The sequence below is a fragment of the Comamonas sp. B21-038 genome, assembly GCF_022387135.1.
Classification (GTDB): domain Bacteria; phylum Pseudomonadota; class Gammaproteobacteria; order Burkholderiales; family Burkholderiaceae_C; genus Comamonas; species Comamonas sediminis.
The window spans coordinates 3,936,045-3,993,715 of record NZ_CP092462.1 but is presented as its reverse complement, the minus strand read 5'-3'; the positions used below and the strand labels follow the sequence as shown (position 1 = coordinate 3,993,715).

48 protein-coding genes (2 of these 48 cut by a window edge) are annotated in these 57,671 nt (G+C 63.8%); 31 read left to right on the top strand and 17 right to left on the bottom strand.

All coding sequences use genetic code 11. The annotated features are described in order from the left end of the window. The 18 genes from MJ205_RS18255 to MJ205_RS18170 form a co-directional block, all read left to right on the top strand. On the top strand, positions 1 to 3,919 hold the 3' portion of the coding sequence (locus MJ205_RS18255; RefSeq protein ID WP_342395186.1) for an RHS repeat-associated core domain-containing protein. The gene continues 458 nt to the left of window position 1, outside the view; 3,919 of the gene's 4,377 nt are visible here — the last part of the coding sequence; its start codon lies off the left edge, out of view; it ends in the stop codon at positions 3,917 to 3,919. 38 nt (positions 3,920 to 3,957) lie between these two features. After that, positions 3,958 to 4,176, top strand: a complete 219-nt coding sequence (locus tag MJ205_RS18250; RefSeq protein WP_239809756.1) for a hypothetical protein — start codon at positions 3,958 to 3,960, stop codon at positions 4,174 to 4,176. Between the two features lie 741 nt (positions 4,177 to 4,917). Continuing rightward, a complete protein-coding gene (locus MJ205_RS18245; protein WP_021026289.1) occupies positions 4,918 to 5,730 on the top strand; it encodes a MetQ/NlpA family ABC transporter substrate-binding protein in 813 nt (270 codons plus the stop codon). Positions 5,731 to 5,770: 40 nt separating this feature from the next. Beyond that, complete coding sequence (locus tag MJ205_RS18240) at positions 5,771 to 6,589, top strand: MetQ/NlpA family ABC transporter substrate-binding protein (RefSeq protein WP_239809755.1); 819 nt, start codon at positions 5,771 to 5,773, stop codon at positions 6,587 to 6,589. Positions 6,590 to 6,613: 24 nt separating this feature from the next. Then, on the top strand, positions 6,614 to 7,804 hold the full coding sequence (locus MJ205_RS18235) for a methionine ABC transporter ATP-binding protein (RefSeq protein ID WP_239809754.1): 1,191 nt from the start codon (positions 6,614 to 6,616) through the stop codon (positions 7,802 to 7,804). Then, on the top strand, positions 7,794 to 8,456 hold the full coding sequence (locus tag MJ205_RS18230) for a methionine ABC transporter permease (RefSeq protein WP_239809753.1): 663 nt from the start codon (positions 7,794 to 7,796) through the stop codon (positions 8,454 to 8,456). The genes MJ205_RS18235 and MJ205_RS18230 overlap by 11 nt, the downstream gene beginning before the upstream one ends. A 103-nt stretch (positions 8,457 to 8,559) precedes the next feature. Further along, a complete protein-coding gene (locus MJ205_RS18225) occupies positions 8,560 to 9,822 on the top strand; it encodes an SfnB family sulfur acquisition oxidoreductase (RefSeq protein WP_239809752.1) in 1,263 nt (420 codons plus the stop codon). A 72-nt stretch (positions 9,823 to 9,894) separates the two neighbouring features. Next, on the top strand, positions 9,895 to 11,151 hold the full coding sequence (locus tag MJ205_RS18220; protein WP_239809751.1) for an SfnB family sulfur acquisition oxidoreductase: 1,257 nt from the start codon (positions 9,895 to 9,897) through the stop codon (positions 11,149 to 11,151). Beyond that, positions 11,151 to 12,599 (top strand): LLM class flavin-dependent oxidoreductase, encoded by a 1,449-nt coding sequence (locus MJ205_RS18215; protein ID WP_239809750.1) that lies wholly within the window; start codon positions 11,151 to 11,153, stop codon positions 12,597 to 12,599. The genes MJ205_RS18220 and MJ205_RS18215 overlap by 1 nt, the downstream gene beginning before the upstream one ends. A gap of 21 nt (positions 12,600 to 12,620) precedes the next feature. Beyond that, positions 12,621 to 13,484 (top strand): MetQ/NlpA family ABC transporter substrate-binding protein, encoded by an 864-nt coding sequence (locus MJ205_RS18210; protein WP_239809749.1) that lies wholly within the window; start codon positions 12,621 to 12,623, stop codon positions 13,482 to 13,484. Between the two features lie 50 nt (positions 13,485 to 13,534). Then, a complete protein-coding gene (locus MJ205_RS18205; protein WP_239809748.1) occupies positions 13,535 to 14,893 on the top strand; it encodes an LLM class flavin-dependent oxidoreductase in 1,359 nt (452 codons plus the stop codon). Between the two features lie 150 nt (positions 14,894 to 15,043). Further along, positions 15,044 to 15,850 (top strand): MetQ/NlpA family ABC transporter substrate-binding protein, encoded by an 807-nt coding sequence (locus MJ205_RS18200; RefSeq protein ID WP_239809747.1) that lies wholly within the window; start codon positions 15,044 to 15,046, stop codon positions 15,848 to 15,850. Between the two features lie 29 nt (positions 15,851 to 15,879). Continuing rightward, the gene (locus MJ205_RS18195) at positions 15,880 to 16,710 is read left to right on the top strand and encodes a MetQ/NlpA family ABC transporter substrate-binding protein (protein ID WP_446715091.1); all 831 of its coding nucleotides are present in this window, start codon (positions 15,880 to 15,882) and stop codon (positions 16,708 to 16,710) included. Further along, entirely contained in the window at positions 16,707 to 17,981 is a 1,275-nt protein-coding gene (locus MJ205_RS18190) for an acyl-CoA dehydrogenase family protein (RefSeq protein ID WP_239809745.1), read from the top strand. The genes MJ205_RS18195 and MJ205_RS18190 overlap by 4 nt, the downstream gene beginning before the upstream one ends. Positions 17,982 to 18,165: 184 nt before the next feature. Beyond that, a complete protein-coding gene (locus MJ205_RS18185; RefSeq protein WP_239809744.1) occupies positions 18,166 to 18,783 on the top strand; it encodes an NAD(P)H-dependent oxidoreductase in 618 nt (205 codons plus the stop codon). Between the two features lie 249 nt (positions 18,784 to 19,032). Then, on the top strand, positions 19,033 to 20,184 hold the full coding sequence (gene ssuD / locus MJ205_RS18180) for an FMNH2-dependent alkanesulfonate monooxygenase (protein WP_239809743.1): 1,152 nt from the start codon (positions 19,033 to 19,035) through the stop codon (positions 20,182 to 20,184). Beyond that, entirely contained in the window at positions 20,181 to 21,032 is an 852-nt protein-coding gene (locus MJ205_RS18175; protein ID WP_239809742.1) for an amidohydrolase family protein, read from the top strand. Before ssuD ends, MJ205_RS18175 begins: the two co-directional genes overlap by 4 nt. 371 nt (positions 21,033 to 21,403) lie before the next feature. Continuing rightward, complete coding sequence (locus MJ205_RS18170; protein WP_239809741.1) at positions 21,404 to 24,469, top strand: DUF5979 domain-containing protein; 3,066 nt, start codon at positions 21,404 to 21,406, stop codon at positions 24,467 to 24,469. Positions 24,470 to 24,529: 60 nt separating this feature from the next. Here the strand turns inward: MJ205_RS18170 and MJ205_RS18165 are convergent, their stop codons facing one another. Then, complete coding sequence (locus MJ205_RS18165; protein WP_239809740.1) at positions 24,530 to 25,441, bottom strand: LysR family transcriptional regulator; 912 nt, start codon at positions 25,439 to 25,441, stop codon at positions 24,530 to 24,532. A 143-nt stretch (positions 25,442 to 25,584) separates the two neighbouring features. Between MJ205_RS18165 and MJ205_RS18160 the strand changes: the two genes are divergently transcribed. After that, complete coding sequence (locus MJ205_RS18160; protein WP_239809739.1) at positions 25,585 to 26,448, top strand: pirin family protein; 864 nt, start codon at positions 25,585 to 25,587, stop codon at positions 26,446 to 26,448. 102 nt (positions 26,449 to 26,550) lie between these two features. Here MJ205_RS18160 and MJ205_RS18155 read toward each other — a convergent pair whose 3' ends face one another. The 4 genes from MJ205_RS18155 to purE form a co-directional block, all read right to left on the bottom strand. Further along, positions 26,551 to 27,543 (bottom strand): SGNH/GDSL hydrolase family protein, encoded by a 993-nt coding sequence (locus tag MJ205_RS18155; RefSeq protein ID WP_239809738.1) that lies wholly within the window; start codon positions 27,541 to 27,543, stop codon positions 26,551 to 26,553. An 85-nt stretch (positions 27,544 to 27,628) separates the two neighbouring features. After that, complete coding sequence (locus tag MJ205_RS18150; RefSeq protein ID WP_239809737.1) at positions 27,629 to 28,627, bottom strand: L-threonylcarbamoyladenylate synthase; 999 nt, start codon at positions 28,625 to 28,627, stop codon at positions 27,629 to 27,631. An 11-nt stretch (positions 28,628 to 28,638) separates the two neighbouring features. Continuing rightward, on the bottom strand, positions 28,639 to 29,835 hold the full coding sequence (locus tag MJ205_RS18145; protein ID WP_239809736.1) for a 5-(carboxyamino)imidazole ribonucleotide synthase: 1,197 nt from the start codon (positions 29,833 to 29,835) through the stop codon (positions 28,639 to 28,641). Beyond that, a complete protein-coding gene (purE, locus tag MJ205_RS18140; protein ID WP_021027607.1) occupies positions 29,832 to 30,326 on the bottom strand; it encodes a 5-(carboxyamino)imidazole ribonucleotide mutase in 495 nt (164 codons plus the stop codon). Before purE ends, MJ205_RS18145 begins: the two co-directional genes overlap by 4 nt. Positions 30,327 to 30,438: 112 nt before the next feature. Between purE and trxA the strand changes: the two genes are divergently transcribed. Beyond that, positions 30,439 to 31,395, top strand: a complete 957-nt coding sequence (gene trxA / locus MJ205_RS18135; protein ID WP_239809735.1) for a thioredoxin — start codon at positions 30,439 to 30,441, stop codon at positions 31,393 to 31,395. A gap of 217 nt (positions 31,396 to 31,612) precedes the next feature. Continuing rightward, positions 31,613 to 32,587, top strand: coding sequence for a DUF6882 domain-containing protein (locus MJ205_RS18130; protein WP_239809734.1), 975 nt, complete (start codon positions 31,613 to 31,615; stop codon positions 32,585 to 32,587). Here the strand turns inward: MJ205_RS18130 and MJ205_RS18125 are convergent, their stop codons facing one another. The 3 genes from MJ205_RS18125 to purU form a co-directional block, all read right to left on the bottom strand. After that, a complete protein-coding gene (locus MJ205_RS18125; protein ID WP_230770833.1) occupies positions 32,588 to 33,004 on the bottom strand; it encodes a carboxypeptidase regulatory-like domain-containing protein in 417 nt (138 codons plus the stop codon). A 124-nt stretch (positions 33,005 to 33,128) separates the two neighbouring features. Then, complete coding sequence (locus MJ205_RS18120) at positions 33,129 to 34,634, bottom strand: FAD-linked oxidase C-terminal domain-containing protein (RefSeq protein ID WP_239809733.1); 1,506 nt, start codon at positions 34,632 to 34,634, stop codon at positions 33,129 to 33,131. 75 nt (positions 34,635 to 34,709) lie between these two features. After that, positions 34,710 to 35,555: a formyltetrahydrofolate deformylase gene (purU, locus tag MJ205_RS18115; RefSeq protein WP_230770836.1), complete on the bottom strand. Its 846-nt coding sequence runs from the start codon at positions 35,553 to 35,555 to the stop codon at positions 34,710 to 34,712. 542 nt (positions 35,556 to 36,097) lie between these two features. On the opposite strand from purU, the gene MJ205_RS18110 reads away from it, so the two are divergent. Beyond that, positions 36,098 to 38,563 carry an adenosylcobalamin-dependent ribonucleoside-diphosphate reductase gene (locus MJ205_RS18110; RefSeq protein ID WP_239809732.1) on the top strand — a complete coding sequence of 822 codons (2,466 nt, stop codon included), beginning with the start codon at positions 36,098 to 36,100 and terminating at the stop codon, positions 38,561 to 38,563. Between the two features lie 101 nt (positions 38,564 to 38,664). Here the strand turns inward: MJ205_RS18110 and MJ205_RS18105 are convergent, their stop codons facing one another. Next, the gene (locus MJ205_RS18105) at positions 38,665 to 39,870 is read right to left on the bottom strand and encodes an MFS transporter (RefSeq protein WP_239809731.1); all 1,206 of its coding nucleotides are present in this window, start codon (positions 39,868 to 39,870) and stop codon (positions 38,665 to 38,667) included. A 105-nt stretch (positions 39,871 to 39,975) separates the two neighbouring features. Between MJ205_RS18105 and MJ205_RS18100 the strand changes: the two genes are divergently transcribed. Further along, entirely contained in the window at positions 39,976 to 40,749 is a 774-nt protein-coding gene (locus tag MJ205_RS18100; protein WP_239809730.1) for an AraC family transcriptional regulator, read from the top strand. Here the strand turns inward: MJ205_RS18100 and MJ205_RS18095 are convergent, their stop codons facing one another. From MJ205_RS18095 to MJ205_RS18075, 5 genes are all read right to left on the bottom strand, one after another. Further along, positions 40,750 to 41,139: a carboxymuconolactone decarboxylase family protein gene (locus MJ205_RS18095; protein ID WP_239809729.1), complete on the bottom strand. Its 390-nt coding sequence runs from the start codon at positions 41,137 to 41,139 to the stop codon at positions 40,750 to 40,752. Next, the gene (locus MJ205_RS18090; RefSeq protein ID WP_239809728.1) at positions 41,132 to 41,554 is read right to left on the bottom strand and encodes a MerR family transcriptional regulator; all 423 of its coding nucleotides are present in this window, start codon (positions 41,552 to 41,554) and stop codon (positions 41,132 to 41,134) included. Before MJ205_RS18090 ends, MJ205_RS18095 begins: the two co-directional genes overlap by 8 nt. Before the next feature lie 126 nt (positions 41,555 to 41,680). Beyond that, entirely contained in the window at positions 41,681 to 41,986 is a 306-nt protein-coding gene (locus tag MJ205_RS18085; protein ID WP_239809727.1) for a BTH_I0359 family protein, read from the bottom strand. 181 nt (positions 41,987 to 42,167) lie between these two features. Beyond that, positions 42,168 to 43,469: a DUF3108 domain-containing protein gene (locus MJ205_RS18080; protein ID WP_239809726.1), complete on the bottom strand. Its 1,302-nt coding sequence runs from the start codon at positions 43,467 to 43,469 to the stop codon at positions 42,168 to 42,170. Positions 43,470 to 43,517: 48 nt separating this feature from the next. Then, positions 43,518 to 44,318: an IclR family transcriptional regulator gene (locus MJ205_RS18075; protein ID WP_239809725.1), complete on the bottom strand. Its 801-nt coding sequence runs from the start codon at positions 44,316 to 44,318 to the stop codon at positions 43,518 to 43,520. Between the two features lie 158 nt (positions 44,319 to 44,476). Here MJ205_RS18075 and MJ205_RS18070 point away from each other — a divergent pair, with 158 nt between their 5' ends. Next, a complete protein-coding gene (locus MJ205_RS18070; protein ID WP_239809724.1) occupies positions 44,477 to 45,526 on the top strand; it encodes a fumarylacetoacetate hydrolase family protein in 1,050 nt (349 codons plus the stop codon). Between the two features lie 80 nt (positions 45,527 to 45,606). Here the strand turns inward: MJ205_RS18070 and MJ205_RS18065 are convergent, their stop codons facing one another. Beyond that, positions 45,607 to 46,053 carry a MarR family winged helix-turn-helix transcriptional regulator gene (locus MJ205_RS18065; RefSeq protein ID WP_239809723.1) on the bottom strand — a complete coding sequence of 149 codons (447 nt, stop codon included), beginning with the start codon at positions 46,051 to 46,053 and terminating at the stop codon, positions 45,607 to 45,609. A gap of 213 nt (positions 46,054 to 46,266) precedes the next feature. Between MJ205_RS18065 and hmgA the strand changes: the two genes are divergently transcribed. The 4 genes from hmgA (at position 46,267) to MJ205_RS18045 (ending at position 50,987) form a co-directional block, all read left to right on the top strand. Then, on the top strand, positions 46,267 to 47,577 hold the full coding sequence (gene hmgA, locus MJ205_RS18060; protein ID WP_239809722.1) for a homogentisate 1,2-dioxygenase: 1,311 nt from the start codon (positions 46,267 to 46,269) through the stop codon (positions 47,575 to 47,577). A gap of 102 nt (positions 47,578 to 47,679) precedes the next feature. Continuing rightward, the gene (gene fahA / locus MJ205_RS18055) at positions 47,680 to 48,999 is read left to right on the top strand and encodes a fumarylacetoacetase (RefSeq protein ID WP_239809721.1); all 1,320 of its coding nucleotides are present in this window, start codon (positions 47,680 to 47,682) and stop codon (positions 48,997 to 48,999) included. A gap of 106 nt (positions 49,000 to 49,105) precedes the next feature. Next, positions 49,106 to 50,077, top strand: a complete 972-nt coding sequence (locus tag MJ205_RS18050) for a Bug family tripartite tricarboxylate transporter substrate binding protein (protein WP_239809720.1) — start codon at positions 49,106 to 49,108, stop codon at positions 50,075 to 50,077. Between the two features lie 208 nt (positions 50,078 to 50,285). Next, the gene (locus MJ205_RS18045) at positions 50,286 to 50,987 is read left to right on the top strand and encodes a haloacid dehalogenase type II (RefSeq protein ID WP_239809719.1); all 702 of its coding nucleotides are present in this window, start codon (positions 50,286 to 50,288) and stop codon (positions 50,985 to 50,987) included. Between the two features lie 424 nt (positions 50,988 to 51,411). Here the strand turns inward: MJ205_RS18045 and MJ205_RS18040 are convergent, their stop codons facing one another. Then, a complete protein-coding gene (locus tag MJ205_RS18040; protein WP_239809718.1) occupies positions 51,412 to 52,617 on the bottom strand; it encodes a M20 aminoacylase family protein in 1,206 nt (401 codons plus the stop codon). A gap of 259 nt (positions 52,618 to 52,876) precedes the next feature. Between MJ205_RS18040 and MJ205_RS18035 the strand changes: the two genes are divergently transcribed. Together MJ205_RS18035 and MJ205_RS18030 are read left to right on the top strand one after the other, a co-directional pair. Then, a complete protein-coding gene (locus MJ205_RS18035) occupies positions 52,877 to 54,970 on the top strand; it encodes a molybdopterin-containing oxidoreductase family protein (protein ID WP_239809717.1) in 2,094 nt (697 codons plus the stop codon). Continuing rightward, positions 54,967 to 56,076, top strand: coding sequence for a M14 family metallopeptidase (locus MJ205_RS18030; RefSeq protein ID WP_239809716.1), 1,110 nt, complete (start codon positions 54,967 to 54,969; stop codon positions 56,074 to 56,076). Before MJ205_RS18035 ends, MJ205_RS18030 begins: the two co-directional genes overlap by 4 nt. Before the next feature lie 3 nt (positions 56,077 to 56,079). Here MJ205_RS18030 and MJ205_RS18025 read toward each other — a convergent pair whose 3' ends face one another. Continuing rightward, entirely contained in the window at positions 56,080 to 56,643 is a 564-nt protein-coding gene (locus MJ205_RS18025; RefSeq protein ID WP_239809715.1) for a hypothetical protein, read from the bottom strand. 125 nt (positions 56,644 to 56,768) lie between these two features. Between MJ205_RS18025 and MJ205_RS18020 the strand changes: the two genes are divergently transcribed. Next, positions 56,769 to 57,671: the 5' portion of a class I SAM-dependent methyltransferase gene (locus MJ205_RS18020; protein ID WP_239809714.1), read on the top strand. It continues 363 nt past the right edge of the window; 903 of the gene's 1,266 nt are visible here — the first part of the coding sequence; it begins with the start codon at positions 56,769 to 56,771; its stop codon lies off the right edge, out of view.

Below are 57,671 nucleotides of genomic sequence, written 5' to 3'. Positions count from 1 at the left end.
AAGCGATCTGTACATGGCCAAGAGCAAAGGCAACGCACCCGTCTATATCAAACGGCTCAAAGATGCCGCAGGCCAGCACACCGGCTGGCAATGGTACGACCGCTTTGGCAACACCATCAACTACAGCCAAGACGGCGTCATCCAAAGCTATGCCAACGCCAGCGGCGTCAAAGTCAGCTTCGCCTACGACAGTGCGACGAGCGCCCGCATCCTGGACCACGGGGGCAAAACCATCTACACCGTCACCATGGCGGGCGGCCTGATCACAAGAATAGAAGACCTGGCCGGGCGCAGCGTCAGCTACCAATGGGCAGGCCAGCGCCTGGCCCAAGTCACCGACGTCATGGGCCACGCCTGGAAATACGAGTACGACGCCAACGGCCAGATCACCAGCCGCACCGACCCGCTGGGCCTCAAGATCAGCGCCCAGTACATCCAAAGCATCCCCGCACCCGAGCCCATGCTGAGCCTGGGCAAAAAAGGCGTCACCATCGACCCCACAGGCACCAGCGGCACCACGCAAAAGCTCGCCAACCTCTGGGGCGGCGGGCGCGTGGGCCAGTTCGACGGGCAAAGCGGCTGCGCATCCACGGGCGCCAACAACTACCTGCGCGAGCGCAGGGTGTTTGAAGTCACCTACACCGACTGCCGAGGCAACGCCACCGTCACCCAGTACGACCTGCAAGGCAATGAGCTCAGCCGTACCTTCAACGGTAAAAAGACCGCCTCCAACCAATGGGATGGCGCCTACCACCAGAAGTACACCAACGCCCGGGGCTACAGCACCACCACGACCTACGACAGCAACTACCAGCCGCTGCAAATCACCCACCCTGATGGCAGCGTGGAGAAGTACACGTATGAGCCCGTGTTTGGACGGCAGAGCAGCTACACCAACCAGCTGGGGGTTGTGAGTACGTGGCGATATGACAGCAAGGGGAATGTGACTGAATGGGTGGAGGCCAAGGGCCTGCCCGAGCAACGCACCACCCTCTACACCTACGACCAACATAGCCAGCTCACCAGCAGCACCAAAGGTGCCGGGGATGCCACCCAGGCGGATGCGATTACCCAAAGCTGGCAGTACGACAGCGCGGGCAACGTCACCGCACAAACGGATGGGGAGGGCCATACCAGGCGTATTGCGTATGACCAGCGTGGTGTGGTTACAACCTACATAGATGCTTTAAATCGAGTTACTCGCTTTGAATTAGATGAGGCGGGTAATGTTACCAATATTAATGGCCCTGCAGGTGAGTCGACTAAAATGCGCTACAACTCACGAGGCAAAAAAATACAAATAATCAGTCCCCAAAATAACATTTCAAATATTATCTATGATGAAAAAGGTCAAGTCGTAGAATTTTTAGCTCCCGGTGAAATTGAAGGCGCTGGGCGTAAAGCTTTACATGATGATGAAGGGAGGGTTATTCAATCTATTAGCCAGAGCGGGCTTACGGCCTTTAAGGAATATGATGAAGAAGGACGTCTTATTCTTTTGAAAGATCCCGCAGGAGGTGAAATTCATTATAAATATGGTAGTAGTGAGACAGAGTTTGCAGGGTTGCTTACAGAAACAAAATATCCAACTTATAAGGAATCTTATAATTATGACCAAATTGGTCGACGCACTCTCCTCACACAGCATCTTGAAAGTGGTGAGATTAGAACTTATAGCCAACTATATAATGGGTTGGGTCAGGTGGTGCAAACTACAGATGGTTTGGGAAAGACTTCATCCGTTGACTATGATGGATTAGGTAGAGTTGTGCTGAATGTTGATCCGACTGGACAAAAAACGCATCAAACATGGGATGCATTTGATCAATTAACTTCAGTGACTGACTCAAACGGAAACACACATAGATTTGAGTATAACAAGTCTCAGAGGATGGTCAAAGAGCTAGATCCTCTTGGAAATGCAAAAGAGTACTTTTATGATTCTGATGGTCAGTTGAAGAAGCAATTGGATGCGGCTGGTAATGCGTTGAATTATGAATATAATGGAATTGGAAAAAAAATTTTTGAATCGCACAGAGGTAGTGGTGACAATGTAGAAGAAACTATAGAGTACAAATACGATAGCGAAGGTCATATGACTGGTTATGTTCAGCTAAATGGTCAAGGAGATCTTTTAAGTTCCGCTAGCTACGACATAGATCCTCAGGGGCGAGTTGTTGAGGCTAATATTTCATACGGAAAAATAGATTCCTCTGAAATTGTGAAAATCAAAACGAGTCAAAGTTTTAATTTGGATGGACAACTGGCGAGTCATACATATCCAGGTGGAGGCCTTAGTGAATATATATATGAAAACGGCCGTCTATCGGAAATAAAATTGCCAAATGGAAAGCGTGTGTTTTATGGTGAATATAAATGGAACATGCCTACTAAGATTTCAATGCCCGGTAGTACTAAGGTGGTGACGTTCGATGAGTTGCAGCGGCCGTTAGACATAAACATTCAAAGTAGTCTCGGGATTGCCGAAAAGAGATCTTATAAATATGATTTGGCAGGCAAGGTATCCGAGGTGAAGAATGCTATAGGTGTGATTGAATATAAATATGATGATGCGGATCGTCTGGTCGGGGTAATTCCTGATCAAAATCTAATTAACAATGGATTGCCGCTAGAGAATTATTCTTATGATGCTGTGCATAATAGAATTTCCAGCAGTGTTTCTGTTGATCAATGGAAATATAATAAAAATAATCAACTTACGGAGTACCCTGGTAGGGAGGAAGCACCCCATTTCAAGTCTTCTACGACACTAGTGAGTTATAACAATCAAGGTCATACAACTGAAGAGAAAAATGGTATTGTAACAAAAAAATACTTATATAATTCTAGGGGGAAAATGATTCGATATATTGAGTCAAGTGCGGAGGATATTTCAAGGAAGGTTGAATCACATTATCGTTATGATCCAATGGGAAGGCGGATAAGTAAAACGATTAATATAGTTGGGGGTGAGGTTAAGACCACATATTATGTATATGGTGAAAGTGGTTTGATGGGGGAGTTGGATGATAGAGGGTTGATGCAAAAGGCGTATGGATTTAACCCTATGTCTGCCGAGCGGAATTCTTGGAGCACCGATCCTATATGGCAGGCAGAAGCTAAAAATCCTCAGGATGGAATTCTGAAAATGCGTGAAGATGATGTTTATCTCCACTTCATACACACCAATAATATAGGGTTGCCTATAATTGCTTTCGATGAAAAGGGTGCTGTCTCTTGGCAGGGCGTATCTGAAGGCTTTGGATTTGTGAGTGTTCTAGAGTCAAGTGATATTGAGATGAATTTGAGGTACCCAGGTCAATATTTTGATGTCGAAAGTAATTTGCATTATAATTTCAATAGATATTATAGTCCTGCCACTGGTCGCTACTTAGAGTGGGATCCGCTTGGGTTGGAAGCTGGTGTGAATCAGTTTGTATATGCGATGGCTCAGCCAATAAATCTCATCGATTCTTATGGGCTGGCTGCCAAGGGTTATTGGGTTAAAGAGCCGGAAATTGCAAAGCCTGATTTTAGACTGTTTGGATTTCGTAGAATTAACGTGTATGTAGATATTTTTGGTTTTGTAAATTTTTTCTCCTTGGATTTTAGGGTGAGTGGAGCTATTGATTATGAGGTGAGGTGCATAATTGAATGCCCTTATGAAGAGTTTTATAAATCTTCGTCTATTCCTTTGAGCTTTACAGGGCAAGCAAATTCAGGTCCTAATATATGGGCGACCTTGATAGGTCTATTAAGTAGGGATCCAGCAAAAGCCGCATTTGCCAATGCGGCTCTTACTAGTGCAAGAATTGCAGGTAAAATAAATGAGGTATATGGGAAATACTATGATGTTGCAAAATCAACGCGCGATTCAATATTGAATTCTGGTCCTGATGAAATTTGCAATAGACAATAAATATTATGAAAAATTTGCTTCTCTACTTTTTGCTAAGCATGGTTTTTATCTCCTTCTTATTGATGATTTATGTGAGTAGCATGCTCTCTAAATGTGAGGGGCTACAAGCTGTGACTAACAGAGAGAAAATTAAAGCTATAAGAAGAATGAGAAAAGAAGATAGAGGGTGGATGCAAAAAATAGTATTTTGGGATAATGTGATGTTGCTTTCCGGGCTTCTTATGGTGATTGCTTATATATTCTCATTTTTGATTTGATTTTTAAAAATAGGTATTCGCGATTATTTTACGAATTGCTTTATTTAAAGCGGTGCGATAGTCTCAATTCTTTTGAATGCTAACGATATAAGTTCGTGTCTTCCATGAGGTTTAATTATTCATGATTTTCTTATTGCTTGTATGTTTTTTAATGGAAGCAAATGAGATGAATGATGGAATTAAGCCTTTTGGAATATGCTTCAGGTCAAAGTTTCTATCTTTATGAATGCATGTTGTCTGGAAAAATAGTACAGTGATATATGCATTGCTCGTAAGAATCAAATGGCCGTATTGCTTTCCAGATAGAAGGAAATATTCCGACTGCAGATTGTTTTCGAGAGAATTGCCCACGTGACAGTGCTGAAATGTCGGATCTACCTACCCAGAAAGCAGTTGGCAGAGATACAAATGACGGTGGCGTCACAACGCCGTCTGGGCATGGTTGAAGCGACGCTCCTCAGGACAGAGTGACCGCCGTTTTAAACCCAGCCACCAGCGCGGTGCCCACCATAAAGTCATCGGACCGCTTTGGGATCGCGGTGTTTGCCGCCCGTGCACGGGATCGCCATCTTCTTCAAGATTGGCGCAAACCCTCCAAGCAACTCTGCCCCCCAACACAGACTTCTCATATCCATATTTGAAATTCTTCGTGGTGCAAAGCCAGCCCGAAAGCTCCAATGGAGGCTTCGTTGCTGCTGCCGCCATGTGATGGCGCAGTCTTTACCTCCAGAAAGACGTCCCATGTTTCAGAGTTTCAAGCGTGTGCTGATCTCCGCTGCCATTGCTGTGGCCGTGCTGCCGGCTGTGGCGGCAGACAAGCTCAAGATCGCTGTCGTGCCCGGTGCCTATGCCGATTCCATCAATGCGGCGGCCAAGGATGCCAAGGCCCAGGGGATCGATGTGGAGGTGATCGAGTTCACCGACTGGACCACACCGAACGTGGCGGTCAACAACGGCGATATCGATATCAACTACTTCCAGCACCAGCCGTTTCTGGACAACGCCGTGAAGAAGAATGGCTATGCGCTGGCCAGCGCCGGCACCGGCATTCTGGCGAATGTGGGCCTCTATTCGCTCAAGCACAAGAACGTGGCCGATGTGCCCAACAACGGCAAGGTGGGCATTGCCAGTGACCCGGTCAACCAGGGCCGGGGCCTGTTGCTGCTGCAAAAGGTGGGGTTGATCACGCTCAAGCCGGGCGTCGGTTATCTGGGCTCCATCAACGACATTGCCAGCAACCCCAAGTCGCTGCGCTTTGTCGAGGTCGAAGGGCCGCAGCTGGTGCGCATCACCGGTGATGTGGATATCGCCCAGGGCTACCCGCATTTCATCGTGGCGGCCAAGGCCTTTGATCCATCGAGCGGCCTGGCGTACTCGGGCATCGAGGACCAACAGTTCGCGATCCAGTTCGTGGTCAAGAAGGACCGGGTCAACGACCCGGTGGTGCAGAAGTTCATCCGCATCTACCAGAACTCCGAGACCGTGCGCACGGTCAGCAAAAAGTCTTTCAGCAATGACGACCGGCTCTACACGCTGGCCTGGCTGAAGAAGTAAGCCGCGTACCAAGACCTTTCATCAAGCAAGCGAGAAAAACATGACGAACAAGATCAACAGACGCGTGGTGGCTGCAATTGCAGCAGCGGCCATGCTGGGAGGGTGGCAACTGGCGCAGGCAGCGGACAAGATCCGCATCGCCTCCACGCCGGGGGCCACGGCCGATGCCATCAAGGCGGTGGTTGCCGACGCCAAGAGCCAGGGGCTGGATGTGGAGCTGGTCGAGTTCACCGACTGGACGGTGCCCAACGAGGCCGTCAACAACGGCGATGTGGACCTGAACTTCTTCCAGCACCAGGCCTTTTTGAACAACGTCATCAAGGAGCGCGGCTACCAGCTCAAGTTTGTGGGCCTGGGCCTGCTGCAGAACATCGGCATCTATTCCGAGCGCTACCAGTCGCTGGCCGATGTGCCGCCCAAGGCCAAGGTCGCGATTGCCAATGACCCGGTCAACCAGGGCCGGGGCCTGGCACTGCTGCAAAAGGCCGGCCTGATCCGTCTGCGCACCGGTGATGCGCCTGGCGCCACGGTGGCCGATGTCACCGACAACCCCAAGCAGCTGCGCTTCTACGAAGTCGAGGGCCCGCAACTGATCCGTTCGCTGCCAGATGTGGACCTGGCCGTGCTCTGGCCGAGCTACTTTGTCAGCGCCGGCAAGAAGGAACAGGCCAGCAAGGCCCTGGCCTATTCGGGCATTGCCGACCGCTTCTATGCGATGGGCTTTGTCTCGCAGGCCAGCCGCGCCGACGACCCCAAGCTGCGCAAGTTTGTCCAGGTGTTCCAGAACTCTGCGGCAGTCAAGCAGGCCATCAGCCAGCAGTTCAACAACGACCCCAAGCTGTACACCTTGCCCTGGTAAGGGCAGCGACCGCAGGAGAAGCACATGGCCCTTTCAGCCGTATCCAATGTATTGCGCAGGCAGTTCCGCGCCGAGGCTGAGCCTGCGGCAGACGGCCGCAGTGTGCGGGTGAATGCGCCTGTATCGGCCGCCGCAGGCAGCCAGGGCCAGGCCCCAACTGCGCCGCTGGGCACCGTGGTGTTCCGCGATCTGGGCAAGGTCTACCGCTCATCGGCGGGCGAGGTGCCTGCGCTGCAGAACATCACCCTGGATATTGCCGCCGGCAGCATCTTCGGCATCATCGGGCGCAGCGGCGCGGGCAAGTCCAGCCTGCTGCGCACCATCAACCGGCTGGAAGCGCCCAGCAGCGGCCAGGTGCTGGTCGATGGTGTGGACATCGGCACGCTGGATGAAGCCGGCTTGGTGCAGCTGCGCCGCCGTGTCGGCATGATCTTTCAGCACTTCAACCTGCTGTCGGCCAAGACGGTGTTTGAGAACGTGGCCCTGCCGCTCAAGGTGGCCGGTGTGCCTGCCGCGCAGATCCAGCAGCGGGTGACCGAGCTGCTCGACCTGGTGGGCCTGCAGGACAAGCATAAGACCTACCCCAGCCGCCTCTCCGGCGGGCAAAAGCAGCGTGTGGGCATTGCCCGTGCGCTGGCCACCCGGCCCGAGATCCTGCTCTGCGACGAGGCCACCTCGGCGCTGGACCCGGAAACCACGCAGGCCATCCTGGCCTTGCTGCGCGACATCAACCGCCGCCTGGGCATCACGGTGATCCTGATCACCCATGAGATGAGCGTGATCCGCGAGATTGCCGACCAGGTGCTGGTGCTGGAGAAGGGCGAGATTGCCGAGCTGGGCGAGGTCTGGCAGGTGTTTGGCAACCCGCGCCATGCCGCCACCCAGGCCTTGCTGGCACCGCTGCGCCATGGCGTGCCCGATGACCTGCAGCAGCGCCTGCAACCACAAGCGCCCAGCACCGGCCAATTTGAGCAAGTACTGCAGCTGGGCTACAGCGGGCATGACGGGCTGGAGCCGGACTTTCCCCGCATTGCCGAGGCACTGGGCGCCAAGGTGCGCCTGCTGCACGGCGGTGTGGACCGCATCCAGGGCCATGCCCAGGGCCAGCTCATCATCGCCATCGATGGTGCTGCCGCCCGCAACGACTGGGCCGCGCTGACGCAAGGCCCCCTCACCATTGCACATGAAATCAGGGTACTGGGCTATGTTGTTTGAACTGAGTATTTCCATCGACCGCTACTGGAAGGCGCTGGCCGACACCTTCATCATGGTGTCCACCTCGGCCGGTATCGCGCTGCTGGCGGGCATTCCGCTGGCCGTGCTGCTGATCGTGACGGCCCCGGGCGGTTTCCTGGAGTCGCCGCGCACCAACCGCATCGTCGGCAGCGTTGTCAACGGTTTCCGGGCCACGCCTTTTATCGTGCTGCTGGTCGCGTTGATTCCGTTCACCCGTCTTGTCACCGGCACGACGATTGGCGTCTGGGCGGCGATTGTGCCGCTGGCCATCAGCGCCACGCCGTTCTTCGCGCGCATTGCCGAGGTCAGCCTGCGTGAGGTCGATCCCGGCCTGATCGAGGCGGCGCAGGCGATTGGCTGCAAGAAGTGGGACATCGTGCGCCATGTCTACCTGCCCGAGGCCTTGCCCGGCATCATCGGCGGCTTCACCATCACCCTGGTGGCGCTGATCAGCTCGTCGGCCATGGCCGGCGCGGTGGGGGCCGGCGGCCTGGGCGACCTGGCGATCCGCTACGGCTACCAGCGCTTTGACACCCAGGTCATGCTGATCGTGATTGCGGTGCTGATTGCGCTGGTCACCATCGTGCAGGCCACCGGCGACCGCGTGGCGCACTGGCTGCGCAGCCGCTGAACGCTCGCGTTCTGACAACGGCCCACCACGGCGCGGTGCCGTGGTCTGCAGGCCAGGGCGCGTCTCTGGCCTTTCTCTCTTCGAACCCTTCAGAAAGCACCGAATGACTTCAGCGGTTGCCCAGGGCGCAGCGTTGCCCGCCGACTCCCCATCCCGCCTGCCTTTGCCGCCCAGCCAGCCCGCGCTGATCCGCAGCGAGGCCGAGGCCTTGCAAGTGGCCGCTGCGCTGGCCGAGAGCTTTCGCGGCGGCGCGGCCCGGCGCGACAGCGAACGCCTGCTGCCCTGGGACGAGATCGAGCGCTACACTGCCAGCGGCCTGGGCGGCATCACCGTGCCGCGCAGCCATGGCGGCCTGCAGGCCAGCTGGCACACCGTCGTGCAGGTGTTTGCCAGCATCAGCGCGGCCGATGCCTCACTGGGCCAGATTCCACAGAACCACTTTGCGCTGGTGCAGAACCTGCGCGATACCGCCAGCCCCGAGCAGCAAAGCCGCTGGTTTGCCGATGTGCTGAGCGGCCACCGCCTGGGCAATGCCGGGCCTGAGCGCAAGGGCCGTGCTGCCCAGCTGAGCGATGCCACCGCCAGCCTGCGCCAGACAGCCGATGGCCGGCTGCTGGTCAACGGCACGCGTTACTACTCCACTGGCTCGCTGTTCGCCCACTGGGTGCCGTTCCGCGCCGAGGACGAGGCGCAGCGCCCGGTACAGGTCTGGGTGCGGCGCACGGCGCCGGGCCTGCAGATCATCGACAACTGGAACGCCTTTGGCCAGAAGACCACCGCCAGCGGCGGTGTGGTGCTGAAGGACGTCGAGGTCGAGCCACGCGATGTGATTGCGCTGCATGACCTGAAGGACCGGCCGACCCTGTCCGGCCCGGTGTCACAGATTCTGCAGGCCGCCATCGACATGGGCATTGCCCAGGGCGCGTTCGACGAGGCGCGCCAGTTCGTGCGAGACAAGACCCGTGCCTGGGTGCACTCGGGTGTCGAGCATGCCTGGCAGGACCCCTACATCATCCAGGAGTTTGGCCAGCTGCAGGTCGAGCTGGATGCCGCACGCGAGGTGCTGCTCGATGCCGCGCAGCAGCTCGATGCATGGGCTGCGCAACCCGTCACCGACGAGAGCAGCGCGCAGGCATCGGTGGCGGTGGCGCGCGCCAAGATCTTGACGACCGAGGCCGCGCTGAACGCCAGCGAACGCCTGCTGGAGCTGGGCGGTACCTCATCGGCCCGCGCCGGCTACAACCTGGACCGCTATTGGCGCAATGCCCGCGTGCATACCTTGCACGACCCGGTGCGCTGGAAATACCACCTGCTGGGCAACTACCTGCTCAATGGCCGCGCACCGCGCCGCCACCAGTGGAACTGAGCCACCGCACCGCCCAACGACTTTGATGCGCGCGCTGGCAGCCCGCTGCCGCCCCGCCGCCGAGCAAGCACCATGACTACCTCTCCCCCTGTGATCGCCGCTGCCAACCCGGTGGCACCCGCCCCCGCACCGCGCCAGCGCCCGCCCGTGTTTGCCAGTGAGCAGGCCGCACTGCAAAAAGCCCAGCAACTGGCCGATGCCTGGGCTGGCGATGCGGTGCTGCGTGACCGTGAGCGCCGCCTGCCCTGGGCGGAAATCGAGGCCTACAGCGACAGCGGCCTCTGGGCCATCACCGTGCCGCGCGCCTATGGCGGCCTGCAGGCCGGCGCCTGGACCGTTGCGCAGCTGATCGCCACCGTGGCGGCGGCCGATGGCTCCTTGGGCCATATTCCGCAGAACCATTTCTATGCGCTGGAGGTGCTGCGCGTGGGCGGCAGCGAGGCCCAGCAGCGCTTTTTCTACGAACGGGTGCAGGCGGGCGAGCGCTTTGGCAACGCGCTGTCCGAGATCGGCCACCGCGACTACCGCCGCCGCTCGCGGCTGGAGCGGGGCGCATCGGGCTGGGTGCTCAATGGCCGCAAGTTCTACTGCACCGGTGCCATCTTTGCGCACTGGATTCCGGTACAGACCATGCAGGTCATCGATGCGGCCCAGGACCCCGTCAGCGTGATGGTGTTTGTGCCGCGCAGCGCGCCGGGCGTGACGGTGATCGACGACTGGGACGGCATGGGCCAGCGGGTCACCGGCAGTGGCTCGGTGCTGCTGGAGAACGTCGCCATCGATGAGGCCTGGATCGTGCCTTTCCAATCAAGCTTCGACAGCCCCAGCACCATCGGGCCGTTTGCGCAGATCATCCATGCCGCCATCGACCTGGGCATTGGCGAGGGCGCACTGCGTGCCACCTTGCCCTTTGTGCGCAACCAGTCGCGCGCCTGGGTGGATGCCGGCGTGGCGCAGGCCAGTGATGACCCCTTGACCCTGCAGGCGCTGGGCAATGTGGAGCTGCGCCTGCATGCCGCACGTGCGCTGCTGCGGCGCTCGGGCAGCCTGGTCGATGCCGCGCAGCAGGAGCCCACGGCGCATACGGTGGCTGCCGCCTCGGTGGCCGTGGCGCAGGCGCGTGCGCTGGCGCATACGGCCGGCCTGCTGGCGGCCAACAAGCTGCTGGAGCTGGGTGGCACCTCGGCCACCTTTGCCGAGCATGGTTTTGACAGCTACTGGCGCAATGTGCGCACCCATACCCTGCATGACCCGGTGCGCTGGAAATACCATGCCATCGGCAACTATGCGCTGAGCGGCGTGCTGCCCCCGCGCCACGGAGCGCTGTGATGGCCAGCACCGCCGCCAGCGCGCGGGCGCCCATCATCCTCAATGCCTTCAACATGGCCAGTGTCGGCCATATCAACCATGGGCTGTGGGCGCATCCGCGCGACCAATCAAGCCACTACCACCGCCTGGACTACTGGACCGGCCTGGCCAAGGAGCTGGAGCGCGGCCTGTTCGACAGCCTCTTCATCGCCGACATCATCGGCGTCTATGACACCTACCAGCAGTCGGTCGATGTGACCCTGCGCGAGTCGGTGCAGCTGCCCATCAACGATCCCACCCTGGTGGTGCCCGCGATGGCGGCGGTGACCGAGCACCTGGGCTTTGGTGTCACCGTCAACCTCAGCTACGAGCAGCCCTATCTGCTGGCGCGGCGCTTTTCTACGTTGGACCACCTGACGCAAGGCCGCATTGGCTGGAACATCGTCACCGGCTACCTCGACTCGGCCGCGCGCGCGATGGGCCAGCGGCAACAGTTGGCGCACGATGCGCGCTATGACCGTGCCGATGAGTTCATGGACGTGCTCTACCAGCTCTGGGAAGGCAGCTGGAGCGACAGCGCCGTGCTGCGGGACCGCGCAGGCCGCGTCTATGCCGACCCGCAGCAGGTGCGGCGCGTGCAGCACAGCGGCCCGCATTTTCAGGTCGATGGTTATCACCTGAGCGAGCCCTCGCCGCAGCGCACGCCGGTGCTGCTGCAGGCGGGCAGTTCGGGCCGGGGCCTGCAGTTTGCCGCGCGCCATGCCGAATGCGTGTTCATGGCCATCCAGGACAAGGCCGCCACCGCCTCGCTGGTGCGCCAGCTGCGCGCCGAAGCCGTGCGTGCCGGCCGCCAGCCGGGCGACATCAAGGTGCTGGTGGGCATGACCCCCGTGGTGGGCGCCACCGCGCGCCAGGCCCAGGAAAAGTACCAGGAGTACTGCCGCTATGCCAGCCCCGAGGCTGCGCTGGCGCATTTGTCGGCCACGGCCGGTATTGATTTCTCGACCTACCAGCGCGACACGCCGCTGCTGCTGCAGCACCGCAGCAATGGCATCGAGAACTCGATCAAGCGCCTGGCCAATGGCCGCGAGGACTACCGCCTGGGCGACCTGGTCGATGAGCTGGCCTTGGGCGGGCGCTATGCCACCGTGGTGGGTGATGCCCAGCAGATCGCCGACGAGATGCAATCGTGGGTGGAGGAGGCAGGCGTCGATGGCTTCAACCTGGCCCGCACCGTGGTGCCCGAATGCTTTGGCGACTTTATCGACCTGGTCGTCCCCGAGCTGCAGTCGAGGGGCCTGCACAAGAGCGCCTATGCGCCCGGCAGCATGCGCCACAAGCTGTTTGGCCACGGCGACCGCCTGCCGGCCCACCACCATGCGAAGCAGTTTCGCCAGCAGCCTGTGGCTGTCGCCCATGCTGATGATTCCCCCGCTGCTTTCACTCCCAGCGCCCAGGCCTGGGCCTGAGTGCTACCCAGGAGCCTCCCCATGTCTCAAAAACCCTCTTCTCCGCTGCCGGGCCAACGCCGGCGTTTTCTGTCCTCGTCGCTGGCAGCGGGTGCCGCGCTCGCCACCGGCGCCTGGCGCAGCACCGCCCAGGCAGCGGTACCGGTGACGACCAAGGTGCTGAAAGTGGGGGTCACCTCGGGCCCGCATGAGCAGGTGTTCGAGGCCGTCAAAAAAGTGGCCGAGCGCGACTATGGCCTCAAGATCGAGATCGTCTCGTTCAGCGACTATGTGATGCCCAATGCGGCGCTGGATGCGGGTGACCTGGATGCCAACAGCTTCCAGCATGGCCCTTTCCTGCAGGCGGCGATCCGTGCGCGCGGCTACAAGCTGGCCGGATTTGGCCGCACCTGGGTAGGCCCGATTGCGCTGTTCTCCAAGCGCTACAAGCGGCTGGACGATGTGCCCGAGGGCGCGCAGATTGCACTGCCCAACGACCCGGCCAATGGCGGGCGTGTGCTGCTGCTGTTGGAGAAGGGCGGTCTCATCAAGCTCAAGCCCGGCATCGACCCGATCAAGGGCGTGTTTGCGACCACCCAGGACATCACCGACAACCCGCGCAAGCTGCGCTTTGTCGAGCTCGAATCGCCGATGCTGGTGCGCGCGATGGACGATGTGGAGCTGGCCGCCATCAATGCCGACTATGCCTACAAGGCGGGGCTCAATCCCACGAAGGACTCGCTGCTGGTCGAGGGCGGTGACAGCCCCTATGTCTGCCTGATCGCCGTGCAGGAGAAAAACCGCAATGCACCCTGGGTGCCGCAGCTGGTCGCGGCCTACCGCACCGACGAGGTGCGCAGCTACATCCAGCAGGCCTTCAACGGCGTGGTCATCCCCTCGTGGTGATGGTGCGCCTGACCTTCCGCGTTCCCTGAGCTTTTTCACCGACACCGGCCATGACTGACAAGAAATACATGCATGTCAACGCGTTCAACATGAACTGCGTGGGACATATCCACCACGGGCTGTGGACGCATCCGCGCGACCAGTCCACCCAGTACCACACGCTCAAGTACTGGACCGACATCGCCCGGCTGCTGGAGAAAGGCCTGTTCGACGGCATCTTCATCGCCGACGTGGTGGGCTACTACGACGTCTACCAGCGTGGGGTGGACCTGACCCTGCGCGAGGCGATCCAGCTGCCGGTGAACAACCCGTGGCTGCTGGTGTCGGCCATGGCGGCGGTGACCGAGCACCTGGGCTTTGGCCTGACCGCCACCGTCAATGCGCACCAGCCCTACACCTTTGCCCGCGATGTGAGCACCCTGGACCAGCTGAGCAACGGCCGCATCGGCTGGAACATCGTCACCGGCTATGTGGACAGCGGCGCGCGCGGCCTGGGCCAGGACGGCCTGGCCGACCATGACAGCCGCTACGACCGTGCCGATGACTTTCTGGCACTGGCCTACAAGTTCTGGGAAGGCAGCTGGGAGGACGGCGCCGTGATCGCCGACAAGGCGCGCCGCATCCACACCCTGCCGGACAAGGTGCACCCCGTTGTGCATGACGGTCCGTTCTACCGCGCCAATGCCATCCACATGAGCGCCCCATCGCCGCAGCGCACGCCGGTGCTGTTCCAGGCCGGCACCTCGCAGCGCGGGCTGCAGTTTGCCGGCCAGCATGGCGAGGGCATCTTTATCGGTGCGCGCACGCCAGAGGCGGCAAGGGATGCCTCGCGCAAGCTGCGTGCCGCTGCCGTGGCCGCCGGGCGCAGGCCCGATGACATCAAAATCTATGTGGGCGCGGCCGTGGTGGTGGCGCCCACGCAGGCCGAGGCCGAGGAGAAATATGCCGACTACCTGGCCTATGCCAGCGCCGAAGGGGGCCTGGCGCATTTTGCCGCCAGCACCGGCGTGGACTTTGCGCAGTACGACCTGGACGAGCCCATCGTCTACGGCCAGGGCAATGCCATCCAGTCCGCGGTGCAGGCTGCCCAGCAGCAGGGCCTGACCACGCGGCGCAAGCTGCTCGAACAGTTCAGCCTGGGCAGCCGCTACAACACCATCGTGGGCGACCCGCAGCAGGTGGCCGATGCGCTGGAGCGCTGGATCGATGTCGGCGAGATCGACGGCTTCAACCTGACCCGCATCGTCGTGCCCGAGACCTGGGAGGACTTTGTCAGCCTGGCCGTGCCCGAGTTGCAAAACCGGGGCCGCTACCGCACGCGCTACGAAGAAGGCAGCCTGCGCCACAAGCTGTTTGGCCGTGGCGATGGTCTGCCCGCCAACCACCCCGGCGCGCAGCAGCGCCGATGAGAGCCGCTAACACAACCCTTGATACGTCGTTGCCAAGCCTTGTCGTACGCCTGTACTGCCTGCGGCTTGACGCCTAGTCTCAACCGCAAACCTTCGGTTTGCTGGGTCGTGTTACCGGCTCTAAGCACCGAGATTTTTTTGAAAGCAGCCATGAAGTTTTTCCCCGCTTTGACAGCCCTGCTGCTGTCGCTCGCCACCTTGGGTGCCGCCCAGGCCCAGCCACTGCGCATCGGCGTCACGCCCGGCTCGCTCGCCGATTCGGCCCAGATTGCAGCGCGCGAGGCCAAGGCCCAGGGTCTGGATGTGCAGATCGTCGAGTTCACCGACTGGACCCTGCCCAATACCGCACTGGTCAACCGCGATCTGGACCTGAACTACTACCAGCACCAGGCTTTTCTGGACACCTTCAACCGCGAAAACCGGCAGGATCTGCGCGCCGTGGCCGTAGGCTCGCGGGGCAATATCGGCATTTTCTCCAAGCGCTACAAAAGCCTGGACAGCCTGCCCACGGGCGCCAGCGTGGCGCTGGCCAATGACACCTCCAACCAGGCGCGTGCCATTGCGACCTTGCGCGATGCGGGCCTGGTGACCCTGCGCGCCAATGCGCCGCAGCTGGCCCAGATCGACGACATCGCCAGCAACCCCAAGAAGCTCAAGTTCATCGAGGTGGCCGGGCCCCAGCTGGCGCGGGCGCTCGATGATGCCGACATCACCGTCGTCAGCCTGGGTGGCCTGCTGCAGGCCGGCCAGCTGGAGACCGCCCGCCAGGGTCTGTACTACAGCGTGGGATCCGACGCGTTCTGGGCCATCCACTTTGTGACCCGGGCCGACAACGTCAAGGACGCACGGGTGCGCAAGTTCATCGACATCTACCAGCAGTCCCCGGCGGTGCGCCAGCAGATCCATGCCTCGTATGCCAACGAAAGCCGCTTCTACAGCCTGCCCTGGCTGAAGTGATCCCGCTACCTACAGGAAGAAAGACGATGATGACGTTTGCGCTGAAAAAATACCTGCTGGCGCTGGGCGCCGGCGCCGTGGCGGTAGCCAGTGCCGTGGCTGCCCCGCTGAAGATCGGGGTCACGCCCGGCTCGCTGGCCGACTCGGTCCAGGTCGCCGCCAAGGAGGCCCGCCAGGCCGGGCTCGATGTGCAGGTGATCGAGTTCACCGACTGGACCACGCCCAACACCGCGCTGGATGCAGGCGATATCGATATCAACTACTTCCAGCACCAGGCCTTTTTGGACAACGCGATCCGCGACCGGGGCTACAAGATCGAAAGCGTGGGTGTGGGCCTGCTGCCCAATATCGGCCTCTATTCGAAGAAGCATGCGGCGCTGGCCGATATCCCGGCCGGCTCCTCGGTCGGTGTGGCCAACGACCCGGTCAACCAGGCACGGGGCCTGCTGCTGCTGCAAACGGCCGGGCTCATCAGCTTGCGCCCCGGTGTGGGCGCCAAGGCCAGCGTCAATGACATCGTCAGCAACCCACGCAAGCTCAAGCTGCTGGAGGTGGAGGGCCCGCAACTGGTGCGTGCGCTCGATGATGTGGCACTGGCCCAGGGGTATCCGGCCCACCTGGTCAATGCCGGCCAGCGTGAGCTGGCCAGCCGCGCGCTGCTGTACTCCACCGTCGACGACCTGTACTACGCGATCCGCTTTGTGGCCCGCAGTGACCGCAAGCAGGACCCGCGCATTGCGCAGTTCGTGCATCTCTACCAGGCATCGCCTGCGGTCGCCAAGCAGATCAGCGCCTCGTTTGCCGATGACGCCAAGCTCTATTCGCTGCCCTGGAAGAACACCGCCAAGGCCGCGCCATGACTGCAGCCACATTGACACGCCAGGCGCCCGAGGCGAGCGATGCCAGCCCACCGAGCCTGGCTGATCTGCAGCAGCGCTTTGCGCCGGTGTTTGCACGCATTGCCGAAGGAGCGGCCGAGCGCGAGCACAGCCGCAGCCTTGCCCATGCACCGCTGCAATGGCTGCGGGACAGCGGCTTTACCGCCTTGCGCCTGCCCAGGGCCTGGGGGGGCGGCGGCGCGTCGCTGGAGCAGCTCGTGGCCTTGCTGGTGGACCTGGCCGAGGCCGACCCCAACCTGACCCAGATCCTGCGGCCGCACTTTTTGTTTGTGGACCGCGTGCTCTACCAAGGCGCACCCGAGGCGCAGCGCCACTGGCTGCCCTTGGTGGCCCAGGGCGCCACCTTTGGCAATGCAACCACCGAGGTGGGGGAGGGGGCGGTAGGCAGCCTGCAGACCACCTTGCAACCCGACGCGGCGGCGCCCGGCCACTGGCGGCTCGATGGCCAGAAGTTCTACAGCACCGGCAGTCTCTATGCCGACTGGATCAGCGTACTGGCCCGCGCCGTGGTGCCCGGCCAGCCCGACCAGACGGTGCATGCGCTGGTGGCCGGCGATGCGCCTGGTGTGGAGCGGCTCGATGACTGGCGCGGCTTTGGCCAGCGGTTGACCGGATCGGGCACCACGGTGCTGCGCGATGTGCAGGTGCCCGCGCACGCGGTGCTGCAGTTCCGCGCCGGTGAGCCTTCGCCCATCGTGGCCTTTGCGCAGCTGTTCCACCTGGCGAGCCTGGCGGGCATTGCGCGTGCGCTTAGCCGCGACACCGTGGCCTATGTGCAGGCGCGCCGCCGCGTGTTCAGCCATGGCGCAGCGTCACTGCCCAAGGACGATCCGCTGGTGCAGCAGATTGTGGGCCAGCTGGCCAGTACCGCCTACATGAGCGAGCTGGTGGTGCGCGATGTGGCCCAGGCGCTGGGCCCGATCCTGCGCAGTGCCGAGGCGGGCCAGCAGCGCGCTGACAAGGCCCGGCTCGATGCGCTGGAGCTGCGTGCCGCGCAGGCCCAGGTGGCCGTAGTGGATGCAGTGCTGCAGGCGGCCACCCGCATGTTCGATGTGGGCGGATCGAGCGCGCTGGCCGAGGGCCTGCGGCTGGACCGCCACTGGCGCAATGCGCGCACCCTGGCCTCGCACAACCCGGTCATCTACAAGGCCAAGTCGGTGGGCGACATGCTGCTCAACGGGGCCGAGCCGGTTTACTTCTGGCAGGTGGGCCTCGCAGCAAAAAACGCATAAGAACATGAGATTTCATTCCTTGGCGTGGCGCAGCGCACTGGTTGTAATGGTGGCCTTGGGACCCTTTGCCACGGCATGCCTTCTGAGGCGCCATCGCCAGCGCACAGGTGTCCTCGACGCTGGAGACAGCGACCCGGATAGGCCGGGCCCTGGCCTCTTGCGCGCCTGAACGACTGGAATGTACATGAGCCGCATCTTGAAAACCGTCATCGTCAATGGCAGCCTGGGCAAGCCTTCGCGCACCCGCAGCCTGCTCGACAGCCTGCATCTGCAACTGGGCCAGACCCTGGGCCAAACGGCCGAGCCAGTGCGTCTGGATGTACGCCATATCGATCTGGTCGATCTGGTGGCCGACATCGGCCCCGTGCTGTACAAGGATGCGCTGTCCGCCCAGGCCCGTGATGCGCTGGAAGCGATCGAGACGGCGGACTTCCTGATCGTCGGCTCGCCGGTCTACCGTGGCAGCCTGCCGGGTCTGCTCAAGCACCTGTTTGACCTGGTCGACCAGCATGCGCTGCAGGGCACGCCGGTGCTGCTGGCCGCTACTGGCGGCAGCCCGCGCCATTCGCTGGTGCTGGACCACCAGCTGCGCCCGCTGTTCGGATTTTTCTCGGCACTGACCCTGCCGATCGGCGTCTACGCGACGCCCGAAGACATCCAGGGCGGCGTGGTGGTCAGCGAGGCGCTGCACAAGCATATTGCACTGGCCGTGGACCTGGCCGTGCCGGTGCTCAGCGCCTTGGCGCACAGCCAGCGCAGCAGCCAGCCCGCCTTGCACGCGCTGGAGCGCCAGGCCGCCTAAGCGCCGTTAACCCAAGCCTTGGTACGTCGTTGCCCGCCTTGTCGTACTGCGGTACTGCCTGCGAGGCCTCGTCTTGACCGCCCGCCTTGGGTTTGCCGGGCCATGTTGGCAGCGCTGAGAACCCGTTCCAAGCGCAACCCCCGGCTTGCCCGCCATTGCCACCTGCAAGCGTTGCTGGCGGGCTGGCGCGGCATGCCATGCGGCGTCTGCTGCACGCCCCCTGCCTTGCAGCATCCCTGAACCTTTGCCATGGCCTCTACTTCATCCCCCCCGGAGCTGTTCTGGTTCCTGCCCACATCCGGCGACACCCGCTACCTGGGTGCATCGGACTTTGGCCGCCAGCCCACGCCCGAGTACCTGCGCAGCATTGCCACCACCAGTGAGAACCTGGGCTATGACGGGCTGCTGATTCCTACCGGCAGCTCTTGCCTGGACCCCTGGGTGGTGGCATCCAGCCTGGTGCCCGTCACCCAGCGCATCAAGCTGCTGGTGGCGCTGCGCACCTCGCTGGGCATGCCGGTGCCCAGCGCGCGCCAGGCCGCCACGTTGGACCAGGCGCTGGCCGGGCGCCTGCTGCTCAATGTGGTGCCCGGGGGCGATGCCACCGAGCTGGAGGCCGATGGCGTGTTTCTGGCCCATGACGAGCGCTATGCCTATGCCGATGAGTTCCTGAGCATCTGGCGGCGCCTGCTGGCCGGCGAGACGGTGGACCACGAGGGCAAGTACTTCAAGGTCAAGCAGGGCAAGAACTTTTTCGAGCCGCTGCAAAAGCCCCATCCGCCTTTGTACTTTGGGGGCTCGTCCGACGCCGCCCATGACCTGGCGGCCAAGCATGTCGATGCCTACCTGACCTGGGGCGAGCCCCCGCAGGCGGTGGCGCGCAAGTTTGCCGATATCCGCGCCCGCGCCGCCGCTGCCGGCCGCCTGCTGCGCCTGGGCGTGCGCCTGCATGTGATTGTGCGCGAGACCAACGAGGAAGCCTGGGCCGATGCCGATCGCCTCATCAGCAAGCTGACCGATGAAGACATTGCGAAAGCGCAGCAGAACTATGCGCGCATGGATTCGGTCGGCCAGGCGCGCATGGCGGCCTTGCATGGCGGCAACCGCCAGAAGCTGGAGGTGGCACCCAACCTCTGGGCCGGTGTGGGCCTGGTGCGTGGCGGTGCCGGCACGGCGCTGGTGGGTGATGCGGCCACGGTGGCCGAGCGCCTGCGCGAATACATGGAGATTGGCGCCGATACCTTTGTGCTGTCGGGCTACCCGCACCTGGAGGAATCGATCCGCTTTGCCGAATTGGTGTTTCCGCTGCTGGGCAAGAAGAGCGTGACCACCGCGCGCTCGCAGACCGGCGGCGCGTTTGATGTTCGTGGTGTTCAACAATGGAAGGAGTCGGCTTCATGAGCCTGCCCGTGATCGATATGCGCTGCCGGCCAGCGTTCCTGCACAACTTTTTTGGCGCCACGCCCGGCTCGCCCGAGCATGACACTGCCCGCTGGCTGAACCGGCGCGTGGGCACGCGCGGCAGCGACAAGCATTTTGAGGAATCGCTGACGCAGGAAGGTTTCCTCAAGGCAGTACGCGATGCGGGCCTGAGCCAGGCCGTGGTGGTGGGGCGGCACACGCCTTCGCAGCACCTGCCCAATGACACCATCCACCAGATCGTGCAGGGCCACCCTGAATTGCTGGGCATTGCCGGGGTGGACCCGGTGCTGCAGGGCGAGCAGGCAGCGCTCGACGAGATCGAGCGCGCCGTCAAGGTGCTGGGCCTGCGTGGCATTGACCTGGAGCCAGGCTTTGGTGACCCAGCCCGCCACCCCGATGACCGCGTGTACTGGCCGATCTACGAACGTGCGCAGGCGCTGGGTGTGCCGCTGTTTCTGATGAGCGGCCCCACCACGCCGGACCCGAGCTTCAACGACCCGGCGCGCCTGGCCAAGGTGGCGCAGGCCTTTCCCGATCTGCCGCTGGTCGTCTACCACGGCTACTGGCCGCGCGTGCAGGAAGCCATTGGGCTGGCCTTCCGCTACGCCAATGTCTACCTGGTGCCGGACATGTATGTGTTCCAGCCTGGCAGCCAGGCCTATGTGCAGGCGGCCAACCAGTTCCTGGGTGACCAGCTGCTGTTCGGCTCGTCCTATCCCTTCCGCCCCATCCGCCAGAGCATTGACGACTTTCTGGCGCTGGGCTTTGACGAGGCCGTGCTGCCCAAGCTGCTGCATGGCAATGCAGCGCGGATTCTGGGGCTCTAGCCGCCTGGCAGACGGCGGCGGTGCTGCCGTCTTTCCCTTGTCCGCACCTTCGCAAAGGCTCCTGGTCCAGGAGCCTTTTGTGCGCCTGGAAGTCCTGTTTTTCCCTGGGTGGATTGTCAACGAAATGTTAATGAATCTACAACAAATGTTTCTTAATGTTTTGTTAACTAAGGCATCGATACATTTTTTAACGTCGTGAAGATAATAACGCCTTTGGTTTTGTGCTGAAAAATCTGTTCTTTGCTGGGTGGCAAACGCGGTGTCACGTCTCCCAGCAAAGACATTTTTTTCCCAAGCTAATCGATTTTGTCTATTGCTGATAGTTTTTATATTGGTAGATGGGAAAAACAATGACGTATGAAAAATGGTGGATGCGTGCACTTGCTGGTGGCGCCAGGGCCAAGGCAGCCGTGCTGCTGGTGGCTGCTTCTCCGCTGTATGCGCTTGCGCAGTCGGCAGACGTCCAGATCACCAAGTCCGGCCCTTCCTCGGCCGTGGGTGGTACGCCGGTGACCTATGTGCTGGAGATGGACAACAACGGCCCCAACGCAGCCGATGGTGCCCAGTTCCAGGATGTGCTGCCCGCCGGGCTGACGAATGTCACGGCGCTGTGCACGTTGGCATCGGGCTCTGCGACCTGCCCGACCGATCTGGCAGTGGCCAACGGCGTGGTATCCGGCAGCCTGGGCAGCTTTCCGAACCAGGGCAAGGTGCGCGTGGAGATCCAGGCCCGCTTTGGCGTGACGGGGCCCAGCACCCTGACCAACACAGCCACCATTGCCCCGCCCGCAGCGGTGACGGACCCGGTGCCAGGCTCCAACAGCAGCTCCATCAGCACAGCGATGCGCTATGAGGTGGACCTGGCGGTATCCAAAAAGCAAAGCACCGATACGTACCAGAACGGCGTGCCGCTGACCTACACCATCAGCTTGCGCAACAATGGCGTGGGATCGGCCGATGGCGTAACGCTGTACGACCGGTTGAGCAACAGCTTTATCAGCCACATTGGCGCCAATCTGGTGTTCAACCAATGTACGGCGAGCGGCGGCGCACAGTGTCCACCCGATGCCAGTTTTCCCAACCGCAGCGGCAGCAACGACTACAGCCCGGTGTTCGATGCCACCGTGCCGGTGTTGCCGCCCGGCGGCGAGGTGGTGGTCACCTACACGATGACCCCCTACCTGGTGCCCAACGCCGCCTGCGGCCGCCGCGCCGGCCAGCTGTTCAACCAGGCTTCGATCCAGCTGCTGGATGGCATGGTGGACACTTCACCGCAGAACAACCAGGAGACGGCCATCTTGCAGGTGCCGGGAACGCCTGACTGCGTGCAGACGGACCTGCAGGTGAGCAAGAGTCAGGATCCTCCGGTGCCGGCTATGGGCGATATGGTCACCTACACCATGGTCCTGACCAATGCCGGTCCGAATGCCGCAGACGGTGCGACGATGGCGGACATCATCCGCACCCATGGAGGTTCGGCCAATTACTTCGACATTGCTGCCCAGTTCGACAGCTGCTTTGCCGAGGGCGGCGCGGTCTGCCCCGCCGATGCGGCCTTTCTGAACCCGACCGGCAATGCCTCGTCCGCGACGCTGTTCAACACCACCGTGCCGGTCTTGCCTGTCAATGGCCGGCTGACCATCATCTACCACGTGCAAACCCGCTTCAACGGCAGCATTCCCTGTGGCCGTAACTTGGGTGGTTTGAACAATGAGTTCTCGGCAAACCCGCCCGACACCATGACCGACCCCAATTACGGTAACAACATGGCGTCGGTGGGCATCCTTGTGCCTGCCACACCTGCCTGCCCCAGTACCGACCTGGCAGTGACCAAGACCCAGAGCTCGCAGGAATACCAGCCCGGTGTGCCGGTGAACTACACGATGACGGTGACCAACAACGGCCCGTCTGCAGCCGATGGTGCGTATATGGCCGATCGCCTGATCCGGTTCGAGCTGGCCAACAGCCTGGACGTGCAGTCTTCTGCCATCAGCTGCACGGCATCCGGTGGCGCCGTGTGCCCGGCGGCTTCGGCCTTTCCTGCGCCGTATTCGGGCAGCCTCAACAGCTATGTCGGCCCCTTCCAGGCGGCGGTGCCGCTGCTGCCCGTGGGTGGGTCGTTGACCATCAGCTACAGCCTGACCTACAACTTCTCGCGGGGCAGCTGCGACTGGCCCTCGGGCTACCTGGTCAATGAGTTTTCTGCCAATCCTGGTGATGGGGTCGAGGAGCGCACGTCTTCGGACAACGTGGCCACCACCACGATGCAGCGGTTCAGCTGCTCGAATGTGTCGGTCAACAAGGCGGTCAACCCGGTGACGGCCACCAGTGGCGCGGCAGTGACCTATACGGTGGACATGCACAATGCCGGCCCCTCGGATACCAGCAATGTGCTGTTCTCGGACCCGCTGCCCGCGGGCGTGGTGTTCAGCGATGCCAGTTGCAGCGTGCTGGTGGCTCCTGCACAATGCGGCGCGTCGGTGAACTATGACCCCGCCACCCGCACGGTCAGCAGCGTGGTGGCATCGCTGGGCAATGGCGGTGCGGTGCAGTTTGTCATCCACACCTCGGCCGGTGACACGCCCGGAACCTATACCAACACCGCCTATGCCGAACTGCCCGCAGGCGTCATCGATCCCATCCTGGCGTCCAACCAGAGCTATGTGAACCTGCAGATTTTTGCACCTACCACAACCAAGACGGTGACCAAGGAGATCGCGGGCCTGCCCGCTGGTCTGCCCCAGGCGATGCGCTTCAGCGGCCGCCTGACCTGCGGCACCCAGCCTGCGCAGACCTGGACCGCGACCGTCGCCGCCGGTGCCACGAGCGGCAGCAGCCCCGCGCTGACGGTGTTCCAGGGGGATAGCTGTACCGCCACCGAGGACACGCCACCGGCAGCGCCTGCCGGCTATGGCTGGAGCGGTGCGCCAGAGATTGCAGAACAGGCCCAGGGCTTTACCGTGACCAACCGCCTGCAGCGCCTGAGTGGCGGTGTGCAGCTGACCAAGCGCATCAGCGGCCCGGCAGCAGGCGCCGCGGCGGTCAATGGCAGCTTTGACTTCTCGCTCGACTGCGGTGCCGACGGTGTGCATACCGCCAGCGTGACCGTGGCCAATGGCCAGGAGGCCAGTGTCCATCTGGCCGATCTGCCTGCCAATGCGGTCTGCACGGTCAGCGAGACGGGCAAGGCCCCAGCACCTGCGGCCTACCAGTGGGGCAGCCCGGTATACAGCGCCAACTCGGTCGTGGTGCCCGCCGGTAGTGATGTGGCGCTCAGCGTCACCAACCCGCTGGCGAGCGATGGCAGTGTGGTTGATCCCATCGACGGCAATATCGGCAAACCCCGTGCCGTGCCGGTGGGCAGCCCCTGGGCCTACCTGCTGTTGACCGGCCTGATCGCCGGCCTGGCCATGGCGCGCAGAAAGCGCATGCGCTAAGACGGGGCGAGGGCCTGCGCGCCCCGCCGCTGACGCCCAGAAGACCCGTGCCCGGCTGCGTCAGCAGCTGGGCACTCTCGCAAAGGCATCGGCCAAATGGTCGATCAGCGCCCGCACCGCCGGCAGCATGCCCCGGCGGGAGGCAAATACCGCGTGCACCGCCTCCTTGCGTGGCCCCCATTCGGGCAGCACCTTGACGAGGGTGCCTTTCTCCAGCTGCTCGTGCACCATGATCATCGGCAACTGCACGACACCCAGGCCGGCCATGGCCGCGCTGCGCAGCGCCACCATGTCGGTGGTGATCAGGCGCGGCGCATGGGTCACCTGGATGCTGGGCAGGCTGTCGTGTTCGAGCTTCCATACAAACTGCTGCTCGGGCGAGCCCAGCCACAGGCTGGGCCATTGCGACAGATCGGCAGGGCTGCGCACCATGCCCTGGCGTGCGGTCAGGATGGGACTGGCGACCAGATGCTGGGCATGCACCGACAGCATGCGCACCGACAGGTCGCTGTCTTCCAGCGGCATGGTGCGCACGCGGATCGCCAGGTCAAAGCCCTCGCCAATCACATCGACCGGGCGGTTGGTGGCATCGAGCTGTATCGTCACTTCGGGGTACATGACCATGAAGTCGGTCAGCATGCGCTCGACCAGCTCATGGAGCAAGGTGATGGGGCAGCTCAGCCGCACAACGCCCCGTGGCTGCGACTGCACGGCTTCGATGCTCAGCTGCGCGGCCTCGGCCTCGACCAGCATGGCCTTGCAGTGCTGGTAGTAGGTCTGGCCCAGCTCGGTTACCGCAAACTTGCGCGTGGAGCGCAGCAGCAGGCGCACGCCCAGGCGCTCTTCCAGCAGTGCAATACGGCGGCTGAGCTTGGATTTGGGCATGCCCAGCGCACGCCCGGCGGGCGCAAAGCCGCCGTGGTCGACGACTTGGACGAAATAAAACAGGTCGTTGAGGTCGAATGGCTGCATGGTGCGCTTTGCTGGATGGTCTTTATCGTTCAAGAAATAGAACTATCAAGGCGAATTATGCCGTCTACCGCTTCCAGTGTTTCAACCCCACAATAACAGTACAGCCTTCCGACACCTAGCTCGGAGGCCAGACAGGAATCCCCATGAAAAACGTACTGCATGTCCAAGACGCATCCCGCCAGCACTGGGTTGGCGACGGCTTTCCTGTGCGTTCACTGTTTTCCTACCAAAGCCACGGCAAGGTGCTGAGCCCGTTTTTGCTGCTCGATTTTGCCGGCCCGGCCGACTTTGCGCCGGCCAGCGCACCGCGCGGTGTGGGCCAACACCCGCACCGGGGCTTTGAGACCGTGACCATCGTCTATGACGGTGAGGTGGCACACCGGGACTCTACCGGCCAGGGCGGCGAGATCGGCCCCGGCGATGTGCAGTGGATGACCGCTGGCGCCGGCATCCTGCACGAGGAGTTCCATTCGCCCGCGTTCACCGCCAAAGGTGGCAAGCTGCGCATGCTGCAGCTGTGGGTCAACCTGCCTGCCAAGGACAAGGGTGCAGCCGCTGGCTACCAGGCCATTGTGCAATCGCAGATCCCTGCGGTGGCCTTGCCCGGTGGCGGCCAGGTACGGGTGATTGCCGGCGACTACCAAGGCCAGCAAGGCCCCGCCAGGACCTTTACGCCGATGCATGTCTGGGATGTGCGCCTGGTGGCCGGTGAAAAGCTGGAGCTGGAGCTGCCCGAGGGCTGGAGCACCGCGCTGGCCATTGTGCAAGGCACCGTGCTGGTCAACGGCAACGATGTGGCGCGCGAGGCGCAGCTGGTGGTGATGGCCCAGGAAGGCCGCAAGCTGACCTTGGAGGCCAATGGCGATGTCGCCTTGCTGCTGATGAGCGGCGAGCCCATCGACGAGCCCATCGTCGGCTACGGCCCGTTTGTGATGAACAGCCAGCAGGAGATCGTGCAGGCAGTCAACGACTTCAACAGCGGCAAGTTTGGCAGCATGCAGGCTTGACCGGCGCGGTTGGAGCCGCCTCGGCTGCGTTGAAGCGGCCATAAAAAAAATGGACACCTCGGTGTCCATTTTTGCTGAGGATCTCGCTAAAAAAGCGATGGCTTACCAGTTGGCCTTCATGCGGTCATAGACCCAGTCGCCAAAGCGGCGGTGTGCCTGGGGCGTGTAGTTCACCAGGTCGGAGAACAGGTACTGGTCCACCTTGGACGCATCTGCCAACGTGTCACCGGTGCACAGCGACGAATTGATCTGGTTGACGCCAATGTTCAGGCCATTGGTGGCATCTGCGGTGGTACAGGCCGGCTCGGTGTAGTTGGTGAAGCTGTAGCTGCCGGGGTTGCCGGTCATCGAGTTGAAGTAGTACTGCACGTCGGCGTACAGCACTTGCGTGCCCGACAGGCCATACAACGCGTTCAGCAGGCCGTTGTTGAAGGCGGTGGTAGCGGCTTCCAGCGTGTTGGATGGTTTGGGGTCGGCGCTGGGCTGCGCGTTGTCCAACGTGGTGGCCCACAGGGTGCGGCCCAGGTTGGGCGTGCCCACGGTCAGCACGCGGGGGGCGCCAGCGCTGTTGAGGCGGCGCACCTGCGCGGCCATCTGCTGGCCCGCAGTGGTCATGTCGGCCAGGTACTGGTCGCGGGTCTTGGTGCCGGCGGCGTACTCGTTGTAGCCGGCAATCACGTCGCTCATGCCGCCGCTCATCAGCACAAACTGCTTGCTGGAGAAGGTCGGGTTGGCAGCGAGGTAGCTGTCGATCTGGGCGGTGATGGAGGGGGCATTGGTCACGCCGGTGGCATCGGCCTGGGACACGCGGGCATTGCCATAGGCGTAGGCGGTGCCGCCGTCCTTGGCTGCATTCAGCGTCAGGTCATAGCGGTAGGCGATTTCACGCGTCCAGTTGTTGTAGCTGCCGTTGCTGACCGAGTAGGGACGGCCATTGGGGTTTTGACCCAGGTCGGACATTGCATCGCCAAAGGTGACGATGCTGTCGGGACGAATCGAGTCCGCGGTTGAGCTAGATCCGCAGGCCGCCAGCATGGCCACCGAGGCACCAGCCACGGCGGTCAACACGGTACGGCGCATCCAATTTGCTGCCATGTGAGTTCTCCAGTAAGTAGAGCGTAGTGTAGCGAGGCTGATCCAGGCCACCAAGGTGATGAGGTAAAGAGAGGTAAAACGCCGTTCAGCCAGCCGCCGCAGCGCGCTGCAGACGGTCGCTGACGCCTTCCCAATCTGCCGAGTCCGGCGGGGTCTCGATCCAGATGAGCTTGGCGCCCCAGTCGTCAAAGTCGCGCAGCAGGCCAAACAGCTCGCGGGCGGCCGCCAGCGGTGCACCGGGCATGGGCTGCAGGCGCAGATGCCGGCTGTCGCTGCGCAGCGGGCTGCGGTGGTAGACGGCGATATGCCGCGCATCCGCGCCCAGCACGTCGAGCGCCGACTGCAGCTGCTTGGCATCCATCAGCCTGACCTTGGCGCTGGGCGCGTAGTGCGCGAGCAAGGTGCCCGAGGCGCGTGGCGTGTCGGCCGTCAGCTCCTGCATCGACAGGGGGCGGGTGCCGCAGGCACGTTCTATATCGTCGCGCGTGATGGCGCCGGGGCGCAGCAGCACGGGCACGCCACGCGTGCAGTCGACAATGGTCGACTCGATGCCGATGTCGCAGGCGCCGCCATCGAGTACCAGCAGACCATCGCCCAGCTCCGCCGCCACATGGGCGGCCGTGGTGGGGCTGACGCGCCCAAAGCGGTTGGCGCTGGGCGCCGAGACGCCCCAGACCGGTGGCTGGAGCTGCTGGCAGGCCCGCAGCACGGCTTGTGCCACCGGGTGCGAGGGGCAGCGCAGGCCCACGCTGTCCTGCCCCGCCGTCGAGGCCACGGCTGCACCGGGCAGGCGCGGCAGGATCAGGGTGAGCGGCCCGGGCCAGAACGCATCGATCAGTTGCTGGGCAAACACCGGCACGGCCTTGGCGTAGCGCTGCACACCGGCGGCATCGGCCACATGCACGATCAGCGGGTGATCGGCAGGCCGGCCCTTGGCGCTGAAGATCTGTGCCACGGCTGCATCGTTGTCGCTGTCGGCGGCCAAGCCGTAGACCGTCTCGGTCGGCAGGCCGATCAACTGCCCTGCCTGCAGCGCCAGGGCTGCGGCGCGCACCGAGGCATCGAGCTTTCCATCCAGAATCACGGGTTGTCCTCTTAGAACGCGGCAATGCCGAGGATGGCGGCGGCTTTCAGGGCCGTCTCGCGCACCTGCTCGGGCGTAGCGGCCGTGATGTTCAGGTGGCCCATCTTGCGGCCGCGCTTGGCGTCGACCTTGCCGTACAGGTGCAGGTGGCAGCCGGGCAGGGCCAGCACCTGGTCCCAGGCGGGGGTCTGCGCGCTCTCGCTGTCCTTGAACCACAGGTCGCCCAGCAGGTTCAGCATGATGGCGGCGCTGTGCTGGCGTGGTTGCACCAGCGGCAGGTTGGCCATGCAGCGCACCTGCAGCTCGAACTGGGATACATCCAGCGCGTTCTGGCTGTAATGGCCGCTGTTGTGCGGGCGCGGAGCGATCTCGTTGACGACCAGCTGGCCGCTTTCGAGCACAAAGAACTCCACGCACAGCACGCCGACATAGTCCAGGCCCTGGGCCACCGACTGGGCGGCGGCAATGGCCTGCTCGGCCTGCGCGGCGGGCAGGTTGCCGGCATAGACCTCGGTCACCGCCAGAATGCCTTCGCGGTGCAGGTTGCGCTGTACTGGCAGGTGCACGATATCGCCGTGGCGGCTGCGCGCGACGATGACCGAGCACTCATGCGCCAGCGGCAGCATCTTCTCGAGCACGCAGGCCACCTGCTTGAGCTCGTTCCAGGCAGCGACCAGCTCTTCGCGGGTCTTGACGCGGATCTGGCCCTTGCCGTCATAGCCCATGCGCGCAGTTTTCAGAATGCCGGGCAGCAGCGCGTCATTGACGGCGGCCAGTTGCTCGGCTGTCTCGATGACGGCGTAGGGTGCGCAGGGCACGCCGCATTGGACGAAATGGGCTTTTTCAGCGGCGCGGTCCTGCGCGATGGCGACGGACGCGCCTGCCGGCGAGACCGGCAGGCTCTGGGCCAGCTGGTTCAGCGCGGCGGCGGGCACGTTCTCGAATTCGGTGGTGACCGCAGCGCACAGGCGCGCCAGCTCGGCCAGGCCTTGCGGGTCTTCATAGCCGCTGCGCACATGGTGGTGGCTGACCAGGCCGGCCGGGCTGGTGGCATCGGCATCGAGCACAGCGGTGAAGTAGCCCATCGACTGGGCGGCATGGGTAAACATGCGGCCCAATTGGCCGCCGCCCAGCACGCCCAGGGTGGCGCCGGGCAAGATCGCTTGGGCCGGGTGGTGCGCCTCGGCGCTGTGGCTGCCGGTGCTCATTCGTTCACCGGCAAGGTCATGTTGCGGGCCGCCTCGGTCTGCTCGGCACGGAAGGCATCGAGCTTGGCGCGCAGCGCAGGGTCTTCATTGGCCAGCATGGCCACCGCAAACAGCGCGGCATTGGCAGCGCCGGCCTGGCCAATGGCAAAGGTGGCGACGGGCACGCCCTTGGGCATTTGCACGATGGAGTGCAGCGAATCAACGCCTTGCAGGTGGCGGCTGGCCACCGGCACGCCCAGCACGGGCACCGGGGTTTTAGCGGCTATCATCCCAGGCAGGTGGGCTGCGCCCCCAGCGCCGGCGATGATGGCTTTGAGGCCCCGTTCTACGGCGCTCTCGGCAAAGCGGAACATGTCGTCGGGCATCCGGTGGGCCGAGACCACCTGGGCCTCAAAGGCAATACCGAATTGCTGGAGAATGGCAACTGCGTGCTGCATGGTCTCCCAGTCGCTGCTGGAGCCCATGACCACGCCAACTTGGATGGGTGTCATAGTGTGGGTTGGCGGGTGTCAAAGGGCAAGAATGCCGGCCCCGCGCCAGGATGGAACCCGCCATTTTACTTTTTGCAGTGAAGCTGCCTGATCAACACGGATTTTTAGCGACATGATCGACGTCACCATTGAGAATTTTGAAGCCGAAGTCATCCAGGCCTCCATGCAGGTGCCGGTCCTGGTGGACTTCTGGGCACCTTGGTGCGGTCCCTGCAAAACCCTGGGCCCCTTGCTGGACAAGCTCGAAGCCGACTACGGCGGCCGCTTCAAGCTGGCCAAGATCGATTCCGACCAGGAGCAGCAGCTGGCGGGCATGTTCGGCATCCGCTCGATCCCCACTTGCGTGCTGATGATCGGCGGCAAGCCGGTGGACGGCTTCATGGGCGCCCAGCCGGAGAGCAAGCTGCGCGAGTTTCTGGACAAGCACCTGCCCTCCGAGGCCGCGATGGCGGCCGAAGCGGGCGCCGACGAAGCCCAGCAATTGCTCGACAGCGGCGATGTGCAGGCCGCGCTGCAGATGCTGCAGGAATCGCTGGCGGCCGACCCCGGCAATGACGATGCCCGGTTTGACTACGCGCGGCTGCTGATCCAGACCGGCGCCGTGTCCGAGGCCGAGGCCCAGATCGAAGAGCCGCTCAAGCGCATCCAGCAGCCGCTGCGCTTTGTGGCGCTCAAGGCCTGGGCCCAGGCGATCCGCTTTGTGCACGAGGACGACCGGGGCGATTGGCCGCTGGAGCAGTTCGACGCAGCGATTGCCGCCAACAAGCGCGATTTCGACACCCGCTTTGCGAAGGCGCAAGCACTGATGGCCGAAGGCCAGTGGACCGCCAGCATGGACGAGCTGCTGGAGATCATCATGCGCGACAAAACCTGGAACGACCAGGCGGCGCGCAAGCTGTTTGTCGCCATCCTGGAGCTGCTGACCCCGCCCAAGCCCAAGGCCAACGATGCCGTGCCCGGCACCACCGCGGGCGGCATTGCGCTGACCGGCAAGGCCAGCAAGCAGGAAGACGAAGTGGGCGCGCTGCTGAGCAGCTACCGCCGCCGCCTGAGCATGGCGCTGAACTGAGTAAGGGCTACCTGGACGCCGCGCTTCCTGTACAGTGGGGGCCTACACCCCGTTGCAACTGCAAAACAGGGGTATCGTGGTTTGCACCTATACTGATAGCAGCAAAGCGGCGATGGGTGCGCGCAGGTGCCCATTTTGAGCGTCAATAGGCCCAATATCCTGGCCTTTGACGCTTGGGGCGCATCGGGCGTGCCGCTACCGCAGGAGAATCAACACCATGGGATTGTGGCAAAAACTGTTTGGCTGGCTGAACCCCTCCGCGCCAACGGCTGCCCCCGCTGAAACCCCGAGCCCGCACCCCGCTGCGGCCACAGGCGCCGCGCCGCAGGAGCCGGTGCGTGGCACGCGCGAACCGGCGTTTGACCCGTCTGCGGAACTGGCCGCACCCGTGACCAGTATCCCCAGCGCTGGCGAGGCCCCCGCCGCCGCTGTACCCCACACTGCTGCCGAGGCCGCGCCCAGTCCCCAGGCCGATCTGTTCGAGGCCGCAGCCGCCCGTGAAGCGGAAGTTCCCCCCGCCATTGCCGATCCCGCATTGCGCGAAGCACTGTCGGCCTATGCCGGCATGGCCTGGGACCGCCAGCTTGATTTTGCCGAGAAGGTCGGCGACCGCCCCTGGTCGGCCGACACCGCCCAAGGCCTGATTGCCTTTGGCGATGACCTGCGTTTTCGCATGCAGGTGCTGGGCTCTTACTCCTTCCAATCGGGGACCTGGCTGTGGATCTGGGCCCATACCCAGGCCGAGGTGGCACCCGCCTTTACCGAAGTCGCTCGCCAGCTGCAAGGCTTTGGCGCCGCCAAGAACCTGGAGCTGTTCACCCAGCCGCGCACTGCGCTGCGCCAGGAAGACCTGCATGTGATCGGCCTGATCGCTGCCGGTGCGGATGACAGCGCCGGCTATTACCTGGGCAACTATGGCGAAGGCATCTTGCTGGCGCTGATCGACCCTGACCATGGCCTGCCGAGCACTGCACCCAAGCCGGAGCGGGTGCCGACGGTGGTGTCGCAATTGATCAGCGATTTTGAATTGAACCACCGCGTGCTGCTGCAGCACTACCTGCCGGCCAAAGGCTTCAGCGTGCAGGAGACCGGCTCACGCATCACCGGTCAGCACGGCGCAAACCGCATCGTCGCCGATCTGGACAGCCTGGGCCGCATCAGCGCCATCTCCGGCAGCCTCGGGCCGGTTTGATCAGAAGCGGTAGTCCAGCGTCTTGCCTGGAGTGCCAGCTGGCGCCACCTCGACACTCTGGCTGACTGCCTTGCCGCCATCGGCGCTGGCTTTGACGGTGTAGCGTCCGCTGTCCAGACGCAGCAGGCACACGGGGCCCTGGGCCTGGAACTGCGCGACTTCCGTGCCCTTTTCCGACTCGATCACGACCTGGATCTTTGCCAGGTAGTCGCCTGTCTTGGTCGCAAACAGCAGAGACAGCGGATAGTCCTTCATCGCCGCGCGCATGGCCGTCGATTCGTCAATGCCAATGCCGCCGCAGACATACTGGACATCGCCAGCCTTCTGCAGCGCCGGTTGCTGGGCCTGCACCGCAGTGGCAGACAGCAGGGCGGCGCAAAGCAGGGCAGCGTTCAGTGTGGTGATGGGGTTTTTCAAGGCAATCCTTTGCAGTAGTGGCTCTGCCTTGACTGTGCGCCTGCGCCGCTGGGTTGCCTGTCAGCCAACGGCGGACATCGCAGTACGCAGCCGACGCGGTCTGCACCAAGCCCAGCCACCCAGCCTAGAACCTGGGCAGATCCGGATGCGCCAGCTTGCCAGCGCGCACCAGCATCTTGCCGTACTCGGCACAGCGGTTCAGGGTCGGAATCACCTTGCCCGGGTTGAGCGTTCCCTGCGGATCAAACGCCGCTTTCAGCGCCAGCATCTGCGCATTCTCCTGGGCGGAGAACTGCACGCACATGCTGTTGAGCTTTTCCACACCCACGCCATGCTCGCCGGTCACTGTGCCGCCCATGGCGACGCTGGTCTCCAGAATGTCGGCGCCAAACAGCTCGCAGCGGTGCAGCTGGTCGGGGTCGTTGGCATCGAACAGGATCAGCGGGTGCAGATTGCCGTCGCCCGCATGGAACACATTGGCGCAGCGCAGCTGGTACTTTTTCTCCATCTGCTGGATGGCGAGCAGGATATCGGCCAGGCGCTTGCGCGGAATGGTCGAGTCCATGCACATGTAGTCCGGGCTCATCCGGCCGCTGGCGGGGAAGGCGTTCTTGCGGCCGCTCCAGAAGCGCAGGCGCTCTTCTTCGTCCTGGCTGATGCTGATCGCAGTGGCGCCGGCGGCGCGCAGCACCTGGCTCATGTGGGCGATCTCCTCGGCCACTTCTTCGGGCGTGCCATCGCTCTCGCACAGCAAGATGGCCTCGGCGCTCAGGTCATAGCCGGCATGTACAAAGTCCTCGACGGCGGCGGTCATCGGCTTGTCCATCATCTCCAGCCCGGCCGGGATGATGCCGGCGGCAATCACCGCTGCCACCGCATCACCGGCTTTGCGCACATCGTCAAAGCTGGCCATGATGCAGCGCGCCAGCTGGGGTTTGGGCACCAGCTTGACGGTGATCTCGGTGGCCACGGCCAGCATGCCTTCGCTGCCGATCACGGCGGCCAGCAGGTCGTAGCCCGGCACATCGAGCGCCTGGCTGCCAAACTCGATGGGCTCGCCTTCCACGGTAAAGCCCTTGATCTGCAGCACGTTGTGCACCGTCAAGCCGTATTTGAGGCAGTGCACCCCGCCCGAATTCTCGGCAATATTGCCGCCAATGGTGCAGGCGATCTGGCTCGATGGGTCTGGCGCGTAATAGAGGCCGTAGGGCGCCGCTGCATCGCTGATGGCCAGGTTGCGCACGCCGCATTGCACCACGGCCGTGCAGGCGGCCGGGTCAATGTGCAGGATCTGGTTGAAGCGGGCCATCGACAAGGTCACGCCCAGCGCAATCGGCAGCGCGCTGCCGGACAGGCCAGTACCGGCACCGCGCGCCACCACGGGCACCTGCAGCGCATGGCAGGCCTGCAGCACCGCCTGCACCTGGGCATAGGTCTCGGGCAGCGCCACCACCAGCGGGCGCTGGCGGTAGGCGGTCAGGCCATCGCATTCATAGGGGGTGGTGTCCTCGTCATGCCATAGCAGGCAGTCGTCGGGCAGCAGCTTGCGCAGGGCGGCCACGACGTCGCGCTGGCGTTCTGCGCGCTCGGTCGAGGCCGGTGGGGGCGTGGGGAGGTCAACCTGGCTCATGCCCACACTGTAGCAAGTTGGCAAGCCTTCCGAGGTCACCGGGGCAACCGCCTGCAGGCAGCAACCCGGGCTGGATCAGCGGAAGATGACGGTCTTGTGGCCGTTCATCAGCACGCGGTGCTCGCTGTGCCACTTCACCGCGCGGGCCAGCACCTGGCTCTCGGTGTCCTGGCCACGGGCGGTCAGGTCTTCCACGGTGTCGGTGTGGTAGGCGCGGGCCACATCCTGCTCGATGATCGGGCCTTCGTCGAGGTCGGCCGTTACATAGTGGGCGGTGGCGCCGATCAGCTTCACGCCGCGGTCATGGGCCTGGTAGTAGGGCTTGGCACCCTTGAAGCTCGGCAGAAAACTGTGGTGGATGTTGATCGCACGGCCCGACAGCTTGCTGCACAGGTCGTTCGACAGCACCTGCATATAGCGCGCCAGCACGACCAGCTCGGCGCCTTCGGCCTCGATGATCTCGAACTGCTTGGCCTCGGCCTGGGCCTTGGTCGCCGCCGTCACCGGGATGTGGTGGAAGGGGATGTTGTAGCTGGCCGCCAGCTGGTAGAAGTCGCGGTGGTTGCTGACGATGGCGCGGATGTCGATCGGCAGCAGGCCTTCCTTCCAGCGGAACAGCAGGTCGTTGAGGCAGTGGCCCTGGCGGCTGACCATGATGACGGTCTTGATCTTTTCTTCGGCCGCATGCAGGCGCCAGTGCATCTCGAAAGGCTTGGCAAAAGCATCCAGATCCTCCCGCAGCTGGCTGGGGTCTCCTTCGCTGGCAAAGCGCACGCGCATGAAAAACAGGCCAGTGGCCGGATCGTTGAACTGGGCGGCTTCTTCAATATTGCTGCCGTGCTCCAGCAGAAATCCGGATACCGCGTGGACCAGCCCCCGGCGATCAGGGCACGAGAGAGTGAGGATGTAAGCGTTGGTCATAACCTGCCATTGTCGCAGTGTTGGCTAAGGGAGTTCCCCAGTCGGGGTTTGGTATTTTGACTGGGTAGAATTAAGCTGCGACTTTGTAAATAAACGTCAAGATTATAAATTTATTGTTCTGTCATTCAGCCGTCATCCAGGGGTGCAGCGGCCCCGGAAAACCGCTGCAAATCAAAGACATCGACCAGAACCCGTGCTGTTTGCGATGCGCCGATGAATAAGCGCCTCCTCGCTCTCCAAGCATTGGCAGCGCGGCATTTCAGCACTCGGGCCCAGCGGGTATGCAGCCACACCACAAGGGTGGTTTCGTGGTTTCCAGGATCGGCGATTGGGGGTAGATTGGCACATGGTCTCCAAACTGAAGTGCGTTTGGATTGGCCTATCGATTTCACCAAACTGCCGCCCTGACCCTGGGCATGCCCGAGCCACCATGCCCCGCTGCATGGCGCCGGGGTGCGGGTCGTCTGGCGCCAGTGCTGCCCTGGCGGCAGCCCATCGCCGCGATCTGCTTGCATACGACCGTTTTTTTGAGGATTTAACAGATGAAACGCGACCACATCACCCCGTCTCCCCAGGCCCTGGCTGCCCAGGCACCGCAGGCCATCAGCCTGGATGTGCTCAAGGAGAAATACTTCAAGGGTGATGAGTCCAGTATCGAGGACCTGTACCGCCGCGTCGCACGCGCGCTGGCTGCGGTGGAAAAGCCCGAGCTGCAGGCCGAATGGGAAGCCAGGTTCTACGCCAACCTGCATGCCGGCGCGATTGGCGCAGGCCGCATCATGTCAGCGGCTGGCACCGACATCCAGGCTACCTTGATCAACTGCTTTGTGCAGCCGGTGGGCGACTGCATCCAGGGCTTTGACGACGAGGGCTACCCCGGCATTTACGAGGCACTGCGCGAGGCGGCGGAGACCATGCGGCGCGGCGGCGGCGTAGGCTATGACTTCTCGCGCATCCGCCCCCGGGGCGCCGAGGTCAAGGGCACGGCCTCGATGGCCTCGGGCCCTTGCAGCTATATCAATGTGTTTGACCAGAGCTGCTCCACCGTGGAATCGGCCGGCGCACGCCGTGGCGCGCAAATGGGCGTGCTGCGCATCGACCACCCCGATGTGATGGAGTTCATCACCGCCAAGCGCACGCCAGGCCGCTGGAACAACTTCAATGTGTCGGTGGGCGTGCCCGATGCCTTCATGCAGGCGGTGGTGGACGATGCCGACTGGCAGCTGGTGCACAGCGGCAAGCCCAATGCCAAGCTGCGCGCCGAAGGCGCTGTGCAGCGCGAGGACGGCAAGTGGATCTACAAGACCGTGCGTGCCCGGGCGATGTGGGACACGATCATGACCTCGACCTATGATTTCGCCGAGCCGGGCATCCTGTTCCTCGACCATATCAACGACGACAACAACCTGCGCTACTGCGAGCGCATCGCTGCCACCAACCCCTGCGGTGAGCAACCGCTGCCGTCGTATGGCTGCTGCGATCTGGGCCCCATCATCCTGACCCGCTTCGTGCGCAATCCCTTTGGCTTTGGCGGCCTGCCGAGCTTTGATTTCGACAGCTTCGAGCAGGTGGTGGCCACCCAGGTGCGCGCGCTGGACAATGTGCTCGACGCCACCTTCTGGCCGCTGGAGCAGCAGCGCGAGGAGTCGGCTGCCAAGCGCCGTATCGGCGTGGGCTTTACCGGCATGGGCAATGCCTTGACGATGCTGACCCTGCGCTACTCCGACCAGGAAGGCCGCGACATGGCCAGGCGCATCGCCGAATGCATGCGCGATGCCTCCTACCGCGCCTCGGTCGCACTGGCCCAAGAGAAGGGCGCTTTCCCCAAGTTCGATGCCAAGGGCTATCTGGCCAAGGGCACCTTTGCCAGCCGCCTGCCCCAGGACATCCAGGACGACATCAAAAAGCACGGTATCCGCAACAGCCACCTGCTGTCGATTGCGCCTACCGGCACCGTCTCGCTGGCCTTTGCCGACAATGCCTCCAACGGCATCGAGCCGGCGTTCTCCTGGACCTACACCCGCAACAAGCGCGAGGCCGATGGCAGCAAGAGCCAGTACCAGGTCGAGGACCACAGCTGGCGCCTGTACCGCGAGCTGGGCGGCGATGTGGAACAGCTGCCGGCCTATTTTGTCTCGGCGCTGGAGATGTCGGCCACCGAACACCTGGCGATGATGGAAACCGTGCAGCCCTATGTGGACACCGCCATCTCCAAGACGGTGAACATCCCCGCCGACTACCCCTATGAGGACTTCAAGAACCTCTACCTGCAGGCCTGGCGCGGCAACCTGAAGGGCCTGGCCACCTACCGCCCCAACAGCATTCTGGGTGCGGTGCTGGAGACCACACCGGCTGCCAAGCCCGAGGCAGCCGTTGCGGACAAGGCCCCCGCAGCCGCCGTGGTGGACCCGATGAAACTGGTGATCGAGCGCCGCCCCGAGGGCGAGCTCAGCGCCGTGGCCGACAAGGTCGAGTACTGGACCCAGGAAGGCCAGCAGCGCCTCTACATCATCGTCTCCTTCCTGCCGGTGCCCAGCGCCGATGGCAAGAGCATGGTGGACCGCGCGGTGGAGTTCTTCATGCCCGTGGGTCAGAGCGGCGAGTCGCAGCAGTGGATCACCTCCAGCATGCGCCTGCTGTCGCTGGCCGCGCGCGGTGGGTTCCTGGAGCGTGCGCTGGCCGATATGCGCAAGGTCGCCTGGGACCGGGGCCCCGTGCGGCTGGGCACCTACCAGCGCGCCGATGGCACCCATGTGCCGATGTGGCATGATTCGGAAGTGGCCGCCATCGCCTATGCGGTGCAGCAGATCCTCGAGCGCCGCCGCCAGCAGAACCTGCCGGGCATCAGCAGCCCCACCCTGACCCCTGCAGTGGCCGCACCGGTGGTGAGCCAGGGCCTGCAGACCATGGCCGGCAAAAAGTGCCATGAATGCGGCGCCCATGCGGTGATCCGCAAGGATGGCTGCGAGTACTGCACCGCCTGCGGCGCCGTGGGAGCCTGCGGCTAATGCCGCGCTGGCGCTGAACCCGGCCTTCAGCCGCTGAGAAAAACAGACGCCCGTGTCGCAAGACCGGGCGTTGGTGTTTTTCAGGGCCTCTCAGACCGGCATCAGCGTTTGGGCACCTTGGGCAGCAGGATGGCCACCATGCCCAGCAGTGGCAGGTAGGCGGCCATGGCGTAGACATACTCGATGCCGCTGCGGTCAGCGATCATGCCCAGCACCGCCGCGCCCAGGCCGCCCATGCCGAAGGCCAGGCCAAAGAACAGGCCCGAGACCATGCCGATCTTGCCGGGAATCAGCTCCTGCGCGTAGACCAGGATGGCCGAGAACGCGGAAGACAGCACCAGGCCGATGATGATGGTGAGCACCACCGTCCAGGCCAGGTTGGCATGGGGGAGGACCAGTGCGAACGGCGCCACACCCAGGATCGAGGCCCAGATGACAGGCTTGCGGCCAATGCGGTCGCCTATCGGCCCGCCCACCACGGTGCCCACCGCCGAGGCCAGCAGGAAGACAAACAGCAGCAGCTGCGCGTTTTGCACGCCCACGCCAAAGTGCTCCATCAGGTAGAAGGTGTAGTAGCTCGACAGGCTGGCAATGTAGAAGTATTTGGAGAAGATCAGCACCAGCAGCACGGCGATCGCGCCCAGCACCTGCGAGCGCGGCAGGCCATTGGCAACCGGGGTGCGCATGCCCTTGGCCGCATGGTGCTGCACGGCATACCAGCGGCTCACCCAGGTCAGCAGCGCAATGCCGCCAAGCGCCGCCAGGCCAAACCAGGCAATGCTTTGCTGGCCAAAGGGCACGATCACCGCAGCGGCCAGCAGCGGGCCCAGCGCCGTGCCGGTGTTGCCACCCACCTGGAACAGCGACTGCGCCATGCCATGCTTGCCGCCCGAGGCCATGCGGGCCACGCGCGAGGATTCGGGGTGGAAGATCGACGAGCCGGTGCCCACCAGGGCAGCGGCGACCAGCACCGTGCTGTAGTTGGGCGCAAAGGCCAGCAGCAGCAGGCCGCCCAAGGTAAAGCACATGCCCAGCGGCAGCGAATAGGGCGTGCTGCGCTTGTCGGTGTAGAGGCCCACCAGCGGCTGCAGCAGCGAGGCGGTGACCTGGTAGACCAGGGTGATGAAGCCGATCTGGCTGAAGCTGAGCTGGAAGTTGCCCTGCAGGATGGGGTAGAGCGCCAGGATCAGCGACTGCATCATGTCGTTGACCATGTGGGCGGTGCTGATGGCGCCCAGCACGCCAAAGGCGGTGCGGGGCGTTGCAGCAGGGCGCTGCGCGGGACGGGCGGCGAGGGTGGAGTTCATGGCGGCATGGGCCTGTGCGGTTCAACGGAAAGCAGCCATGCTAGGGCCGTACCATTTGCCTGTCTTGCGTATTTTGGGATAAAGTCTCCGCGAAACGGACATTTGATGCCTTACTACTTCCAGACCCTGGAGGAGATGGAGCGCAGCCCTGTGCCCATTGCCTGCCATGCCACCGACTATGCGCCGGGCAGCAGCACCGGCACGCACCGCCACCCTTTCCACCACCAACTGATCTATGCCGTGCACGGCGTCATGCTGGTCGCCTCCGACGGGGGCCAGTGGATCGTGCCGCCCACACGGGGCATCTGGATGCCGGCGGGCACCGAGCACCAGGTGCGCCATATCGGCGAGGTGCGCATGCGCAGTCTGTTCGTGCGTCCCCATGCCGCGCCTGGACTGGCTGAACAGGCGCAGGTGGTGGGCATCTCGCCGCTGCTGCGCGAGCTGATCCGCGCGGCGATGCAGATCGACATCCCCTACGCGTCCGATTCACGCGATGGCCGGCTGATGCGTCTGCTGCTCGATGAGCTGCGGGCGCTGCCGGTGCTGCCGATGCACCTGCCCAGCCCTGCCGACCCGCGCCTGCAGCGCATTTGCGGGCATATCCAGCGCAAGCCCGAAGACCAGGCCACCTTGGCCGACTGGGCACGGTATTTCGAGGTGGATCCGAAGACCTTGCAGCGCCTTTTTCTGCGCGATACCGGCATGGGCTTTGCGCGCTGGCGCCAGCAGGCCCGGCTGTTGCTCGCGCTGGAGCGGCTGGCCCAGGGCCAGAAGGTGATCGATGTGGCGCTGGCCTTGGGCTATGACAGCCCGGGCGCCTTTGCCACGATGTTCAAGCGCCAGTTCGGCCAGACGCCGTCGGGGTTCTTCCGCTGATCAGGCGCCAGATGGCGGGCGATGCGCAAACACCTCTTTGGCTACGAACAGCCCATTGAGCGCAGCCGGAAACCCGGCATAGACAGCCATCTGCATGATGGTCTCGACCACTTCCTGCTGGCTGCAGCCCACATTCAGTGCCGCCTGGATATGTACCTTCAGCTGCGGCGCCGCATGGCCCATCGCGGTGAGGGCGGCCACCGTCGCAATCTCGCGGCTTTTGAGGTCCAGCCCGGGGCGGCTGTAGATGTCGCCAAAGGGGAATTCGATCAGGTAATCCGCAAATTCAGGCGCGATGGCGGCCAGGCTGGCCACCACCTGTTCGCCGGCGTGGCCATCGATCTCGCGCAGCTTGTCCAGGCCACGTTGGTAGCGGGTGGTGTCAGCCATGGTTCGGCTCCTTCTTGGGCGTGGCGTTTTTGCGGGGCGGCGCAGAGGCCGCGTTTTCCAGCGCCTGGTAGTGGGCAATCTTGTCTTGCAGCGCCTGGGCGGCTTGCTGCATGGCGCTGATGTCGGCCTGCACCTCGGCCAGGTGCGTTTGCAGCATCTGGCGGCGGGCTGGCACGGTGGCATCGCCGCTGCTGCGCAGCTGGGCAAACAGGCGCATCTTCTGGATGGGCATGCGGGTGGTGCGCAGGCGGGTCAGAAAGGCGAGCCAGGCCAGGTCGGCTGCGGCATAGCGGCGTTGGCCGCCGGCTGCGCGCGTCACCGCACCTATCAGGCCAATGCGTTCGTAATAGCGCAAGGTATGGGCGCTCAGCCCGGTGCGTTGCGCTGCTTCTTGAATGCTGAGGGGTGGTTCCATGCAGGCATTGTCAAAGTTAGAGCGCACTCCAAGTCAAGCGTTAATGCCGCTTTTGGGCGAAAAAAAGCTGTTTGCGCCTGGAGGGCACGCAAACAGCTGGGATGGGTTGGGGGAGAGGTGCAGCGTTTAATGCACGATCACCGGTTGTTGTGCCAGGCCGGTATAGCGGTCCAGCGTGGCCTCGACTTCTTCTTCCGTCGGTGCATTGGCTTGCCAGGCCTGGATTTGCTGGTGGAACATCTCTGCCCAGGCACCATCCAGGTACAGCTCCTTGCCGCTGCGCTTGTCCACAATCTCAAAACCCTGGCGCTGCAGATGGCGCAGCGGCTCGGTCACGGTGGGGTTGGTGACGGATGCACCGTCATCGGACAGGGGCAGTTCTGGCGTCAGGTGCAACACCACAAATGAGTCCGAGTCGTAAATCATTTGCATGATGTTCCTCCTTGTGAAGTGCAGGTGGTGGCAGTTTGCCGATTTGCAAGCCTGCGTCCACAACCCCGTTGTAGCAGGTTTTGGTGGCATTCCCGGCCATTGGCGGTGTTTTTACAGCCAAACGTCGCAAATCAGGGACGTATGGCAAAGGCTTTGTCGTACAGGGCCGGGGAGGGCGTGCTCAGGGCGGGGTGGCCGGCTGGCCATCCACCGTGGCTGCCTGCAGCTGCAGATCGGCGAAATCGCCATTGGACTGTGACAGCCGGATCCGCACCGGCAGGTACTGCAGCGAAGGGGCCAGCCACAGGTGGGCGCTTTGGTCCTGGCCTTTGCGCGGCTGGCGTGTCAGGCGCAAGGCCGGGGTGGCACCCGCGGGCAAATCCAGGGTCTCGGGGCCATCGACGACAAAGGTCCAGACCTCCGTGCTGCGTGCGCTGGTGACATTGATCGCGACCGTGCTGCCCGGCGCATAGCGCTCGGGGTTGGCCGCCACCATGCTCGACAGCTGCAGGAAGATCGACAGCCGGTCCTGCACACCCGCGCTGACTGCCTGGGGGTCATCGCCATCGCTGTAGCGGACACGGCCAGCGGCGGCGTCGAGATCGGCGCTGCGCTCCTTGCGCGCCTTGTCGACAAAACGCTGGGGCGCAAGGCCATGGGGGGTGATCTGGCCGCTGCTGGTCTGGCTGCGGCTGCCCATCAGGAAGGCCGACACCTCCTGCTCGGCCTGGTAACGCTGGCCATCAGTCTTGAAGAGCAGTTGCGCCTTGGCCGAGTACTGGAAGCCCTTGGCCGAGCCCTTGGCCTGGAACTGCAGCCGCGCAGAAGGCGGCAGCTTGATCGCCGGCATGGGGCCGGCATAGCCAGGGCTGCCAATGCCTGGGGCGGGTGCGGGTTCGGCCACGGCAGGTGCAGCGGCGTTGGGGGCATCCGCGCCGGGCGGGGAGGGGACCGGGTCGGGGGCAGGGCTGGATGCGTCTTGGCCTGTCACGGCATCGGACGATGGACGCTCGGCGGCGGAGCCGGGGAGGCTGTCGGAGGTGGGCGCCGCGCTAGGCTCTGAAGATGCGAGCAACTGGTCCAGCGCCGAGGGGGCGGCGGGCGGTGCCTCTGCGTTAACGGGAGGCGCCGTTTCGGCGCTGGCGGCTGCCAGCTGGTCGGCAGCGCTTTCCGGGGTTTTGGGCCCGACGCTGGCGCGGCTGGTGGGCGCCTGCTGCGGCGGCGCTTTCTGGAGCTGGGGGCGGGGGGCCACAGGGGCCGTTGGGGCAACGCGGGGCCGGGAGGCGGGCGCCGGCGCGGGCGCGGGCAGCGTGGCAACGGGAGGCGGTGGGCTTATCTGCCGCACCTCAAAGCGCAGCTCGTTGGGCGTGCTGCCGGTGATGCGTGCCTTTCTCAGTGCCTCCTCCATCCCGGGCCAGGCCAGCAGCAGCCCATGGGCGGCCAGCACGGCAAAGGTCAGCAGGATCAGGGGGCGTTGGCGCATGAGACGCTCAGTGTAGTACCAGCTGCGCAGGCCCACAGCGCAGCTGGATTAGGTCTGGCTGCCCCGTTCTGCGGCGTTGTAGCCCAGTTCATGCGAGAGCTGGGCAGCGATGGCCTGCAGGCCCTGGGCCATCGCACCTTGGGGGGCAGGGTCAAAGGTGGCTTGCGTGCCCAGGCTGGTGATGCCCAGCACCAATCGGCCGCGCGCATCGAAGACGGGGGCGCACAGCGCAGCAACGCTGGGCAGCAGCGTATCGACCACGGAGGCGATGCCCTGGCTGCGCACCTGGGCAAACAGCTGGTGCGCATCGGCAGCGGTCTGCGGCAGGTCGCCGCGCCCGGCCAGGCGGGCCTGCGCCAGTTCACGCTCCAGCGCAGGTTCGGTGCGGGCGGCAGGCAGCCAGGCGCCAAAGCAGCGCCCGGTCGCTGACGAGAGCAGGGGCATCACATCGCCCAGCCGCAGATGGCCGGTGGTGCCATGGGGCGGCTCCTCCCAGTGCACGATCGTGGCGCCATGGTTGCCCCAGACCGCCAGCGCCACGGTATGGCCCAGGCCGTCAAGCCAATCGGGCATGCGCTCGCGCGCCAGCCGCACCGCGTCGCTGCGGCGCAGTGCCGCCAGCCCCAGCTGCAAAGCCATCGGGCCCAGGTCATAACGGGAGGTCGCCGCATCCTGCTTGACCAGACCGCTGCGCTGGTAGCTGACCAGGTAGCGGTGGGCCTTGGCTGCCGGCATTGCAGCGGCATGCGCCAGGTCTTTGAGCGCCAGCGGGCCACGGGCATCCACCAGCGCCTGCAACAGCGCAAACCCCACCTCGACCGACTGAATGCCTGCACGATCCTTGTCCATGGCGCTAGTTTAAGGTATTCTAAATAAAGGAATGCGTTTTACTAATCGTAATTTGGCGCGGCATCGCGGCGGCGGCGGCGCGTGCAGGCAGCATGGCAAGCACCTAGCGCGGAACCAATCTGGCACGATAGAGGCATGTTTGACTGTGAGAAACCGGTATGAAGCTTGCAAGCTATAAAGACGGATCGCGGGACGGCCAGTTGGTCGTCGTCTCGCGCGATCTGCGCACGGCCCATTACGCCTCCGGCATTGCCCATCGCCTGCAACAAGCGCTCGATGACTGGGATTTCTATGCGCCCCAGCTGCAGGATCTGTATGACGCGCTCAATGCCGACCGTGCGCGCCACAGTTTTGACTTCAACCCCGCCCAGTGCATGGCACCGCTGCCACGCGCCTACCAGTGGTTGAGCGGGGCCGCCTATCTGAGCCATGTGGCCTTGCTGCGCCTGGCACCGGGCGAGGAGTTGCCCGCTGCGCTGAAGACCGATCCCTTGGTGTTCCAAGGCGCCAGCGACGCCTTCATCGGCCCCAACGATGACATCGTGGTGGCGAGCGAGGCCATGGGCATCGATTTCTCGGCCGAGCTGGCCGTCATCACCGGCGATGTGAAACAGGACACCAACCCGGAAGATGCACTCGACAGCGTGCGCCTGCTGATGCTGGCCAACCCGGTCAGCCTGCGCCAGCTGGAAGCGGCCGAGCGGGACAAGGGCGCCGGCCTGGTGCAGAGCAAGCCGGTGACCGCTTTCAGCCCGGTGGCGATTACGCCCGATGAACTGGGCGATGCCTGGCGGGGCGGCAAGGTCCATCTGGCCTTGCAGACCAGCTGGAACGGCCGCAAGGTCGGCATGTGCGATGCAGGCCCGGAAATGGGCTTTCACTTTGGCCAGCTGATCGCCCATGCCGCCAAGACGCGCCACCTGCGCGCCGGCACCGTGCTGGGCAGCGGCACCGTCAGCAACAGCGGCGCCGAAAAGCATGGCCGCATGGACTGGCCCAAGGGCTATGGCTGCATCGCTGAAAAGCGCAGCATGGAAGCGCTGCAAAAAAGCAAGAGCCAGACCGGCTTCATGCAGTTTGGCGACACGGTGCGTATCGAGATGAAGGGCAAGGACGGCAACAGCCTGTTTGGTGCGATCGACCAGAATGTGGCGTCGCTCTACCAGGTGCAGGCAGATGCCGAGGCGGCGCCGGAGGCCGCTGCATGATCGCCAGGCTGCATGTCTGCCAGCGGCGGCGCAAGCCGCTGCCGCGCCTTGCATGCAGCCATGCAGGCAGGGCGACGGCCTTATTCGGGCAGGCTGGTCTGGCGCGCGTGCTGCAGCAGGCGGTCCAGCAGCACGCTGAGCTGCTCACGCTCGTCAACGGTCAAGGCCGACAGGATCTCTTCGTTACGGCGGGCAATGACCACCATCACCTTGTCCCAGTATTCACAGCCCTTGGGCGTGAGGCTGAGCACCACACCGCGCCCATCGACTTCGCTGGCCTGCTTGAGCACCAGGCCCTGCTCGACCAGCGCCTGGGTGGAGCGGCTGGCCTGGGCCTTGTTCAGGTTGGCGCGCATCGCCAGGTCATTGACCGACAAGGGGTGGAACGCGCCAATCGCTGCCAGGCAGCGGGCCTCGCTGATAGGAATGCCCACCTCCTCCTCGTACACCATCTGGGTGGTGCGGTCGGTGATCTTGGCCAGCGCATGCAGGCGGTGGGTATAGGTACGGTCCAGCGGCGTGTTCAACGCGTCTCCTTGGTTGGCTATGGGTGCTGGCTGGGAAAACAGCTACCGCGACTATGTCACGGAGCCCCGCTTTGCGGAAGCGCCCAGCTTGCGCCCGTGTCTGGTGTTTTCCCTAGGAATTCGCCCCCGAGGATTCGCGCGGTCCCAGCGCGCCGCCGGCAAGGTCTGCACCGGGATCGCCCTCAACCCAACAATGACTGACAGGAGATACGCATGCGCAGTGTGAATGCCGAGCCCCGGCACTATATGACAGGTTTTGCCAATGAATGGGCGACCGAGGCCGAGCCGGGCGCGTTGCCGGTAGGGCGCAACTCGCCGCAGGTGGCGCCGCTGGGCCTGTATGCCGAGCAGCTGTCGGGCACGGCGTTCACCGCGCCGCGCCACAGCAACCGCCGCAGCTGGCTCTACCGCATCCGGCCCGGCGCCATGCACGAGCCCTTTGCGCCGCTGGACCTGCCGCGCTGGAAAAGCCATGCCACCGGCGGCTTTGACGAGGTGCCCACGCCCCCCAACCAGCTACGGTGGGACCCGCTGCCGCCGCCCGATGCGCCCTGCGATTTTCTGCAGGGCATCGTCAGCATGGCCGGCAATGCCGCCTGCGGCATCCACCTGTATGCGGCCAACCGCAGCATGGAAGGCCGCTACTTCTACAACGCCGATGGCGAGCTGCTGATCGTGCCCCAGCAAGGGCGCCTGCAGATTGCCACCGAGCTGGGCACCCTGGAGGTGGAGCCGCAGGAGATCTGCGTGGTCCCCCGGGGCGTGCGCTTTGCGGTGCAGCTGCTTGACGGCACAGCGCGCGGCTATGTCTGCGAAAACTACGGCGAGCTGCTCAAGCTGCCCGACCTGGGCGTGATCGGCTCCAACGGCCTGGCCAACCCGCGTGATTTCCAGACGCCGGTGGCCGCCTATGAGGACAAGGAAGGTGATTTCGAGCTGGTGGCCAAGCTGCGCGGCCACTTCTGGTCGGCGCGCATCGGCCATTCGCCGCTCGATGTGGTGGCCTGGCATGGCAACTATGCGCCCTACAAATACGATCTGCGCCGATTCAACACGATCGGCTCGATCAGCTACGACCACCCCGATCCGTCGATCTTTCTGGTGCTGCAGTCGCCTACCGCGCTGCCGGGCGTGGATGCGCTGGACTTTGTCATCTTCCCGCCGCGCGTGCTGGTGGCGCAGGACACCTTCCGTCCGCCCTGGTTCCACCGCAATTTCGCCAGCGAGTTCATGGGCCTGATCGAGGGCGCCTACGACGCCAAGGCCGAGGGCTTTGTGCCCGGCGGCGCGTCGCTGCACAACTGCATGAGCGGCCACGGCCCCGATGCCGAGACCTTCGACAAGGCCAGCAAGGCCGACACGCACCAGCCGCACTATATCGACAACACGATGGCTTTCATGTTCGAGACCCCGGCTGTCATCCAGCCCACCGCCTATGCGCTGGAGACGGTGCAGCTCCAGCATGAGTACTACCGCTGCTGGCAAGGGCTGCAAAAGCATTTCAAACCGCAAGGCAAGGTCTGAGAACCTCGGCACGTTCCACCGCCGCCAAGGCCACCGAAACCGATCCGCAGCGGGCGCAAACCGCATGTTCGCCCGCTGCCACCCCACAGGAGACACCCACGCATGACCCGACTCAACGAAACCCACGACCCCGCACTGCAAAGCTGGGTCAGCACTGCCCAGGCCGCTGGCAGTGATTTTCCGCTGCAGAACCTGCCGTTTGCCAGCTTCCGCCGCCAAGGCAGCCAGGAAGCCTGGCGCGGCGGCGTCGCCATTGGCGACCAGATTGTCGACCTGCAGGCGCTGGCCGCCAGCGGCAGCCTGAGCGGCGATGCGCAGCGCGCCGCCGAGGCGGGCGCGCAGGAATCGCTGAACGCCTTGATGGCGCTGGGCCCTCAGGCCTGGAGCGCGTTGCGCCTGGCGCTGTCGCGCGGCCTGCGCGTGGGCGCGGCCGAGCAGGCGCAGTGGCAGGGCTTCCTGGTGCCGCAGGCACAGGCGGCCTACCAGCTGCCCGCGCGGATCGGCGACTACACCGACTTCTACACCTCCATCCACCACGCCACCAATATCGGCAAGCAGTTCCGCCCGGACAACCCCCTGCTGCCCAACTACCAATGGGTCCCCATCGGCTACCACGGCCGCTCGTCGAGCATCGTGGTCTCGGGCACCTCGTTCAAGCGCCCGGTGGGCCAGACCAAGGCGCCCGATGCAGCGGTGCCGACGGTCAAGGCCAGCGCCCGCATGGACATCGAGCTGGAAATGGGCATCTTCGTAGGCCCGTCCAATGCGCTGGGCGAGCCCGTCAGCATCAGCGAAGCCGAGGACCATGTGTTTGGCCTGTGCCTGCTCAATGACTGGTCGGCGCGCGACATCCAGCCCTGGGAATACCAGCCGCTGGGCCCGTTTTTGTCGAAGAACTTTGCCTCGACCCTCTCCCCCTGGGTGGTGACCCTGGAGGCGCTGGCGCCCTACCGGGTGGCCTTTGCCCGCCCCGAAGGCGATCCGCAGCCGCTGCCCTATATGGACAGTGCGCACAACCGCGAGGCCGGCGCCTTCGACATCGCGCTGGCCGTGGACCTGCAGACCTCCAAGATGCGCGCCGCCGGTGAAAAGGCCGTGCAGATCACCCAGTCCAACTACCGCCACGCCTACTGGACGGTGGCGCAACTGGTGGCCCACCACACCGTCAACGGCTGCAACCTGCAGCCCGGCGACCTGCTGGGCACCGGCACCCTGTCGGGCCCGAGCCTGGACCAGGCGGCCGCGCTGATCGAGCTGACCGTTGGCGGCAAGCAGCCGCTGACCCTGCCCAACGGCGAGACCCGCACCTGGCTGGAAGATGGCGACGCCGTGGTGCTGCGCGGCTGGTGCGAGCGGCCCGGCGCTGCCCGCATCGGCTTTGGCATCTGCGAAGGCCAGATGCTGCCGGCGCGCACGCTGTAAACAGGTGAGAGGCTGGGGACAGGTGGACAATGCCACCAGGCCCCGGCCCGGCACCCGTAGCCCGGCGCCACAGAGGCAACAACGATTACCAACAGGAGACAACACCATGCCCACCCCTTTTTCCCTGCGCCAGCTGCTGGCTGCCGCTGCGCTGGCCTTGCCGGCGCTGAGCCAGGCTGCCTACCCCGAGCGTCCCATTGAATGGGTCGTGCCCTATGCGGCCGGCGGCGGCTCCGATGTGGTCGCCCGCGTCGTGGCCGAGCCGATGGCCAAGGCCCTGGGCCAGTCCATCATCATCCTCAACAAGCCCGGCGCGGCCACCAATATCGGTGCCGACTACGCGGCGCGCGCCAAACCCGATGGCTACACCCTTCTGACGGGCGACACCGGTACCCTGGCGGCCAACGCTTTTCTGTACCAAAAGCTCAGCTACAGCGCCGAGAAGGACTTTGCGCCGGTCGGCATGCTGGTACGCTTTCCGCTGATCCTCGTCGTCAACCCCAAGCTGCCGGTCAAGAACCTGGCAGAGTTCAGCGCCTGGGCCAAGGCCCAGCAGGGCGGCGTCAGCTATGCCACGCCGGGCGCGGGCTCCCCCCACCACCTGGCGACCGAGATTTTCAAGGAACAGGCCAAACTGAGCCTGGTGCATGTGCCCTACAAGGGCGCAGCGCCTGCGGTGCAGGATGTGCTGGGCGGCCAGGTGCCCTTCATGTTTGTCGACTCGGTGGCGGGCTTTCAGAACATCCAGGCCGGCAAGCTGCGCCCCATCGGCATTGCGACACCGCAGCGCTCCAAGGTGTTTCCGGACGTGCCCACCCTCGATGAGCAGGGCCTGAAGGGCTTTGAAGCCTATGCCTGGCAGGGCCTGGTGGTCCCCAAGGCCACGCCGCAAGACCGTGTCACCCGCTTGAGCGAGCAGTTGCAGGCCACGTTGAAGGACCCGGCCGTGGTCAAGCGCCTCGAAGACATGGGGCTGGAAGTGACACCGACGAGCCGCAGCGAGATGGATAAATTCCTCGTCACAGAGCGTAATAAGCTGGGCCCAGTGATAAAAACCAACAATATTCAATTAGATTAGTTAAAAATTGTGGAATTGCGTTAAAATCGAAGCGCCAGTTGGTTAACCATTCGGGTTAAAAAAGTTAAGTCACCAAGCGCGATGTCCTAGACATCGCGCTTTTTTTGTGCCCACGCGCTTTCGGCCCTGGGGCTGACGCCTGCGCGATAGGGCGGCGGCCCGCACTGGCGCATGCTGGGCCGTGTTTTACTTCGATGGAACCCCTCCCATGGCCGTAGCGCTCCCCCAGATTCTGGCGTTTGACGTCTTTGGCACGGTCGTCGACTGGCACGGCAGCATCCAGCGCGAGATGGCCGAGCGCCATCCGCAGGTGGATGGCGACGCCTTTGCGCTGGCCTGGCGCAAGGGCTACCAGCCGGCGATGGACCTGGTGCGCCAGGGCCAGCTGGGCTGGACGCGCATGGATGCGTTGCACCGCCGCATTCTCGACGGCATCCTGCCGCAGTTTGGGCTGGACGGCATGCCCGAGGCCGAGCGCGCCGCGCTCAACCGGGTGTGGCACCGATTGGCGCCCTGGCCCGATGCCGTCGCCGGCCTGCAGCGGCTCAAAAGCCGTTTTGTCATCACGCCGCTGTCCAACGGCAATATTGCCTTGCTGACCCACATGGCCAAGAACGCGGGGCTGCCGTGGGATTGTGTTTTGTCGGCGGAGGTTTTTCAGGCTTACAAGCCGGATCCCCGGGCGTACCTCGGCGTGGCGGATGTTTTTGGGGTGGAGCCTGCTTCGGTCATGCTGGTCGCTGCGCACCACAGTGATTTGGCGGCGGCGCGCCGGTGTGGGTTGCAGACGGCTTATGTCCAAAGGCCCCATGAATATGGGGCCAACCAACCCAAAGATGTGACCCCCCAACCCGACAACACCTATCACTGTCGTGATTTGTTAGATCTGGCGGATCAGTTGGGGTGTTGAGGTCTTGTGCTGTTTTGGGGTTGGGTCCGTTAGTCGTGCTGAGGCGCCGATATAGGGCCTGATCCTTCGTTGCGCAGGCTTGCCATACAAGCGTACTGTCTGCGCCTGCGACGCCTTTTTAAGATTGTTTTATGGGCTGTTAGGGGGCTGCTAATCGTGCGGGGGCGCCGATATAGGGCCTGATCCTTCGTTGCGCAGGCTTGCCGTACAGGCGTACTGTCTGCGCCTGCGACGCCTCGTCTCACGCCCTATCTCGGCGTTGGGGTGGTGGGGTGGGCATTGCGCTTGCTTCTTGGGCCCGCTCCGGCATACCGATGGCAGGGGGTGCCTTCGTGGATAGGGCGGGGTGGTTTCCGCTGCTCTCAATGCAAAAAGCGCCCGGGGTTGTCCTCGGGCGCTTGGCTTGGGTTGCTGATTTCGCTTCTTATTTCTTCGCTTGGGCCAGCCACTTGGTGGCCAGTTGCACCCAGTACGTTGCGCCCAGGGGGATCAGGTCGTCGTTGAAGTCGTAGCTGGGGTTGTGCAAGGTGCAGGGGCCGCCGCCGTGGCCGATGGCGCGGTGGTCGCCTTCGCCGTTGGCGATGAAGCAGTAGGCGCCGGGCTTGGCTTCGAGCATGAAGGAGAAGTCTTCGGCGCCCATCGTGGGTTCTTGCGCCTTCACTTTATCGGCGCCGATGATGTCGATCATCACCTGGCGGGCGAACTCGGCTTCGGGGACGCTGTTGACGGTGGCGGGGTAGTTGCGGTTGAAGTAGAACTCGCACTGTGCATTGTTCATCGCGCAGCAGCCTTCGGCCACCTGGCGCATGCGAGCTTCGATCAGGTCCAGCACTTCGGTGCGGAAGGTGCGCACCGTGCCTTGCAGCTCCACGCGGTCGGGGATCACGTTGTTGGCTTCGCCGCCGTGGATCATGGTCACGGAGATCACGCCGGTATCGAGCGGCTTCTTGTTGCGGGTGATGATGGTCTGGAAGGCCGTCACGATCTGGCAGGCGATGGGCACCGGATCATTGCCCATGTGCGGCATCGCGCCGTGGCCGCCCTTGCCGGTGATGGTGATCTTGAAGTCGTTGCTGGAGGCCATCACCGGGCCGGGGCTGACGGCCATGTTGCCGGCGGCCATGCCGGGCCAGTTGTGCATGCCGAAGACGGCCTGCATCGGGAATTTCTCGAACAGGCCGTCCTTGATCATCTCGCGCGCGCCGCCACCGCCTTCTTCGGCGGGCTGGAAGATCAGGTAGACGGTGCCGTCAAAATCGCGGAACTTGGAGAAGTGCTTGGCTGCGGCCAGCAGCATCGCGGTGTGGCCGTCATGGCCGCAGGCGTGCATCTTGCCGGCATGGCGGCTGGCGTGTTCAAAGGTGTTGGACTCCTGCATCGGCAGCGCATCGATATCGGCGCGCAGGCCCACGGCCTGGCCGCTGGCGCCGCCATCCTTGCCGTGCACGATGCCGACCACGCCGGTGGTGCCCAGGCCGCGGTGGATAGGAATGCCCCATTCCGTCAGCTTGGCTGCCACCAGATCGGCCGTGCGCACTTCCTCGAAGCACAGCTCCGGGTGGGCATGGATGTCTTTGCGGATCTGGGCAATGCTGGCCGCTTCGGCCACGATGGAATCAATCAGCTTCATGGGAAATCCTGTTGGCTACATGGGGATGTATCTGTCTGGCCGGTGCCGCGAGAGGCCAAGGCGTTGGCGCGCGGCGTGCCAAGCCCTCTATGGTGCAGCAAAGCAGGACACCTCTGCGCTGAAATGTCCTGGGAATAACCCTGGGCCTGGGCCCCGCCCGGCCACGTGCTGCAGGAGACCCCGGCCCCTGCCAACTGGCGCTACCATGTGCAGCACTCCATTCCCCCGACTCTGCGCCGGCCTCGGCGCCGCCCTTGCCATGACTACCACTGCTGCCGCCACCACCGTTCTGGGCGCCTGCCCCCATGACTGCCCCGATACCTGCTCACTGGTCACCACCGTGGTCGATGGCGTGGCGACCAAGGTCAGTGGCAATCCGCTGCATGCGCACACCGGCGGCGTGCTCTGCGCCAAGGTCAGCAAATACACCGAGCGCAGCTACCATGCGGACCGGGTGCTGCAGCCGATGAAGCGGGTCGGCCCCAAGGGCAGCGGCCAGTTCCAGCCGGTGAGCTGGGACGAGGCGCTGGCCGATATCAGCCAGCGGCTGCACCGCATTGCGCAGACCGATCCGCAGGCCATCCTGCCCTACAGCTATGCCGGCACGATGGGCCTGGTGCAGGGCGAGAGCATGGACCGGCGCTTTTTCCACCAGCTGGGCGCGTCGCTGCTGGACCGCACCATCTGCGCCAGCGCGGGCTCGGAAGCCTTGCTGCACACCTATGGCGGCAAGCTGGGCATGCGGGTCCAGTTTTTTGCCGAGAGCCAGCTGATCCTCATCTGGGGCAGCAACAGCATTGGCAGCAACTTGCATTTCTGGCGCTATGCGATGGAGGCCAAGCGCAACGGCGCCAAGCTGGTCTGCATCGATCCGCGCAAGAGCGAGACCGCCGACAAATGCCATGAACACCTGCAGCTGCTGCCCGGCACCGATGCGGCGCTGGCGCTGGCCTTGATGCATGAGCTGATCCGCAACGACTGGCTCGACCACGACTACATTGCCCAGCACACCTTGGGCTGGGACGCGTTGAAGGCCCGCGCACTGCAGTGGTCGCCCGAGCGCGCCGCCCAGGTCTGCGGCATCGATGCCGCGCAGATCCGCAGCCTGGCGCGCGATTACGGCACCACCGAGCGGGCGGCGATCCGCCTGAACTACGGCATGCAGCGTGTGCGCGGCGGCGGCAATGCCGTGCGCGCGGTCGCCTGCCTGCCCGCACTCACCGGCGCCTGGCGCCACCGCGCTGGCGGCCTGCTGCTGTCCAGTTCGTCATCGGCACCGGCGCGCCGGGGGGCACTGCAAATGCCAGCGCTGCTGGGCGCGCGCCAGCCCCGCACCGTCAACATGAGCACGATTGGCGATGCGCTGCTCCAGCCCGCCAGCGCCGGGTTCGGCCCGCAGATTGCCGCCCTGGTCTGCTACAACAGCAACCCGGTCGCGGTAGCCCCCGATTCGGCCAAGGTGGTCAAGGGCTTTGCCCGCGAGGACCTGTTCACCGTGGTGCTGGAGCACTTCATGACCGACACGGCCGACTATGCCGACTATGTGCTGCCCGCCACCAGCCAGCTGGAGCACTGGGACATCCACACCAGCTACGGCCACACCGATGTGCTGCTCAACCGCCCGGCTATTGCACCGCTGGGCCAGGCGCGCAGCAATGCGCAGATCTTCCGCGACCTGGCCGCGCAGATGGCGCGCTACGACAGCGCCTTTGCGGCGCCGCATTTTACCGACAGCGACGAGGAGCTGTGCCGCCAGGCGGTGGACCCGACCCGCATCCCGTTCGAGCAGCTGCTGGCGCAGGGCTTTGTCGCGCAGGACCTGCCCGACGCCCCGTTTGCCAATGGCGGCTTTGCCACGCCCTCGGGCAAGTGCGAGTTCCACAGCGCGGCGCTGGAGGCCATGGGCATCAACCCCTTGCCCGACCACCTGCCCAACCATGAGCTGCCGACGGCCAGCCATCCGCTGGCGATGATCTCGCCACCGGCGCGCAACTTTCTCAACTCCACCTTTGTCAATGTGCGCCAGCTGCGCAGTGCCGAAGAGCGCCCGATGCTGGAGATGCACCCCAGCGATGCGCAAAGCCGCCAGATTGAAGATGGCGATCTGGTGCGCGTCTTCAACGGCCGGGGCGAGCATGTCTGCCATGCCAGCATCAATGGCCGTGCCCGGCCGGGTGTGGTCGTGGGACTGGGCATCTGGTGGCGCAAGGATGGGCCCAATGGCACCAACGTCAACGAGCTGACCCACCAGCAACTGACCGATATCGGACGCGCACCGTCCTTTTACGACTGTGCGGTGCAGGTCGAGCGCATGGCCACCGCCGGCATGGGCCACGGAGGTATCGCCGCATGAGCGCTGTAGAACAAGCCTTTTCGCGCAGCTATGCGCAAGCCCGCCAGCAGTTTCTGGAGTCCGCCGCCGCCGCTGGCCTGGCGCTGCAGTCGCAGCCCCATCCGTTGACCGGGGTCGCAGGCGAAGCGCTGGCCATGGATGTGGCCCGGGATGGCGCGGCCGATGCCGACCAGCTGCTGATCCTCAGCAGCGCCTGCCATGGCATCGAGGGCTACTGCGGCAGCGGCGTGCAGGTCTATGCGCTGCGCGATGCCGGGTGGCTGGACAAGGTGCGCAGCGCCGGTGTGGCCGTGCTCTATGTGCATGCGCTCAACCCCCATGGCTTTTCCTACGGCCGGCGCGTGACCCAGGAGAACGTGGACCTGAACCGCAACTTTGTCGATTTCTCCCAACCGCTGCCGGGCAACCCGGCCTATGACCAGTTGCACGAGGTGATCGTGCCGGCCCAGTGGCCGCCGACGGCCGCGGTGCAGCAGGCGATGCAGGACTTCATCGATGCGCACGGCCTCAAGGCCTGGCAGGCGGCGGTGGCCCAGGGCCAGTACCGCCATCCGCAAGGCGTGTTCTTTGGCGGCCAGGCGCCGACCTGGAGCAACCAGACCCTGCGCCAGGTGTTGCGCCAGCACGGCCAGGCCGCGCGCCAGATCGCCTGGATCGATGTGCACACCGGGCTGGGCCCCAATGGCTATGGCGAGCGCATCTTCACCGGCCCGCCCGGTGATGCGGCCATGCTGGCGCGGGCGCGCCGCTGGTGGGATGGGGCAGGCGCGACGCCGGTCACGTCGCTGGACGATGGCAGCTCCTCATCGCCGCCTTTGACCGGCCTGCTCTGGAACAGCGTGGCACAAGAATGCCCGCAGGCCACATTTACCGGCATGGCATTGGAGTACGGCGTGCTGCCGGTGCACGCTACCTTGGATGCGCTGCGCGCTGACCACTGGCTGCACCAGCACCCCGAGGCACCGGCCGCCCAGCAGGCTGCCATCCACCAGCAGATGCGCGAAGCCTTCTATGACGAGAGCGTGGCCTGGAAAGCGCAGATCATCAGCCAGGCGCGCCAGGCGCTGTTCCAGACCGTCGATGGACTCAGCAGCGAAGCGCGCTGATCTCTAAGTGTGCTGAGCCCGCAGCGCGACCTGCTGGCAGCCCCAGTGGTGCAGGCATTCGCGCAGCAGAATCAACAGCGCAGCCTGCGCCGGCGTCAGCTGCAGGCCACCGTGGCTGCCGCCCATCATGTGCTGGGCATAGCGGTTGAAGAGCTGCTCGACAGCGTCGGTGGTCTGCAGCGGGGCTTGCGGATCCGGCAGCTGCGCGGCGAGGGCCGCCATGTCCGGCGCGCTGCACAGCAAAGCCAGCTGGGGGCCGGGCGCTGGCCAACTGCGGGTCAGCGGCATGATCTGGTCTTCCACCAACTCGATCACCTGTTCCACCTGGCCAGCGCCGGCGGACGCGCGGCTCAGGTACTGTGTTGCCAATTGGCCATAGCCCAACGGCAGATCGTGTCGGATAGGCGACGCCTGTTGCGCGGTCAAACGCCACACCTGGCAAGCACCGGGATCGGCCTGCAACACCACCCAGTCCTGGTTCGGGTAGCGGGCCTGCAAAGCAGGCAGATCCAGCCAGGCTGCGGGCTGCAAGCGATCGGAAGAGGGGACAGGCGGGGATGTGGGCATGGGCAGGGAGCAATGCTAGCGCGTCTGCTGCGCAGGTGCTGGCGGCATCCCTATAGATATGTTGTTAGTAGGTGTGTCAGACAACGGCTATTGACCTTGCGGACCGGCGCCACACAATAACCGCTATGAATATCCTGCATTCCAAGCTCGAAGAAAAGCTGGCGGGTTTGCCAGTGTCGGTTGCCATCTCCCTGCCGCAGGGCGGATGGATCGGTCCGCCGGACCAGGCGCAGGTACGCATTCGCTGCCACAACGCGGCGGCACTGGCCTCGCTGGCGGCTGGCGATGTCGGGGTGGTGGGTGCGGCCATCGTCGAGGGCCACGTGGATATCGAAGGCACGATGCGCGATGCGATGGCCGCTGCGGTGGCGCTGATGCCCTCGGACCCGGTGGCGGCGCGTTCCACCTGGTGGAGCCGGCTGTTGGCGCGCTCGCGTTCGGCGGCGTTCCATACCTTGACCAAGGATTCCGAGCAGATCCAGTTCCACTACGACGTCTCGGACGATTTCTATGGGCTGTGGCTGGACCCGCGCCGCGTCTACTCTTGCGCCTACTACGCCGAGCCCGACTACAGCCTGGCCCAGGCGCAGGAGGCCAAGCTGGACCTGATCTGCCGCAAGCTGCGGCTGCAGCCCGGCGAGCGCTTTCTGGATGTGGGAGCGGGCTGGGGCGGCCTGCTGCTGTGGGCTGCCGAGCACTATGGCATCGAGGGCACCGGCATCACCTTGTCCAAAAACCAGCATGCCTATGTCAACCAGCTGATCGAACAAAAAGGCCTGCAGGGCCGGGTCAAGATGCTGCTGACCGACTACCGCCAGCTGCGCGTGGACCAGCCTTTTGACAAGCTCGCCTCGGTTGGCATGTTCGAGCATGTGGGCCGCGCCCATATGCACGAGTACTTCACGGTGCTCAAGCGCCTGGTCAAACCCGGTGGCCTGCTGATGAACCACGGCATCACCGCTGGCGGCACCGACAACGAGCAGCTGGGCGCCGGCATGGGTGATTTCATCGAGAAATACATCTTCCCC

Bases quoted from the DNA above. Each gene is read 5' to 3' on its own strand.
- MJ205_RS18120 (WP_239809733.1), bottom strand. From the start codon at position 34,634: ATGAGCCAGGTTGACCTCCCCACGCCCCCACCGGCCTCGACCGAGCGC.
- MJ205_RS18185 (WP_239809744.1), top strand. From the start codon at position 18,166: ATGAGCCGCATCTTGAAAACCGTCATCGTCAATGGCAGCCTGGGCAAG.
- MJ205_RS18025 (WP_239809715.1), bottom strand. From the start codon at position 56,643: ATGCCCACATCCCCGCCTGTCCCCTCTTCCGATCGCTTGCAGCCCGCA.
- MJ205_RS18235 (WP_239809754.1), top strand. From the start codon at position 6,614: ATGGCCCTTTCAGCCGTATCCAATGTATTGCGCAGGCAGTTCCGCGCC.
- MJ205_RS18155 (WP_239809738.1), bottom strand. From the start codon at position 27,543: ATGGCAGCAAATTGGATGCGCCGTACCGTGTTGACCGCCGTGGCTGGT.
- MJ205_RS18165 (WP_239809740.1), bottom strand. From the start codon at position 25,441: ATGCAGCCATTCGACCTCAACGACCTGTTTTATTTCGTCCAAGTCGTC.
- MJ205_RS18170 (WP_239809741.1), top strand. From the start codon at position 21,404: ATGCGTGCACTTGCTGGTGGCGCCAGGGCCAAGGCAGCCGTGCTGCTG.
- MJ205_RS18250 (WP_239809756.1), top strand. From the start codon at position 3,958: ATGGTTTTTATCTCCTTCTTATTGATGATTTATGTGAGTAGCATGCTC.
- MJ205_RS18215 (WP_239809750.1), top strand. From the start codon at position 11,151: ATGGCCAGCACCGCCGCCAGCGCGCGGGCGCCCATCATCCTCAATGCC.
- MJ205_RS18160 (WP_239809739.1), top strand. From the start codon at position 25,585: ATGAAAAACGTACTGCATGTCCAAGACGCATCCCGCCAGCACTGGGTT.
- MJ205_RS18040 (WP_239809718.1), bottom strand. From the start codon at position 52,617: ATGAAGCTGATTGATTCCATCGTGGCCGAAGCGGCCAGCATTGCCCAG.
- MJ205_RS18095 (WP_239809729.1), bottom strand. From the start codon at position 41,139: ATGGCTGACACCACCCGCTACCAACGTGGCCTGGACAAGCTGCGCGAG.
- MJ205_RS18190 (WP_239809745.1), top strand. From the start codon at position 16,707: ATGACTGCAGCCACATTGACACGCCAGGCGCCCGAGGCGAGCGATGCC.
- MJ205_RS18030 (WP_239809716.1), top strand. From the start codon at position 54,967: ATGAGCGCTGTAGAACAAGCCTTTTCGCGCAGCTATGCGCAAGCCCGC.
- MJ205_RS18145 (WP_239809736.1), bottom strand. From the start codon at position 29,835: ATGAGCACCGGCAGCCACAGCGCCGAGGCGCACCACCCGGCCCAAGCG.
- hmgA (WP_239809722.1), top strand. From the start codon at position 46,267: ATGCGCAGTGTGAATGCCGAGCCCCGGCACTATATGACAGGTTTTGCC.
- MJ205_RS18050 (WP_239809720.1), top strand. From the start codon at position 49,106: ATGCCCACCCCTTTTTCCCTGCGCCAGCTGCTGGCTGCCGCTGCGCTG.
- MJ205_RS18090 (WP_239809728.1), bottom strand. From the start codon at position 41,554: ATGGAACCACCCCTCAGCATTCAAGAAGCAGCGCAACGCACCGGGCTG.
- MJ205_RS18220 (WP_239809751.1), top strand. From the start codon at position 9,895: ATGACTACCTCTCCCCCTGTGATCGCCGCTGCCAACCCGGTGGCACCC.
- purU (WP_230770836.1), bottom strand. From the start codon at position 35,555: ATGACCAACGCTTACATCCTCACTCTCTCGTGCCCTGATCGCCGGGGG.
- MJ205_RS18075 (WP_239809725.1), bottom strand. From the start codon at position 44,318: ATGGACAAGGATCGTGCAGGCATTCAGTCGGTCGAGGTGGGGTTTGCG.
- MJ205_RS18195 (WP_446715091.1), top strand. From the start codon at position 15,880: ATGACGTTTGCGCTGAAAAAATACCTGCTGGCGCTGGGCGCCGGCGCC.
- MJ205_RS18110 (WP_239809732.1), top strand. From the start codon at position 36,098: ATGAAACGCGACCACATCACCCCGTCTCCCCAGGCCCTGGCTGCCCAG.
- MJ205_RS18230 (WP_239809753.1), top strand. From the start codon at position 7,794: ATGTTGTTTGAACTGAGTATTTCCATCGACCGCTACTGGAAGGCGCTG.
- purE (WP_021027607.1), bottom strand. From the start codon at position 30,326: ATGACACCCATCCAAGTTGGCGTGGTCATGGGCTCCAGCAGCGACTGG.
- MJ205_RS18085 (WP_239809727.1), bottom strand. From the start codon at position 41,986: ATGCAAATGATTTACGACTCGGACTCATTTGTGGTGTTGCACCTGACG.
- MJ205_RS18130 (WP_239809734.1), top strand. From the start codon at position 31,613: ATGGGATTGTGGCAAAAACTGTTTGGCTGGCTGAACCCCTCCGCGCCA.
- ssuD (WP_239809743.1), top strand. From the start codon at position 19,033: ATGGCCTCTACTTCATCCCCCCCGGAGCTGTTCTGGTTCCTGCCCACA.
- MJ205_RS18070 (WP_239809724.1), top strand. From the start codon at position 44,477: ATGAAGCTTGCAAGCTATAAAGACGGATCGCGGGACGGCCAGTTGGTC.
- trxA (WP_239809735.1), top strand. From the start codon at position 30,439: ATGATCGACGTCACCATTGAGAATTTTGAAGCCGAAGTCATCCAGGCC.
- MJ205_RS18245 (WP_021026289.1), top strand. From the start codon at position 4,918: ATGTTTCAGAGTTTCAAGCGTGTGCTGATCTCCGCTGCCATTGCTGTG.
- MJ205_RS18100 (WP_239809730.1), top strand. From the start codon at position 39,976: ATGCCTTACTACTTCCAGACCCTGGAGGAGATGGAGCGCAGCCCTGTG.
- MJ205_RS18205 (WP_239809748.1), top strand. From the start codon at position 13,535: ATGACTGACAAGAAATACATGCATGTCAACGCGTTCAACATGAACTGC.
- MJ205_RS18175 (WP_239809742.1), top strand. From the start codon at position 20,181: ATGAGCCTGCCCGTGATCGATATGCGCTGCCGGCCAGCGTTCCTGCAC.
- MJ205_RS18200 (WP_239809747.1), top strand. From the start codon at position 15,044: ATGAAGTTTTTCCCCGCTTTGACAGCCCTGCTGCTGTCGCTCGCCACC.
- fahA (WP_239809721.1), top strand. From the start codon at position 47,680: ATGACCCGACTCAACGAAACCCACGACCCCGCACTGCAAAGCTGGGTC.
- MJ205_RS18035 (WP_239809717.1), top strand. From the start codon at position 52,877: ATGACTACCACTGCTGCCGCCACCACCGTTCTGGGCGCCTGCCCCCAT.
- MJ205_RS18210 (WP_239809749.1), top strand. From the start codon at position 12,621: ATGTCTCAAAAACCCTCTTCTCCGCTGCCGGGCCAACGCCGGCGTTTT.
- MJ205_RS18105 (WP_239809731.1), bottom strand. From the start codon at position 39,870: ATGAACTCCACCCTCGCCGCCCGTCCCGCGCAGCGCCCTGCTGCAACG.
- MJ205_RS18225 (WP_239809752.1), top strand. From the start codon at position 8,560: ATGACTTCAGCGGTTGCCCAGGGCGCAGCGTTGCCCGCCGACTCCCCA.
- MJ205_RS18240 (WP_239809755.1), top strand. From the start codon at position 5,771: ATGACGAACAAGATCAACAGACGCGTGGTGGCTGCAATTGCAGCAGCG.
- MJ205_RS18045 (WP_239809719.1), top strand. From the start codon at position 50,286: ATGGCCGTAGCGCTCCCCCAGATTCTGGCGTTTGACGTCTTTGGCACG.
- MJ205_RS18080 (WP_239809726.1), bottom strand. From the start codon at position 43,469: ATGCGCCAACGCCCCCTGATCCTGCTGACCTTTGCCGTGCTGGCCGCC.